This window comes from Chryseobacterium sp. SN22, assembly GCF_008329705.1.
Taxonomy (GTDB): domain Bacteria; phylum Bacteroidota; class Bacteroidia; order Flavobacteriales; family Weeksellaceae; genus Chryseobacterium.
In genome coordinates, this window is record NZ_VTSX01000006.1 from 57,672 (window position 1) to 115,342 (window position 57,671).

The following is a 57,671-nucleotide window of genomic DNA, read 5'->3' on the forward strand; positions in this document are numbered from 1 at the left end:
GAAGCGGCGGTACAGGCGTTCCGGAAATCGGTACTGGCGGCAGTAGAGGAAGTAAGTACCGCCATGAGCAATATCGTCCAGGTAAAAGAACAGCTGAATGAAGTGAACAACCGTAAAAAAGCAATGGATAAAGCCATTACCGATGCACAGCTGCTGTATAAATACGGCGAAGCGAATTACCTGGAAGTATTAACGGTACAGCAAAGTGCCTTCCAGGCGGAACTGGCCGATGCAGCGGCCCGCCAGAAAGAAATAAATACTTATCTTGCTTTATATAAATCGTTAGGCGGAAATTAAATGGACGGAAATTTGAAAAACCGGTCAGGATCGATGTGGAAAACCATTTTTCAGTGGAGCGGTGTACCGGTTTCACTGGCACTGGCCCATGTCATCCAGTACCTGCTGAACCCGCAAAGCAGATGGTGGGATTTTTATACCCAGGCACGCTGGACGGAAATCTGGATTACCATCGCCGGAGGCATTGCGATGTATGCCGCTATTTTCGGAATCATCCGGGTGCTGTCCGGATGGGTCAACAGGAAAAACAGGCTGAGAAACAATATTCTGGCCCATTTTGTCCTGACTACCGGTGTGGTTGTTGCCTGCATGTTTCTGCTGCTGTACCTGGAAAACGTTTTTTATGAGCAGCTGTGGCCGGAATCTGCCGACGGAAACGGAGAATTGGAAACAGACGTGCGGAATTATCTGGTGGTGAACCTGGTGGTCGCCGCATTTGTCAACAGTTTCTACAATTCCTTTTTCTTTTTCGAAAAATGGAAATCGGAGGTTACCGAAACCAATAAGCTGGAAATCCTGTCGCATCAGCTCAGGGAAAATGCCCTGCAGGCTGAGCTGGAAGTGCTGAAGCTGCAGCTGGATCCTCATTTCCTGTTCAATAATTTCAGTATCCTGACCCAGCTCATCGAGATCAATAAAGGCGCGGCGCAGGAATTTTTGTCCAGCCTTTCCAAAGTGTACCGGTACATCCTCACCACCGGTAAAAAAGACATCGTCTCCCTGGATGCGGAACTGAAGTTTGTGGAAACCTATTTCCATCTCATTAAAATCCGGCATGGGGAAACCATCCATCTGACCGTTGACGTGCCGGATAGCGACAGAAGGAAAGGCATTCCGCCCGTTACTTTGCAGCTGCTGCTGGAAAATGCCATCAAACATAATATGTCTACCCTGAAAAATCCGCTGTTTTTGTCGATTATGAGTGATAACAACGGTAAAATTATCGTGAAAAATAATCTTCAGCGCATCAATATCGATTATAAAGGTACCGGTATGGGACTGAAGAATATCAAAGAACGGTACCAGCTGCTGGAAGGCAGAATGCCGGAAATCACGGAAACCCGTGCTTCTTTTGAAGTGGTGCTGCCGCTGCTGAACATTTAAAATAAAACAATGAATTACCTGATTATCGAAGACGAAGCCCATAACGCGGGGCTGCTGAAAAGCCTGGTGGAGAAAACAGATCCTGCAGCCCGCTTGCTGGGCATACTGCCCACCGTGCAGGAAAGCACGGAATGGCTGGAAGCAAACCCTGCACCCGATGTCATTTTTATGGATATCCGGCTGGCAGATGGGCTGTCATTTGAAATTTTTAACCGGGTAAAGATTGTTTCGCCCGTTATTTTCACCACCGCTTATGATGAGTATGCTTTACAGGCATTTAAGGTCTATGGTGCTGCTTACTTGCTCAAGCCTGTTGAAAAGGATGAGTTGCAGGAGGCGCTGGAAAAGGTGAAGCGCCTTCAGCCGAAAATTTCCGGGGATGAGATCGGTGCCATCATGGAGATGTTCCGTACCCGCGAGAAAACGTACAGAAGCCGCTTCCTCCTGCATTACCGGGAAACCTACAAAGTGATCCCGGTAGAAGAAATCGATTACATCTGCCTGGAACACAAAAACGTTTATTTCCACCTGCTGGACGGGACTTCCATTGCCGTTCCGTATACACTGGAGGAGCTGGAGGAGCAGCTGGACCCGCAGTTTTTCTTCCGGGTGAACCGGCAGTACATCCTGAATATCAACAGCATCGACAGCATCCACAAATATTTCAATGATAAGTTGAAAATCGTTCTGAAAAGGAATCGCCAGGCAGAAGTTATGGTAAGCCGGATCAGGATCCCTCAGTTTAAATTGTGGCTGGACCGATAACCGGCCTGTTCCAAACCGTAAATTTTATGAAATCAAAACCTGATAAGCTGCCTGAAAAAAGACAGATTAATGAAACGATATTGCCCGGAGCCAACTGGCAGAAACGCTACTGGTTTATTTTCTCAGGGCAGGCCTTTTCCATTATTGGTTCTGCGCTCACTCAATTCGTTCTCATATGGTGGATTGCGGATACCACCGGGAGCGTCAGTAAACTCGCGCTGGCCGGGACGGCTGCCCTTCTGCCGCAGGCATTGCTGAGCCCGGTAGCAGGCGTCATAGCAGACCGTTACAGCCGGAAAACGATCATGATCCTTGCTGATGTCACCAGCGCGGCCTGTGTGGCCGTTCTGGTCATACTTTTCCTGACGGATGATGTTGAGCTTTGGCATATTTACCTGATGATGGGCATCCGCGGTGCCATGCAGGCTTTCCAGTCTCCGGCCGTTGAGGCCAGTACCGCCATGCTGGTTCCGGAATCTTTTCTTCCGAGAGCCGCAGGCCTGAACCAGATCCTGATGGGAGGGACGCTGGTCGCCGGCGCCCCGCTTGGAGCCCTGGCTGTAACTGCCATGCCTTTGGGGTGGGCTTTGAGCATTGATGTTTTTACGGCCCTGCTGGGTATTGCACCGCTGTTCTTTTTTACAGTTCCGCAGTTCAGGAAAGAGAAAGGCAATGCCCCGTTTTTCAGGGAAATCATCTCGGAACTTGGCGAAGGGATTGCCCTGGTCTGGAAAGACCACGGACTGAAAAGGCTGTTCCTGATGCTGGGCGGCATTGTGCTGATTATTATGCCGACTTTTACCTTTGTGCCGCTTCTCGTAAAAGATCATTTTAAAGGCGGCGTGGAAGAGGTAGGCATCATGGAAGGGCTTGCCGGTGCGGGGATGGTAGCCGGAGGTATTTTAGTGACAATCATCGCGCCCAAACGCAAAATGACCTGGATTCTTGCCGGTCTGGGACTGTCCTGTATTGCCATCAGCCTTACTGCCCTGATGCCTGCCCACCTGTTCTGGGCTGCTGCCTTCTGGTGGATGATCAGCTCTTTCACTTTTATTTTCGCCAACGCTCCTTTAACAGCGTTGTTGCAGACCATTATTCCCAACCAGATCCAGGGAAGGGTATTGTCACTTCTAAACATGATTATGGCATTGGCAGCACCGGTCGGGCTGATGGTGGCCAACCCTCTGGGAGAATGGCTGGGGTTACGCGGACTGTTCATAGGCGTTGGGGTTCTCAGCGGTATAGCTGCATTTGCAGGATTTGCTTCACCTTACCTGAGGAACCTTGAAGACCGAAAAGTAAAATAAATTCGGTGCATGGCATTCCCTATTTCAGCAATCCATCAGCTTTTCTGCTTTTTACCCGAAAGACGGCCATCCGGCTGCTGAACAGAGCTATTTTAATTCAAACTAAACTGTATATGCGCACTGTCATGCTTAGGCTCTTGAAGCCCCGCACCATCTGTGCAAATCCGTACAATCCGTGGGGGATGTGCTTTGTCGGTTCAGCAGCAATCCAAACCCAAACTTTCCTGCTATTCTCTGATCCTGCGTCGGGATCCCTTACAGGGATGACAGACCAGGATGCTGAGCTTATGATTAATAAAACCAACATTGATCCGGAGCTGAATGGTGTCAAAGCCAGCCTCCGCGATCTTTTATAAGTGGAGCGGCTCGGTGAACCGTTCGGCAGCATACAGATTATTTTCTTCGTGAGCTTTGTGCTCCCGGTAACCATTGAAGTGAACAGTCATCCGTATCGACACGTGCAGTGCATGGCAGCGTCCTTTCATAAAATTCAATTCTCAATCAGTCCTTTGCTTCTTTAATACGATGTTAAAATCCTCGCGAGGATAGAATTGGCATACTCTCTGTTATATCAGGCGATATGATCCAAAGCATAAAACTTTATTAATGACTGATCTTTATATTTTATACCTTTGCCCATACCACAAAAGTGCAAATTATTATTCAATACCCGTATTATGTCTGATATAAATCCTTCGGAAGAACAGAAAAGACTGGCTGCTCTTCGTTCCTATCATATTCTGGATACTGCAGCAGAGAAGGATTTTGATGAACTTACTGAATTGGCAGCAGCCATCTGCAATACGCCGATTGCACTGATCAGCCTGGTAGACGAGGACCGGCAGTGGTTTAAATCGCACCATGGGATGGAAGCCCGGCAGACCGACCGGTGCCATTCCTTCTGTTCCCATGCTATTGAGCATCCTGAAACTTTAATGCAGGTAGAAGATGCCATGCAGGACCCGCGGTTTTCGGATAACCCCCTGGTTACAGGAAATCCGGATATCCGGTTTTATGCCGGGATGCCGCTGGTAGATGAAAAAGGCTATGCCCTGGGTTCGCTGTGTGTAATTGACCAGAAGCCCGGCTATCTGAATGAAGCCCAGCAGAAAGCACTCCGTACGCTGGCACGGCAGGTTATCGACAAACTGTCGCTCCGGAAACGCAACATCGAATTGCTCACTGCCAATGAAAAGCTTGAGCAGGCAAACCGATACCTTACGGAAACGGAAGAAAAATTGAAAACAACCAATACCGAACTGGCGGACAGTAAAGAATGGCTGCAGACGATACTGGATATTGTAGGCGAGGGTATCGGCATTACCGATGAAAAAGGAAATACCATCTACACCAATAAGCGCAGTACTGAAATCTTCAATGTTGAGGGAGAAACCTTGTTTTCCTTCACCGGATCCACAGCGTGGGAAAACCGCCGGCCTGACGGTTCCCCGCTTCCTGCTGAAGAGCACCCGGTGACCATTGCGCTTCGTACCGGATCACCTATAACAAATTTTGTATTTATGGTAAGCGACCGACAGGGCAGTTCGGTGTACCTGTGTATGAACGCCACACCGATTAAAGACAAGGAGGGAAAAATTACCGGTGCGGTCGTCAGCTTTTCCGATATTACGGAAAGCTATCTTTTGCAGGAGCAACTGAAAGACCGGGAAGAAAGACTGCAGATGGCCATTTCTTCCGCTAATCTGGGAACCTGGCATATGGATGCAGAGACCCGGAAATTTTTCCCTTCTCCCAGGCTGAAAGAGCTGTTCGGCTATTACCCTGATGAAGAAATGCCGTATGATGCTGCTTTTGCCCAGATTGCCGATTCCCATCGGCAGCAGATTATTGATGCTGTTGAAACATCCGTTATCAAAGGGGAACCGTATGAGCTGGAATATCCGATCATCGGTTATCACGATAAGAAACTCCGCTGGGTATGCGCTACCGGCCATCTTTATACAAGAGCCGAAAATCCTCTGGTTTCTCATTTTTCCGGAACGATGGCTGATATTACCGAACGCAAGCTCGATGAACAGCGGCGCAGCGATTTTATCGGTATGGTAAGCCATGAATTGAAAAACCCGCTTACAGCCATCGGGGGATATACATATCTTCTTCTGAAAAGAGCGCAGAAAAACAATGATGAAATGGTATCTGAGGCCGCGGTTAAATTAAACCGGCAGATCAAACGGATGGAAGCACTGATCAATGGCTTCCTGGATGTAGCCCGGCTCGGCGAAGGAAAAATACAGCTCAACCGGTCTGCTTTCGATATGGCAGGCCTCGTGCGTATTGCTGAAGAAGAATCCCTGGCGACCATTACTTCCCATAAGGTTGTTTTTGCGCCGGTAGACTTTACCCCGGTAGAGGCCGATAAAGATAAGATCGAACAGGTACTGGTGAACTTTATCAACAACGCCGTTAAATATTCACCTGAAGGCAGTACAATAAATGTAAGTTGTGTAACTAAGGAAGGGAGAGCACGGGTATGCGTAACCGATGAGGGAATGGGAATCCCGGTAAAAGACCAGCCGTTTGTGTTCGACCGCTTCTACAGGGTGGAAAGTGAAGGCATGAAAAATAAAAAAGGTTTTGGCATCGGTCTTTATATCTGTAAGGAAATCGTTGCGCGGCATCATGGAGAAATCGGCGTAGAGAGCACAGAGGGCAAGGGAAGTACATTCTGGTTTACATTGCCGGTGGCTAACCCTTAATTTATGCCTATACAGGCAATGGAACTGATAATCCGAATAAAAACATATAAAAAGGAGTTGATATGACTTTATGATAATATTTTTTCTGGTTTATATAATTTATTTATAAGCAGACGGTATTAATACCTTATTCTTGCTTCAGATATGCCTAAATAATACTGTTGAAAATTTTCAATATTGATACAAATAATGACGGAGAAATCCAGGTTTCCGAAGCCCGGGCAGTAGCAGGAATTAAAAATTACGCTGGATGCAAACTGTTTTTGAAGGTTTTTATCATTTTAAATCAAATGACAAATAAGCTGCTGCACATTACAGAAGCTTATTTCGTTTTAAGCCGAAGGGTGGGATGAATATTTCTCCGCTGTGAAAATCAAAAATAATTTCGGGCTCCGGCGGCATGATTCTATGCTGCAAATATGTTTTGGTTTATAAATGCAGTTTTATGGTATGCTTTTTAGCAGGGCAGGGGCTTGAACGTATTTCTATTTTTGTATTTTCGTGAACTGAAATTTTGAGCGACAATGAAGGATCCGGTACCACCCTTGAATTTTGAACAGTTAATCGATGTATTTTCTTTTATCAGCACGGCCACTGCCGTGCATGTTGGGGAAGATGCCCGGATAGAATTTGCCAACCAGGCGATGCTGACCATCTGGGGCCGCGGACCGGAAGTCATCGGAAAAGGCTTGGAAGAGGCGATGCCGGAACTGTCCGGTCAGCCTTTCGGTGAATTGTTTGCAAAAGTATGGCGGGAAGGCATTACCGTTTCGGGAAAAGATACCCCCGCAAAAATCTTAGTAGACGGAGTACTGGATACCTATTACTTTGATTTTGAATACCGTGCCGTAAAAGATGGAAGCGGTTGTGTCATCGCCATACTGCATACCGCTACCGATGTAACAGAGCGTTACCTGAACAGACGCGAGCTGGAGGAGGCCGGCCGGAACAAACAGATGCTTATCCGCGAGCAATCCCTGAACGAGCAGCTTGCCGTGATGAATGAAGAATTAAGTGCAACCAATGAGGAGCTCCATGCAAGCCGGGAAGAGCTTTCCCGGATGAATGTAGAGCTGGAATATATGGTGGAAGACCGGGTAAAGGCATTGATTGAAAGCGAAGAGCGTTTCAGGTCTATGGCAGATAACACCGATGTACAGATCGCCGTACGCGATGAAACCGGACAGCTGATTTATTTTAACAAAGCCTGGTCGCAGCTCAGCGGACGGACGGCAGCTCAGCTGATCAGTACAGGATGGTATGATCTGATTCATCCCGACGACCGGCAGCAATTTATCGAAATTCATCAGCAGGCATTCGCCGAAAGAGTTTCCTACAGTGCCGAGATGCGGCTGCTTGGATCTGACGGCTCCTACCACTGGCTGCTGAAGAAAGGAACTCCGAGATTTTTTGCCGACGGAAGCTTTGCCGGATATATCAGCTCGTGCGTAGACATTACGCAGCAAAAACTTATTGAACAGCAGCTGAAAAAAATGAATGAAGAATTAGCTGCCTCCAATGAAGAATTGGCTGCTCTCAATGAGGAACTGGCAACAATCAATGAAGAGCTTGCGGAATCCAATGATGAATTGCTGCTCAGTGAAGCGCGTTTCCGAAACCTTATCAGACAGGCACCGGTAGCCATTTGCGTAATCCGGGCTGAAGATCTGATTGTTACCGACGTTAATGACGGCTATCTGGAACTGGTAGGAAAATCCCGGGAACAGCTGGAAAAACGTCTGATCTGGGACGGTGTGGCTGAAGCCGCTGCAGTATATGCGCCGGTGATGCAGCAGGTTATCACTACCGGAACGGCCTTTCACGGAAGGGAGCACGAACTTATCTTAAACCGCAACGGTGTAGATGAAACCATGTTTATCGATTTTGTTTACGAGCCGGTTACCGATCTGAAAGGTAAAGTAACATCCATCATGGTTGTTGGAAATGATGTGACTGATAAAGTGACATCGAGAAAGCAGATTGAAGATATAGAGGAAAGGAACCGCCTGGCGATTGAGGCGGCAGAGATCGGGACCTATGAACTGAGCTACGAAAGCCAGTTTGTGATAGGCTCAAAACGGTTTAATGAAATTTTCGGGGTTACCAGCCCCGTTTCTAGAGCACAGGTGCTTGCCACCTTTCATCCTTTGGATACTCATCTCAGCGAACAGGCCCATGCCATTGCCCGAAAAACCGGAAAGCTTTTTTATGAAGCCCGTGTTCTGACCGCGGACGACGCTGTGAAATGGATCCGTCTGCAGGGAAATGTACATTACGATAGCGAAGGAAAAGTAAAGAAACTGTTGGGTACCGTGATGGATATTACCGCTTTAAAACAGATCCAGCAGCAGAAGGACGACTTTATTTCAATTGCGAGTCATGAGCTGAAAACACCGCTTACCGGCCTGAAGGCCTCCCTGCAGCTTCTAGACCGGATGAAGGCAAACCCTACTGCTTTAATGCCCCGGTTGATTGAACAGTCCAACAAAAGTATGGATAAGATTTCCGAACTCGTGGAAGAGCTGCTGAACGTGACCCGTATCAACGAAGGCAAAGTGATTTTAAATAAAAAGAAGTTCAGCCTGGCAGATATGGTAGACGAATGCTGCTCCCATGTCCTGCAGCTTGGAACCCATGAACTGGTGGTGGAAGGGGAAACGAATCTGCACATCACAGCAGATGAAAACCGGATCCAGCAGGTGGTTACGAATTTCATTAACAATGCTATTAAATATGCACCCCAGAGCAGACAGATATTCCTGAAGATCGAACGTACCGGTGATGCAGTAAGGGTTTCGATCAGGGATACCGGCCCGGGCATTCCGGCAGATAAATTACCGCACCTGTTTGAACGTTATTACAGAGTAGACCCGCGGGGGATACAGGTTTCCGGACTCGGATTAGGCTTGTATATCAGTGCGGATATTATCGAACGCCACGGCGGAAAAATCGGTGCTGAAAGCGTGGAAGGAGCAGGGAGTACATTCTGGTTTACGCTGCCTGATCAGGAGGAAGCAGCATTAAATTAATTCGGAGCATACATCGGATTAAGGGAAAAGGAGTTATTAGGCTAATAAGTGATACAGCGCATGGTCCAGGTAAAAAATGTAAGGAAAATTTGAGATTGGTCCACGAAGGTTCCTTTACAGGTTCCCGATACATTTCTCCCGCTGCGCTGCAAAAAACTCTTGAACGGACGCAGGACTGAACCGAGGTGAATCAAAAAAAACTCTTCATGTATTCCTGGCTCCTATTAAACCGCTTCGTCACTTCGGATAGATATGAAAAAACCATATCGGGAAGCTGCTGATTGAAGACTAAGGTTGATCTTTCATAAATTAGTTGTAATCAGTGACCGTTGATGTCCAAACCTTTGTAGTACTGTTAACCGGAAAAACTTCCGGCCTCCAGCGTGCTTCTTCCAGACTATTAACCTAACTTCTACTTCGGCAGCTGCAGGAAAAAGGTGCTTCCCTTTCCCCGGCCTTCACTTTCAGCCCAGACCCTGCCGCTGTGCATCTCTGCCAGGATTTTTACCGAATACAGTCCGAATCCGTGCGAGCGTTCATTGGCCGTAGGAACAGATGAAAGATTTGAAAATTTCGTAAACAGGAAATCGATCTCGGAACGGAGAATTCCCTGTCCTGTATCACTCACACTGAAAATCATCGAATCTTCATGTTCCCTGCATTCAACACAGATCTCCGATTCAGCAGGGGAGTATTTCGATGCATTGCTCAGATAATTGGTCAGGATATCAATAAGGCGGTGCCGGTCAGCTTTGATGCTCTTATCTGTTGAAATGTTGACGGTGATGCGTTGTTGCTTATTGTTAAGGATCTGTCCGAGATTCATGCATACTTCTTCTATAATCTCTTTTGGGTTGATGGAAGTAATTTCCAGCTCAATATATTTTTCTTCCGCGGCCGCTTTATGCAGCATTTTGCTCAGGTGCTGTTCCGTGGATCTTGTATTCTCCACAATGGTATGGGCCAGCCGGTAGACAAGGTCGCCTTCCGTAGCTTTTCTCTGGAGATGCTGGGCGGAAATCAGGATGGAAGTAAGGGGATTTAGAATATTATGGACCATGTGGTGCAGGCGGTCGTCTGCTATTTTTGCAATCCTGCGTTTGGCTTTTATGGATTCCAGCTTATCCAGCACCACTTCCGCAAGTTTTTTAAGAATGGAAACCTGCAGTTCTGAAATGCTTTCCCTTGGCTTGCTGTCGATAACGCATACCGTTCCGATAATATAGCCGTCTTCGGTTTTTATCGGGGCTCCTGCATAGAATCGTATGCCTCCTTCACAGGCAATGTAGGGATTTTGTCTGAGATCATCATACAGGTGGGTATCATTGATGACGGATAATTTATCCTCATGGATAGCCAGGGAGCAGAGGCTATCTTCACGCAGTACATGGTTGGTAGGAAAGTTGCTAAGATTGGATTTGAAGAAAACTTTATCGGAATCCACAAAATTCACAAAAGCCCCCGGTGCATCAAAAAGTTCTGCAGCAATGGAAGCAATATTGTCAAACGTCCGGTCCGTAGACGTATCGACGATGCAGTACTGATTCAGTTTTTCGATCCTTTCCTGCTCATTTTCAGGGATCAGGGAGGGCTTGGAAAAGTAATTTTTCATATTTATGGATTTCTGTTCAAAAGTATTAAATTTCAAACACTTTACAGCGGTAAAATGAAATTAATTTAGACCGGTAAGGGATTGTTCCACTCTTGTTATAACCCTAATGATGAATTGCTTTTGTCTGATGAAATAGGATCCGGGAATTTTAAGGGCCAGAACAGTTGTTTCAGGCTGCCAAAAAATAATTTATAGAATCATATACTGAATCCGTGTTCATATATGTACGGATTCCACTTATTCTGTTAGCTTCAGCTTCTTGAATTAACTCCAGACAGCCTGCTAAAAAAGCGCATTCAGCACCTTTCGGCTCTGTTCCATTCCTACCCCGAAAACAACATGTGAACCGAATTCCCAGACCCACCATGAGGCCGGCATTTCATTTACTTTTGCCTGTAAGCCCAGCATCGGAACGGTGGAACCGTGGGTAAATGCCCAGACTGCAGCTCCTGCTGCAAGGCCTTCGCCCATTCTGAAGCGCCTGTTTCTGCTGACAAGCAGTACATAACTGACACCAATGACCGTACCCAATGCATAGTGGATGACTTTCATAGCCGTTAAGGTATCCTCTTCAGAAAGTACCCTATGGGTGGTATTGTGATATACTTCTTTCGCCAGAACCGCCGGAGGCATGTTCTGTGGATGACCGGTAACGTCGGCACCGCGAAGTTTCAGTTCATAAGGTTCCGGCGGGAACATCTTTTCACCCAGCTTCTGCAGCGGCGGTTCCGCAAGCGATTTGATGAATGAAGCAACGAGGCCTACGGCAATTCCTTTTAAAATATTCTGGGTCAGGGTATTCATAAATGTTTGATGAGGGATTACTATTCGGATCTGTTTAATAAAAGTTTCCTTCAGATGATACAGCAGTTTTAGATCTGTTCTTCGCGATGCAGGATCATATATTCCCACGGTTCCATCGTCATAATTACTGTATCCGGAACTTTCTGCTCCTTTTTAGTAAAAAGGTTGGTATACATTCCCGTATCGAAAGAAGTATCGAATTGTACGGTTACAGGCTTATTGCTGAGATTTATAAAAGTAAGCACCTTATCGCCTTCTTTTTCGCGGACAAAAGAGATTACCGCATCCATTTTATCATTAACGATCCTTACCATTTCGCCGCCGTATTTACCATTCCACAACGCTTTATTTTTATGCTTTAAATTAAAAAGGGTGGTATAAAGCGGCTGATTCTGATAAGATTTCCAGTCGATAGGATCTTTTTCAAAAAATTCCAGCGAACGGTCCAGTCCTGATTCCTGGCCGCTGTAGACCAAAGGCATTCCATCCATCATCACCGTGAAAACGGTTGCTGTATTTAAAGCTTTACCGAAATTGCTGTACTGGTCGCCTTCCCATGAATTTTTATCATGGTTGTCGATAAAGTTCAACCGGATCCCTGCTTTCGGGAAAATGGAAACATGCTCTGCAATATAAGCTTCGGTAAGGATTTTTACACTCCTTTCATTCAGGGCCAGCTGGTGAAGGATATTCCATAAAGTCCAGTTATAGGTGGCATCGAAGGCTTTACGGTGGAGTTCACGGTCCTCTGCTTCAGCCAGCATAAAAACAGGCTTGATGGCTTCAAGCTCCTCCCTTGCATTTTCCCAGAAATCGATCGGGACAAAACTTGCAATATCACACCGGTATCCGTCAAGGTCATATTCCTTAATCCAGAATTTCAGGGCTTCCGTCATGTACTGGCGCAGTCCGGGATGGCTGTAATCCAGTTCGATAATATCATCATAATCCCTCCATCGGGTAGACTGGAAGGTATCTTTCCGTGATTTACGGTACCATTCGGGATGATCGGAAACCATAGCATTGTCCCAGCTGGTGTGGTTGGCAACCCAGTCGATAATCACATACATTCCTGCTTCATGGATGGCTTTTACCAGGCACCGGAAATCTTCTTCCGTCCCAAATTCCGGATTGATCCCGAAATAATCCTTTACGGAATAATAACTTCCCAAGGTTCCTTTCCGGTGAAGCTTCCCTATGGGATGCACCGGCATCAGCCAGATGATATCGATTCCCATTTCTTTAAGTCTCGGAAGCTGTCTTTCAACGGCCCTGAAGGTACCTTCCTCTGAGAACTGGCGGATATTAAGTTCATAGACGGTTGCATTTTTCGCCCATTCCGGAAGGGTAATTTCTACATATTGTTCCGGCTGGTACCGGGAATCGGTGTGCTGTTCCATAGTTGTATTTTGATGATAAAAGAAGCTTGTATACTATCAGACGTGAAAGAAATAAACGTACCATAATGGGAAAATCGGTTTTATTTAATATAAATCAGATACGTAGGGATGCGGGGCCTTGAGGACCTCAACCACCGGGATGAGCATAAGTTCAGCACTTCGTTTTGTCATCCCTGCAGTGGATCTCAACATAGTATTAGAGAAAAGATTCAGTTTTAGATTTCTAATAAATGACGAAGAAATCACCTGCGGACTGCACGGATTTACACGGATGATTCGTTTACGGTAAATTTTCCTGTAAAGCTATAGGTAAAGTCTTTTTTACCTTTAGGTTTATTGAAAAGTTTGACAGAGTTCTCTAAAAATACTAACCGCAAAATTGGTTTCAGCGAATTTTTTAAAGCAAATTTTGTAAGCAAAAAGAAAGATATGGTATCTAAATATTCTTCCTTTATACACTAAGGTTTAATTTTTGTAACCTTTAAAAAACGGCAAAAGCCGGCAATACCAAAATCACTTAAAAAAATAATATATGATTCCTAAGAAAATACATTACTGCTGGTTCGGAGGCCAGGCAAAACACGAGCTGGCCGAACACTGCATCGCATCCTGGAAAAAAATCCATCCCGATTACGAACTGGTAGAATGGAACGAAAGCAACGCGCCTCTTGAAGACAACAATTATGTAAAAGAAGCATTTGCCCAGAAAAAATGGGCTTTTGTATCTGATTATGTACGATCCAAAGTGATGTACGAACACGGAGGTATCTATATGGATACCGATATGGAGCTGAAGATGCCACTGGATGAATTCTTAAATGAAAAAGCTGTCTGTGGTTTTGAAGTAAAAGGCGTTCCGTATTCTGCATTCTGGATGGCTGAACCAGAGCATAAACTTGCAGCGGATTTTGTAGCATATTATGACGCCCAGGACGGTTTCGAAGAACGGATCAATACCGATATCTTTTCGGAAATGCTGGAAAAAGAGTACGGGGCAGACCGTTACAGCGATACGATCCAGAAGCTTAAACATGACGTCACGCTGTATCCATCGGTTTATTTCTCGCAGGATCTGCCGAAAAACTATGTAAGCCATCATTTCAACGGTTCCTGGTTTGGGGGTGATGAGGAGAACACGCATAAGAAAATGGTAAATACCTACGGACTTCTGGAGCGGCTGATCAGTCAGCCCGACGCGGCAAAATCCATAGAAAGCATCATCAATAAACATAAAATTATCGACATAAATAAAGTACTGGAACTTTTTCCTGAAGAAAGCATCCGTACCTATCTTGAAACTGCGGAAGCAAGCCATGTGGGTGAATAGCTGTATTGCGTTTGAAGCAACAATAAATACTTCATTTGAAGTTATGATAAAGGTAAACTCCGGAGCAGAAGCTCCGGAGTTTTGTATTAAAGATGAGTCCGGTGAAAACCGGAGTGGTTTATATCAGGATGTCGGTAACTACAGGAATTTTATCAGGCGATAATACATCCGAAAGTTCCTCCTGAAATTCGTTCAGTGCCATCATGCTTTCATAATGAATTTTCCGCTGAAGGTTTTCCGGATCCGATATATCCCATAACCCGCTGTGATGCCAGTGATCGGGAAAATCCCAATCGGGGCGGTCGAGAATCGGGTAGATGCAGCATCCGTATAATGGGATTCCATTTCTGATCATAGAAACACATTCCTGGCCAATCATTTTCAGCCAGGCATACCGATGGTCCCCGTGAATACTGGTTTCGGAAATCACAAGGGGCCTTCCGTATCGGAGGTAGACCTCGCTGACCAACGTGCTGAGGCTTTTCCACAGGGCATTCGGCGGATCCGCATCCCATGGAATAAACTGGTGATCATGGACCGTCCATTGGTTGTTGAAATAAAAATTCAGGCCGATGATATCCAGGTATTCGGGTTTTCCCCTCAGCTCAGGACATATTTTTCCGGTCAGCATATCGAGTACCTGAAACTGTTCCTGATGTTTTTCATGGGCCTCCAGCACCAATACCGGATCGGAGAGGTCTGCTGCCGAAATATGGATCAATGGTTCGGTAGGCATAATCTGTACCGACGGATCTGCTTCTTTCATCATTTCAATGCCTTCAATATAGGCTTTCATCAGCATATATTTTACTTCCCAGCCCTGCCTTTGGGTATACGGACTGGTTCCTTTCACCTCGCCGCCCAGCCAGGACAGGAAGCTCACTTCATTAATCGGGGTAACGATAAGTTCCCCGTCCGGAACCATGCTTCGGTATTTATTTACAAAAGCACGGCACAGATGGGCAAAACGCCGGGCAAACATAGGGTGCAGCGGAGTTAGGTCATCCGGAAACCCGAAATGGCAGATGTCCCAGACTACCTGGATCCCGTGTGCCTGTGCATGGGAAATAATTTCCTCCACCTGGCTCCAGTCGTATTCGAAAGGCTTTTTTTCCACAAAGCTCCAGCGGATGCCTTCCCTTACGGTAGCAATGTCTATCTCGCGGAGGTTCTGATAATCCTCGTTGATCAGACGATCATGTCCTGTCAGTTCAATAAGGTCAACTCTTTCCCCGAAGGCATTCTGGTGGTCTGCACATTCAAAACCCGCCATCAGGAAACTGCGGAACGGGTTTTCGGGATCAAACGGACTGGACCTGTACTTCATGCTCAGTTTCTTTTACAATTTTACGGAATAACGCCAACGACTGGGCTACCACCTGGTCCATATTGTAATACTTGTAAGTTCCCAGGCGTCCGGTGAAATAAACATCCGGCGTCTCTTCCGCCAGTTTTTTGTACCGGTTGTAGATTTCCTGGTTTTCTTTTCTCGGGATCGGGTAGTAAGGATCACCCTCACCGGTAGGGTATTCGTAGACAATGGTGGTTTTACGGTGAACCTGTCCCGTTAGGTGTTTAAATTCAGTAATTCTTGTATACAGGTTGGAGGTCGGATAATTTACCGTGCCGGTATCCTGATATTGATCCTGATCCAATGTTTCAAACCGGAAATCGATGGATCGGTAAGGCAGTTTCCCGAACCGGAAATCGAAATACCCGTCGATCGGTCCGGTATAGATCAGCTTTCTATGCGGAATCAGGTCCACTATATCCCTGAAATTGGTATTCAGCATAATATGGATGTTCGGATGGGAAAGCATTTTTTTAAACATTTCGGTATATCCGTTTTTAGGCATAGCCTGGAATGTATCGGTAAAATACCGGTCGTCGCTGTTGGTACGCGTCGGTACCCTTGCTGTTACCGAGGCATCGAGTTCCGAAGGATCCAGGTCCCACTGTTTCCGGGTGTAGCCCCGGAAAAATTTTTCATACAGTTCTTTTCCGACGGCATTGATGACTACATCTTCAGAAGTAAGAACCGGTTTCCGGGATTCCGCTTTTGACGCGAGGAAATCTACGACTTCATCAGAAGTAAGGTTCTTCCCGTACAGTTTATTGATGGTTGTCAGGTTAATGGGAATCGGTACCAGCTGTCCGTCCACACTTCCCAACACGCGGTGTTCATACGGTCTCCAGTCGGTAAATTTTGAGAGGTACCGGAAGACTTCGTCGGAATTGGTATGGAAAATATGCGGGCCGTACTGATGGATCAATATTCCGTCTTCATTATAATAATCATAAGCATTGCCGCCGATATGATCGCGTTTGTCAACGATCAGTACTTTTTTCCCCTGGCTGGCCAGTCGTTCGGCAAGTACGGATCCTGCAAATCCGCAGCCGGTAATCAGATAATCATACATAAATTCCATTGGTTGTTTTAACGGTTTCTATAAGAAGGCTCATTTTTGTAAAAGTGTTGTCCCAGGAATCGTCTGCCAGGAATTCATCCACCTTCATCAGCCATTCTTTACGTGAATCTTTCTGAAGCTCTTCTTCTCCGAAAGCAATAAAGGTATCAGCATTGTCTGCAATGTATACCAGATTTTCTTCACCGTAAGGCCTTACTACATCTTTAATCGGAGTTGAAATGACCGGAAGCCCTGCCGAAAGATATTCCGGTGTTTTGGTAGGGCTGATGAATTCCGTAGATTCGTTGATGGCAAATAAAACCAGGGCAATATCCCAATGGCTGATGTATTGAGGAAGCTCGTCATATTTTTTAGGACCCAAATAATGGATATTACCGGCTTTGGGGAGGTCTGCAGGATCTATTTTTACCACCGGCCCGATGATGACGAAATGCCATTCGGGTTTTCGCGCGGAAACTTCTCTCAGCAGTTCAATATCAAACCTCTCATCAATTACCCCGAAGAAACCGAATCTCGGATGGGGAATATGACTTTGGTCCTCACTGTCGGCCGTCTTTCTGCGTGCTTTGTGGAAGTGATCTTTATCGATGCTGCTCGGAAAAGGATGGATGTTGTGGTGCCGCTCTTTTTTAGCCTGATAAAGCGTATGGCCACCCGTAAAGACTACATCGGCTTTTTTGAAAAGCGCTTCTTCCAGTGCAAGCAGCTGCGGAGGCGCAAAACGGAACGCCGACAGCTCATCCATGGAATCATAAATGGTTACTTTAGGCTTAAGGTGCGCAGTATATTCCAAAGCCATTGGGGTATAGTACCAACACAGGTAATCCTGGATCTGCTGCTCTTTAAGAAACCGGTCGATGATCCGTGTCATTCGCCCTTTATAATCATCATGGTGGTTTTCGATGTGGATTACCACAATGGAAATGCCGTCCTGACGGATGATCTCATAGGAATCGGGTCCGGTATGGGGTTCTTCAAAGTAAAAGACGTTGTAGTTTTTGGCAAACCGGGTCAGCAGATGCTGAGGGCGCTGAAATACAAAATTCCAACGTAAATGGCTGAAACATAAAATATTTTGCATAAGGTATTTAGATTAACACTTATAAAGCTAGTACTAAAAAAAACAGGGGGATCATGACTGCCGTCATAAGCCATAAGGTATAATTAGGTTATTATAACCTGTATTTGTGGTATCTGTTTAAGAACAACTGCTCATGATTTCGGATGAAAGAAATACTCACGCAGATTTTCTTTAATGTACAGTTTTTATTTTCCTGGCAGACATCGTAGGGAAGCAGAGGCAATACATTTTCTTCGCTAAACCTGAACATACGCTTAATCAGAAATCAGCTTGCTGGTTTTATTTTTTCAGATGATACAGATTGATTTTTCAGAAGTTTTTTAATGCGAAAAATAAATTTCATCCGGCTGATCAGACGTAACACATTATAAAAAATAAGCATAAAAAATTTTCCGGACATTGACCGGTGTCATAAGATCTTTCCCGGTTAATTTTTAAGTTTGATCAGACACGGATTCCGGAGCTGTGTGAACAGATCAGCAATCGCTTAAAGTAACTGATAATATGAATAAATATTATACTTGCTATCGCCTCTGAGTACACAAGTCTGGATCCAAAAATAATCACAAGTAAAACATATATGAAACCATTAATCGGATATCACTGTTCTCTGGAAAGATTTACAGCGCAGGAACACCTCAGCAATGCAAAAACGGCTCTGGCCCATGGATTTAAAGGAATTACCTGTTCGGACCATTTTTATCCCTGGAGCGAAAGGCAGGGTGCCTCTATCGCTTCCTGGCCCTGGCTCGGAAGCGCAATGAATGCCGTTGAGCTGCCGTTCGGGGTGGTAACCTCACCCACAGACCGCTGTAATCCTGTTATAATCGCCCAATATATTGCCACTTTGGCTTCCATGTACTCCGGCCGGTTCTGGGCAGCTTTTGGAAGCGGGCAGTTGCTGAACGAGCACATCAGCAATCATCACTGGCCGGTAAAAAGCGAAAGGAACAAAAGGCTGAAAGAAGCCATTACCATCATCAGAAAGCTTCTGAAAGGAGAAACCGTAACGTTTGAAGGTAAATACTTCCAGGTGTACAATACCAAATTGTATACGCTGCCTTCCGTTCAGCCTAAAATTCTGGTAGCGGCATTGTCCAGTGAGTCGGCACACGAGCTGGCCGGATGTGCCGACGGGATTATTACCGTAATCAAACCGGTGGAAGACCAGAAAGAATTTATTTATGCTTACGAGCAGGGCGGGGGAGACCGGAACGAACTGCATCTGCAGGCCATTATGTCGTATCATCCGGATCAGGAGCAGGCAGAGCATGAAGCCTGGTACAACTGGCGGCATGCCGTTCTCGGCGGAAATCTCCAGGCTGAAGTAAGAACGCCTGAAGATTTCGACAGTGCTGTAGAAAATATTACGGTAGCACAGACCAATAAAATCATCCGTGCTTCTTCCGATCCGAAAGCACATCTGGAATGGCTGAAAGAAGACATCAGCTGCGGCTTTTCGCAGATCTATATCCAGGATGTATCGAATGATCAGGCGCAGACCATTGAAATGTACGGGAAATTACTGACTCAAATCTGAAATAAGAAATAATAGGAGGGGAGCGGGGAACTGGAGGCTGCAAGTTTTTATCCATAAAGCCAAGGCTCTTTATGTGCTTTCTCACCTAGGTAATTTTCAAGCTAAATTTAACCGGGCTTCTAAAATGAGGAAATAATCAGTTATTATCCCGGTTGTTTCTCTTCAGTTCCCTTTCCACCTCATCAATTTCCGGCAGAGGCAGGTCATAATGTTCGGTAATGTACTGCAGGATGCTTTCATCGGTCTTACCGTTTACTTTTCTGATGAAGAGGTAATTGCCGTCATTAAGGGATTGAATAAAATCGCCGGTGTGCCTGCTGTTCCTGAAACAGGTTTTTTCAATGTTTGCTCTTTTATCGTCATTCACAATAATATCCCTGAATTCCGTATTCATCAGCACGGTCTGGAAAAAGGATTCTGCAGGCAGAAGGGTATGAAGGTAATAATCCTCGAAATCCATTACCCTCTTATTATTTGTCAGGAAAACACAGGTATCTTTAGTCAGCATAAACCATTTCTCTCCGATGTACGGGGTAACGCCTTCCATAAAGTCCCTTTTGTAAACCATGGATGAAATTTTATGGGTAAGTTCGGTAAAATGGTTCTGGATCCGCTGCATGGTATCGGGCCTGTAAAATTTCTGGTCGTAATAAAAAAGATAGTTTCTTCCTTTATTGACCTTCAGAAACTGCCGGATGATGCTCTGCGACCGTAGCGGGTAATCTTCACCGCTCAGATTAATGAAATAATCCCAATCCTGGCTTACGTTCAACAGGTATTCCATGGCATTCAGTTCAGCCTGGATCACGCTGAATCCCCCGGAGACGATGTTCATGCTCTCCAGGAGATAGGCATTAGGAAACTGCAGAAGATACAGCTGGATTTCTTCTGTAAATTCTGCCCTGGCTTTCCGGTCGATGTGGATCAGGTAAAACTGGTCACGGGTATAGATCTTTTCAAACATGGCTTTAAAAACATTGGGTTTATGATGGACCATGATGAAATAAGCAATCCGTATCTGCTGAGAAGAAGGGATTTCTGCCGGTTGAAGCCGGGTGCGCGGAGCGGTAGCATACGTAGGCATAAGACTGGAATTTAGAATCATCCACGGTTGCGGATGATTGGTTTGTGTGCGTAAGCTACGAATAAAATTTTGAAAATCAGTAAATTAAAGGTGTTTCTTTACATGTTTTTTCGTGTACCTTTGTACGGTATTCATAAAACAGGTTCCTGCCTTCGCTGTACTGATTTAATTTAAATTACATTTCGATCATTCAGTTTTGCTTTTTCAGCTGCCCGATTATTAATCTGACCTCAATGATGAAGGCGTTTTAAAATTCCCCCTTTGTTTGAGAGATGCTACTTCATTGCAGGCAATTCAGGAGTTTTTATTGTTAACCAAAACAGACTGTTGAAAAAGTTAAGCAAAGCAAAAAGGTGACGGATAAAGTATCCGGGTTATCACCATACCATTCAGATTCCCCAAAGGATCTGTTTACCAAATGCCGGGCAACCGGACGATCATGATCAGTTTTAAAAACTTACATTTAATCAATCCCATTATCCGTGCCGTTACGGAAGCAGGCTATTCGAGACCTAACGGATTACAGTGCTTTACGGTACCGCATATCCTTGGAGGCCGTGATGTGATGGCCTGTTCTGAGGCGGGATCGGGTAAAACAGCGGCTTTTGTGATGCCGATTCTTCAGCTGCTGCAGAAAAATACCCGGGAACATTCGAAAATAAGGGTTTTAATCCTTTGTCCGGATAAGAAAGCAGTCATGCAGGTAGAAGACAAACTGAAGATCTACAGCAAATACCTTCCGCTCTCACAACTCTCCATTTTCGACGGCTTTTCAGCCGGCGGACAGCTGTCTGCATTAAGGAAAAGGGTAGACCTCCTCGTGGCCACCCCGGAAAGGCTGCTGGAACTGGCTTTACAGCAATCCGTTGATCTTTCTAAAATCGAGATCCTGGTGCTGGACAAAGCCGACCGGATGCTGGAAACAGGAAGTGCAGATGAAGTGAAAAACATCCTGAAACTGGTTCCTAATAAAAGACAGACGCTGTTTTTTTCAACAATGATGACTGATAAGACCGGGAAATTTGCAGAAGCTGTTCTCAGAAAACCGCTGGAGGACGCGGCAGTTTATGATCATCATGAAGAAGAAGACCGGCGGTACGTTTCCTGAAGACCATACACCAATCAAAATAATATAAGTGATCTCTAAAGTGTAGAGATGACCATCATACTTAATTTTTTAATAATCATTACCATGCAACAAGGCACCGTAAAATTTTTTAACGAAGCAAAAGGCTTCGGATTTATTGCTCCGGCAGACGGAAGCAAAGACATCTTTGTACATTCTTCAGGACTGAATACCCAATCGATCAGGGAAAACGATCAGGTGGTGTTTGATATACAAAAAGGCGAAAGAGGCTTAAATGCCGTTAATGTAAAACTGGCATAGCCTGTTTTTATTGTAAAAATACGTAACGTTCCTTTCAATTCAGACTAAATTCATATAATTTCAGTTGACCAACTGTATTGTCAGGAAGAATGAAAAGTAAGTGATTGCTTATTATTTTGTTATGTTCACCGGCCTCCCGCTTTATGCAGGAGGTTTTTTTATGATCCCGGCAATAAAATGATGGTCATGTTTAATAATAATGATAAATTCGTTAAAAAATAAAATGGTAATTATCAATAATTTCGAAGATTACAAACGGCTGGAGGGGACGGTGGCCGGAACTTCTTCATGGCATACTATTGACCAGGTGCAGATCAACCGTTTTGCAGATGCTACCCTTGACCATCAGTGGATTCATGTGGATGAGAAAAGGGCAGAAGAGCAAGGACCCTATCGGTCGACGATAGCACACGGTTATCTGACGCTGTCTCTAATCCCTTATCTCTGGAAACAGATTGCCGAGGTACGGAATGTAAAAATGGAAATCAATTACGGGATCGAAAACTTCAGGTTCGGGGTTCCGGTGAAGGTAAATAATCAGGTCTGCCTGCAGGCCAAAATAAAATGTGTGAATAACCTGAAAGGCACGGTGAAAGTCACCGTGGAAGCCAAGCTTTTGATCCGGGACCAACTAAAACCGGCTTACACAGGCGATGTGATTTTTCTTTATCACTTTTAGCAGACCGCAAATACTTAAAACTTTCCAGAAAGGGAAGAAACAGGTGCTGTTTGTCGGAAAATTGTATTGATGATCAATTGCTGATCTTTAAGTATAAAATCGAATCCATCATTTCATTACATTAAAAACAGGATGACTATGAATATCTCAAGCGACAGACTTGAATTAAGCCCATTAACCGGCAACGATTATTCCTTTATTTTTGAATTGGTGAATGCACCCGGCTGGCTGCAGTTTATCGGGGACCGGAACATCCGGACCGAAGACGATGCAAAGGCCTATATTCTGAAAATTAATGAAAATCCTCAGATCAAATATCGGAAAGTTACCCTCAGAAGCGGGAAGAAGCCCATGGGTATTATCACCTGGGTAAAAAGGGATTACCTGGAATATCCGGATGTCGGTTTTGCTTTTCTTCCTGATGGTGCGGGTCAGGGCTATGCTTTTGAAGCGACCCGGGCGGTGCTGTATTCCGCACCGGAAGTTCTGCGGCAGGATAGGATCCTGGCCATTACCACCCGGGAGAATGTACGTTCCGTGAAGCTTTTGGAAAAGCTGAAATTCAGCTGCGACGGTGAAACCGAAGCGGACGGTAAAATGCTCCTGCAGTATTCGCTGGATCAGGATCATCTTCTGATCGGAAAGTGCATTCATGATTTCTACAGTATCTTCTCAAATGTTTTTCGTGAACCGGAATTTGAAGTAATCAATGAAATCTGTTCACCCTCGTCAAATATCATTAAAAAATCAGCGGACGGTGCAGAGGTTTATGATCTGGAATCGTTTATCAATCCCTGGAAAAGAATCCTGACTGACGGGACACTCACGGAATTCAGCGAATGGGAAACCGGAGAAGAAACCAGAATCGTGGGAACTATTGCCCAGCGCTATTCGAAATACTGCAAAAAAGGCCTGTTGAATGGAAAATACTTTGAGGCGTCCGGCCATAAAATGTTTCAGCTGATGAAAGATCACGGCGTCTGGAAAATCGTGCATATGGCCTGGGAAGATGAGGTATGATTGGTAATTTTAAACTTGTTTTCTGCGTTACAATCAGCCGTTTAACTGATCCTATAATGATTAAAATTATACAGCAATAAAACTGGTACGGTAAAATTTTTCTGGCTTGGTTCTTGAAAGCGTAAAGTAAACTTACCCATTATGAGCAACCGAATCGGAATTATTGCCGGAAGCCTGCGTAAGGCTTCACTCTCGAAAAAACTGGCCCGGGCCGTCGTTGATTTACAACCGGAAGGATTCGAATTTGAAATCCTCTCCATCGACAACCTCCCCATTTACAACCAGGATTTCGACGATTTCAACGAAGTTCCTGAGTCGTACACGGAATTCAGAACAAAGCTGAAAGATATTGAAGGCTTCATTTTCATCACCCCGGAATACAACCGTTCCATCCCGGGTGTCTTAAAAAATGCCATAGATGTCGGATCCAGACCTGCAGGAGCAAGCGTCTGGGATAGCAAACCGGCAGCCGTTTTCAGCAGTTCGCCGGGAAACCTTTCCGCTTTCGGGGCCAACCATCACCTGAGACAGTGTTTCGTATACCTGAATCTCCCGACCATGCAGCAGCCGGAAGTCTACATCGCCAACGTGACCGAATGGTTTGACGATAACGGAAACATCAAAAGCGAAGACAACAGGAAGTTCCTGAAATCGGCCATTGATGCGTATGCGGAGTGGTTTAAAAAAACCAAAGGAAACCAATAATTGATTTTCATTTTTGCTGATCTGTAAATTCGCAGAGAATACAAGGCTGCCCGGTTTTAGGTGGCCTTTTTACGATTATTAGGATTGATTAAGTCTGGTAATCCCATGTGAAAATTCAGATGACTGTTATTCTTCGTTTAATGAATCCTTTATTAAAAATTTTCTAAAATGCCATAAATCAACTATTCTTATTTTTCTGTTATTTTAAATATTTTTTATTCTTGCTAATAGATTGGGCTGCCATATCCCTGACATTTCTGTTTCCGGTAAATCCTGAACCTGCTATACCTTTTCCTAATGGTGATACAATTTCAATTCTTCTTTACCAATAAGCCTTGCTTGCATTTCATCTGCTTCAAGTTTCTCTCCTATCTTTTTGCCCTGTGCTAATTCGTCATTTATATGTCTCACTTCACCTGTAGCCAGTAAAACCCAAAGGTTAACGTTTCCGTATAAAATTTAAATCCTTTGACAATAATTTTTTAAGCTTTTGAATAAAGCTAATACATTAAAAATTTGTTTTTCCTAAAATAAAAGAGGCTGCCAAAATCTTTGCACAGCCTCTTTTAGATTATCAAGTTAGGATTTAATTATTCGATAATATTTTTGTTTTCATCAATCCAATTAACATGACGAAACCAAACACCATCTTTTTCATTGAGTTTTATATATAATCCTGAAAGACAATCAATAAAATTCTGTGTTACAATTGGTTGATTTAACCCATCTTGAAGTAAAAAAACATCATCATCGTGCCAGCTGTCTTTATAGACATTTCTTGTAAGTGGATCTTCAGTATCTTGTCCTCCTGTTAATTCAGGATTCACCATAGATCTTATTCCATCTCGTGATAACATTTTTTTATTGGCTTTACACACTTCACATTCAGTAGGATCAATAATTTTGAACCATTCATCAATATCTCCTTTAGCTTTTCCAAGAACTTCTAAATAATAAAAATTAGGTAATTCTTTTTGGTATGCTCCTTTTCCAAACTTACGGATACCTCCTCTTTGTTCAGAAAAGGCAGTTTTTATTGGAGTCAATTTATATCCCGAAATATTTTTCTCATCTAACTTTTCTTTTAAACGTTGGGAAATGAAAAACAGTGCAGATCCACTAATAATATCTTCCCCTCTCCATCTGTCAAAAACATAAGTAATATCGGTGTACTGTGTTTTTCTTCTCTTGCAAGATTCACATATAATAACTTCTGTTTTAACTGTATTTGGGCTTAATTCTCCCATTACAGGTACTGCTAATAAAAAATTTATTTTCATATATTAAATTTCGTTATTTACTTGATGGCATTTTCTACAGCTGATTCTGCAGCTAAATCCATCGGGTTATTATGTAACCACTGATCTGTAAACTCTTGCAACCCTTCTTTGGTTAATCCTTCTCCCATCTCATCAGTATATCTAAAAGAAGCTTCAAAAAATTCATCGGTGTAACTGGCAAAATTAATAAATGAATTGACAATTTGTTTATCTGTCATTTGTAAGATGTCTTTATTTAAATCTAATAATCTATACATTGTATCCCACATATTTCTTATTTTCGACAAATGGACAACATCATTAATAATTCCTTGCGGCACACCTTTTAATCTTCTTGCATTATTGATAAATGTTTCTGTCATAGAACTCACAAATCCGGTTTTTTGTTGTTCAATCATGTGATGAATTACCTTACCTTTCGAAGTTTCTCCTGTAAACATCTCAAAAATCCTTTTATAATTAATATTATCACTTCTTGAGATTAATCTCCAGTCACCTCCTGTCCACTTTTAAGATACTTTATTTCTTTACGGACTTGAACTTTTGAAATAATATCAGATGTTTCTATTTTTTCAATGTCACCACTCGCCAGTAAAACCCAAGGGTTAATACTTCCGTAAAGATAAAATTTAAATCCTTTGACAACATTTATTTGAGCTTAGTCAAAGCTTAAATAAAAAACCGAAACTCTAAAAAGTTTCGGTTTTTATTTTTATTTTCATTTTTAATTTTATGCTTCGATATAAAATTCATTATTTTTATATTCTTTAAATAATATACCGGAAATATTAGCTTCTTCAAGAGCTTTTTTAAGTGATTCTGAAACTAAAAGAGCTATATTAAAAGGAGAACGAAATAAATCAGGAGTCTCTTTTAAAAATAATTTTACTGGGCGTAAAAAAGGAGCTCTTTGTTCTTCATTATCTATCTTAACTATTTCATCGGTTTTTAAATCTTCAAATACAGACTGACTAAAATCAAGAATTTCATTTGCATATATCAGATGAAGAAAAAAATAATGATTTTTAACCAATTGCTGTGCCAAATTTTTGTCGGCTGCAATCAATGAACAATTATAAAACTGAAAGTTCTTAACATAAAAATCTTCAATTAAATCCTTAAATTTTTTATCTACAAAAACTCCTATGGAAGAATGTAACATATGTGAACTTAATACTTCTGTAAGCTTTGCTGCTCTTTTAAAAACAAAATTTTCTAAATTGGGATTTGTTTCTGGAAAAGATCTCACAGATAGTGTCTCAAAATTGTTAGGAACTTTAAAGTATTTTTGTGGTACATCTACTTGTGGATATGTTCCAACAATTTCACTTTCCGTAGACAAGTCCATTTCATAATAAATGACTTTTTTCATATCTAATATTTTTTATAAAAACTTTTTAGTATTTCATTATATACTGTATCTGGCACTAAATTACCCATTCCTTCGCCTTGTCTAAATAAATCATCTACTTTTATTCCTTTTTGTTTAGATAATACATCTAATTCTTTTAGCATCCTAGCAGATAATTCTTCCGTAAAATTTTTTGCCATGGATTTATTGTAATTTGGTAAATGTATAAATTCAACTCGAAATCTTTCTAGCATTTTATCAACTACACGATTATAAAAAGGGTGACTTGCATGCACGCCATCAATTAATCCTAATGATTTACTGAATTTTTTAAGATTGATACCATTTACTTTAGTATTCACTTCAAATCCTGCATCTATGGCATCTTGATAAATTTTACTTTCACCAATTGCTGAAATTGGAAGTGCATGGTGAGCTTCATCGCCAGCAGCTGTCTTAAGGTTTTTTCTAAGCTGTGCTCTGTTCTTTGCTGCATCTTTTGCTGCCTGAGAAATGTTAGGATCACCAAACCAAGCAGGATCTTTACTACCTTGATAAATCTCATTCTTTGCATTGGAAGTTGTATCTAATTCCTTAAATTTCGTTTTTAATGCATCAACATCATCAGAAATTTCAACCAGCTCATCAACAAACTTACTAACACCTCCTTTTTCTAAAGCTTCCTTAGCACTTTTAGCTCTTTTGGAACTATGACTTCCAACAATGAACGCTTCCTCAGTACCAACTTTTACTTTATCACCAACTTTTCCTAATTTTGGATCATCTACAAATTCTAATTTTCCACTTGCCAGTAAAACCCAAGGATTAACACTTCCGTAAAGATAAAATTTAAATCCTTTGACAACAATTTTAGAACGTAACATAAAAAACTCCGCAAAAGCTGCCAACTTTTGCGGAGTTTTATAAGAATGTGAGATTAAGTTTTATTTGATTTCAGTAAATTTTATTCCATGGAAATTTTTACCTTCTATTATCTGCTTCATTTTTTCATTTACTGCAATTCTTAAAGTTGGAATACGGTTCATTAGCTCATTTAGGTATTTTTTCAGCTTTCGCTATTCCCATTTTTAAAACTTAAATAATTAAATGTAAATTTAAAAAGTAAATTTTTCGATAGGGACAAACCTAAATCCCTTTAGGTTATATGAAATTATTTTATCTTTAAGTTCTTCATCTATAAATACTCTTGAAAGATTTTTAACAGTAAAGATATCTTCATTAATATCAGTGTTAAATACCATTTTGTCTACACCTCTTATTTTCTTATCACTTAAAACAAAAAGTTCAGATTTTTCATAATCTATACAATCAAGTTCAACATTTACTTTCATTAAATATATATTTAATGGTTCATCTGTATCTATATGGTAAACCGTTGTAGGAGTAAATACTATATCAGGATTATTCAAGGATTTAAAGAAGTTTTTTGCTTTTTCTGACACTCCAAAACATCCTGAAATATAATCAGTGTCATTTGTGCCTTGATAATACGTTTTGGGAGATTGCTTTTTTTGTAAAACCAATTCCAAATTCATGTCGAATTCCGAGCTAACATATTTATCTCCATTTTCAATTTCATGCTGAATTAAAAAGTATTTCATAACAATGTATTTAATATTATTAATAACTATCCTAGTACTTTTAAAGTATTTTTATCCGTTAAGGTTTGTAACCATTTCTTTCTTTCTTTTATCATTTTATAGAATCTTCCTTTTACTAATTCTTTGTCACTTTTGGATAAATTTTCAAATCCTTTAAAGAGGTCATTTAAATCTTCTTTTATCATGTTGTTGTAATCAGGATGTGTCTGGTGTTTTGCTCTATTCCAGAAATTAGCAGGAATTTCAGAATCTTTTAAAGTGTTTTTCGCATTTTCTACTACCTCATCAAACTCTTTTATAGGCGGAAGCATTGTTCCATTAAATGCTTTATCTAAGTTAATTCCTAATTCGTCAAACACTTTACCAAATTGTATTTCCATTTCTTTAGGTATAATATGATGAGCCTCATATCCTTTAGACACTGCTTCCTCTGGTAACAATCCTTTTTTATTTCTGCTTTTTATTTCCTTATTAATAGCTGATTTCAATTTGGCTAACGCACTTGTTGAAGGAGATTTTAATTGATTTTTTATTTTTTCACTTTTTTCAGCAGCTGATAACATATCGTCAGCTTCTATCTTATCTATTTTTTTAAATATTTTTTTATTTTTATCGAGAGATTGAGCTGCCATATCTCTAACTTTTCGACCTCCACTAAATCCAGAACCTCCTATGTCTTTTCCTAAAGGTGATACAATTTCAATATCTTCTTTACCAATAAGCCTTGCTTGCATTCCATCTACTTCAAGTTTCTCTCCTATCTTTTTACCCTGTGCTAATTCGTCATCTATATGTCTTACTTCACCACTCGCTAGTAAAACCCAAGGATTAACACTTCCGTAAAGATAAAATTTAAATCCTTTGACAATAATTTTAAATCCTTTAAATTTAAATCGTTTCGCTAAGTTTTCACCTAATTCATCTAAATTTTTAGCACCTTTAGAGATTCGTTTACCTAAGCCTTGAGTAAAAAACTCCGCAAAAGTTTTAAGCTCTGCGGAGTTTTGTTGATAATCCTTTTATTAAAGGAGATTAATTTCAATAAGCATTAATTTTTTTACAATCGTTTGTATAAAATTTTGCTCATTCTATTTTCAAAATTTCTAATGCTTCATCTAAGCTAAAAAACAGTTTAGAATTTTTTATAAAACCATAGGTAGTATCTGTATCCTCATTGATTATATAGCTTAATTTAGCTGGATTACTATCAAAGTCTTGATAACTAGGTATAAAATCCTGTAAGTATTTATCTAAATATTGATATTTAAAATCTGTAATATCAATGATAACATGTCTCACCTGTGAAAATTTTAAAAATTTATTTAGAGTGGAATAAAACCTTTTTGTTTCCAATATATCGTCATCAATATCATTAGTAAATCCAGGATATTCTCCTGTTATTTTAAAGTAGCCCAACTTATTTGTTTTGTCGTGCTTCATTTCAAAGGAAAAAAAATGAATATGATTTAGTGCTTCAATAAATTTAGGTTTATTATACTTATCATCATATATTCTTATTTTTCCATCAAAATATTTTTTTCTCATTAAAGAAGAGCAATAATTTATAGCATCTAATTCTGTATCAAAAACATTTTTTTCTTCAATTACAAAATTTCCTTTTATAAAAATAAATGTATCTTCATAGATATAATTTAGCTTAAAAGGATGACTTGTATTATTTTGTAAGTTAGAAAAGTCTACGATTCTATAGTAAGAATCATCATGAAATTCATCGTTAAAATAAAATTTAAGTAGTTCTAATTCTTTGTCTAAATCTATTTTTCCTACAACTGTAATTATAGGGACGAAACTATCACTTTTAGTGAGTTTCCAATAAACTGTATTAATTGTAAAGTTTACTTTCGGTGTTGTATATGTTTCTAATTTCATATTAAAATATTATTTCTTTACCTGTCAATGCATTTTCTGACAAAATTCGTACGGTACTTTTCCTACCGAGTTGATTTTTGGTTTCTTTTGCAAATACTTCTTCTAAAATTTTTAAATAATCTGAATCAATCTTCATTAAATCTTCTTCTTTTAAAGATTTTGTAACATTATTCATCTTTTCAAATAAATTATTTTTTGTAATAAATTTACTATCTATAATAAAAAAGTCTAAATCAGCTTTTGGGTTAGAGAAAAATTCTAGTCCGTTTTTTGAAGATGTTCCGGATAAAGAACTACCTCTTAAACCAACTTGGATATCTATCCTACCATGATTTTTTAATAAATTTTTTAATCTACCTAATCTTTCTGCTAGTTCTCCCGCAGATGTAAATCCACGTATTATCTTTCCTTTCCCAAAGTCTATTTCTTTTGATCTTTTATTTGTTTTTTTGAAAGAATCTTTTATTTGTTTTTCAACCGCATCATCATCAATTTTACCCTTTGCTAAAGGAACTTTAGGATTAATTATACCATACAAAGTAAACCATCTTCCTTTTAATTCTAAAGAAAATCCTTTAAATTTAAACCTTTTCGCTAAGTTTTCACCTAATTCGTCTAAGTTTTTAGCACCTTTAGCAATTCCTTTGCCGATACCCTGAACAAAGAACTTCGCTTTACCGGCCTGCTTTACAAATCCTTTACCTGTTGCGACCAATGCATTTTTACCTGCTTTCAGGGTACTCCTGGCACCTGCTTTGGCTAAATTGAATACTCCCTTCACACCGCCTTTCGCTGCTGTCTTTAAAACTTTAAACAATGCGGCGGAATCGAATAAAAGTATGAAAAGTAATTCAACTAAAATAATTCCGATCGCCCGGGCCAGTGCTTTTCCTGCCGAAGCAATATTTCCTGCCCATCCGTCCGTCATAAAGGTCTTGAAGAAACCACTGGCTTTTGCAACAGCCTGTGCCATCATGATAGCCGCGAAAATCTCAAGCGCAGGCGGGATCAGCGCAAAAATGGCTCCTGCGGTAAGGATTGCCAAGGCAGTTATACCTAGAACAATTGCAGCTCCAATACCGATATATTTCCATTTATTTTCTGCCCAGTTTTTCTTTATTCCCGACCACATCTGTTCCTTCAGATAGTACAAACGAACGCCCGGAGTCCATGGTCCGACCAGTTTCATATCTTCAGGCATTGAGCCTGCAGTAGCTGGCTGCTTACCGGAAGCATTTGAGGTATCCGTACTTGGTGGTGACTGGCTGTTTTGGTATTTGATAAACCAATCAGCCTGCTCATACGGATCGGCAGGAATGTTTTGGTTTTCTGCCACATCGCCTCTGCTTTCTGGTTCTCCCGATCCCACAGCAGATTGCTTAAAGCTATGGATGGTATTCTCATTGGCTCCGAAATTAATTTCACCGTTGCTGTCCTGTAATTGGGCCAGAAGTTCCGGACTCAGTTCCATATCATCGGTCACTGGGTCTACATGGAAATCACTTTCCTCGTAAGAGTTTTTTCCCAATAGATCAGAATATGCCAGGTCAGGATCCGTTCCTGTCGTTTCAGCCATTGCTGTTTTCTCAAAAGGCAACGGCTGTGTGATGTCCATGCCTAGAAACTCTTCGGAGATTTGTCCCATAAAGTTGTCCGGCATTAGCATCGCGGAAGCAGTTAAGTTTGCTAAGCCCTTCATAATCTTTATCATCCCCGCCACAATAAAATTAACCGCATCGAGGATCAGATTATACACCGCCTGTAATGAGGCTAATAAATTATCTACAACATCAGCTAGGAAATCAATCACAGCCACCACCGCTTTTTTAAAGACCTCAAAGGCCTGATTCACCAGCTTTTCGGCAACGGCTACGTATTTGTCTATCCGGGCTTTCAGGCGGTCCCTGATACCGGGGAATGCGGCCAGGGCAATGTCCAGAAAGCCTTTGATGACGGAAGCAAATGCTTTGATCAGGCTGACAATGGCTTTCCGCGCCAGTTCCAGGGCTGCCAGCACCAGTGTTTTGGCCGCTTCGAAAATAGCTTTAACGGCATCCCTGAGCTTGGTGAAAATATAGTTCAGCGCATCTTTCAGGGCGTTGATGAAGGCCGAAGCCTTATCAGCCACCCAGCCAAAGAACCCACCGCTGGCTTTCTGCTGTTCCGCTTTTTTCTGCCGGGCTTCGGCCTGGGCGGCTTCTTTCTTCTTGCGCGCCTCCGCATTGGCTTTATCGACATGTCCCTGGGCAGTGGTTTCGCCTCTGCTTTTTTCCGTTTTGATATGTCCCAGCGTGGCTTTGGCGTGGTCACCGGACTTTCTGGCAAAATCGGCTTCTGTTTTATCCAGTGCCTGCTGCCACTCAACCCTGGAGCCGTGGACGTCCGACCGGGCATCTTTTACGGTTTTCAGCTGCTTTTCATGCGACCGGTCCTTTTCGGTTCCGATCTGCGTTTCCGCTGTTTTTTCCTGTTCCAGCACCTTTTGGTCATGCTCCAGTTCGGCAGCCTTGTATTTTTCATTTTCTGCGCCGATTTTTGTCCGGATGACCGGGGCAAACTGGGCGTTAATACCGGCTTCGTCAATACCTTCCAGCTTGAGTGTTTCAAGAGGCTGCTTTTTCACCGCTTTGGCGCTTATTTTCCGCGAAGGCTTAAGGATCTGGTCCTTTGGTTTTTTAATGATGTCGTTTTCGCCGTAGTCTTTATGAATATCACTTTCCGCATAATCCTTGTGGATGCCCATGTCATGAGCCGCTTCCTGCTGTTCGATAGCGAGATGCTGCGTATCGGCTTCTCCCGTCAGGTGTACCCAGGTATCCTGCTGCATGGCCGCCGGAATGGCTGAGGTATTCAGTTGGAGATTGCCCAATACATGCTGAGCCTGCTTTTCCAGGCCTCCGGTTTTGCCTGCTGCATTAAAAGCGTAGCTGGTCTTTTTCAGAGGCTCGCTTTGGGTAAAAGAAATTTCCTTCGGTTTAGGTTTTTGGGCAACCGGCTGAATGGTTTTTTTACCGGGCTTCGCTGTTTTCTTTGCCGGACCCGCTTTACGTTTCGGTTTGGAGTCGGTAAAGGCACTGCCGGATTTTGCATTCACTTTAGGAAGCCCGTGCGCTGCTTTTTCAGCTTTGGTATTGAAAAGCCCGGCGCTGCTGTCCTGGACGGCATTGAAATGAGCCGCCAGCTCCGTAGCAGGAGCATGTGACAGCTCGGCCAGAGCGTCGTCCGCATTGCCGGAACCTGCCGGTATCGCTTTCTGCTGAGCTTCATTCTGTATTTTGTTTTCCTGGTAAGCCGCCGCCTGCTCCTCCAAAGTCTTTGGCAGGTAGGTGCCGTTTTTCAGGTTGTGGTAATCCCGGATCTGATCGATGCTTAAGGTGGAAATATAGCTTTTCTCCAGCTTTTTGGTCTCGGGGTGGTTGATATCTCCGGTTTCCGCCAGGCTTTCCTGAAACTTACCGTACCGGATTTCGGCGCCTTTGTCGTAAATGGTTTTTGAACCGTGGACCGGAGCGATGGTTCCGTTCAGGCTCATCCTGTTGGAATAAGGGTTGGCCGATCCGGCTGTTACGGCGGTACTTTCCGGTTTCTGAGATTGTAAATTGGCAACTTCGGTTACCGGCAGGGGGACCACCACCGGCTTTTCGGGCTTCTGTTTTTTGCCCGGGCCGTGAGGATTGCTACTGCCTTTATGTAAAGGTTGTGCTGCTTCCATGGATAGATTTTTTTAATTGAAATTTGTTTTAAAGTAATATAAAGCACTGCCGATATTGCCGCGCTTTATATACTACCGGATGATCGGGAAGAACCGGACCGGTTAAATTGTTTTTAGATTAAATCACCTGAAGCAACGCCCGGCCGATAGTTAATCGGTAATGCCGGGCCGCTTCCGGCTTTGTTCTCGTGTTTGGGTTTTCAGGTTTAATTTTTCGGAAAAATGACTGTTTTTATATTCAGTTTGTTAAATCAGCTTGCTTTATTTTAAAGACCAGAGCGATTGGGAGTTTTAATTAAATTTTTATTGGACCTGATAAAAAAACATTTTGATATCCATAAATCCTGTAAGTATCTTAACTGAAAGTACTTCCGGCACCCGGCTTCCCTCTTCCAGTCTTTCATTACCAGTTCACATACATAAACTTTTCCTTCCACGGCAGTTTCACCAGGCCGATGCCCCAGGCCAGCTTGTCCAGCAGGATGTCCTGGGTTTTCCGCTCTACGGTGAGCGTATAATCGTAATCAGTGACCACCAGTTTGCCGGGACGCCGGAAAAACTCATTCTGCAACAGGGCGGCGGATGAATTTTTCATCGGGCTCCAGTTGTGCAGGACACTTTCAATGACGTTTTTAGCCTCGGTTTTATGTTTGCGTGACAACTTAATATGCCGGCTGATGGGCCGATGCGCCGGGATATTGCACAGGAATTTCTCAAAAACCATGTCATATTCGGGGGCATTTGTCTTTCCGGTAGCGATGTAATGTAGCAAATGGGCACCTAATTCCGGATCTAGAAGCTGCCGCGTTTCCGGATCCAGAAGTCCGCAATGCTCAAAAAGGGTTTTGATGAATGGATGGATCAGGATAAGTCCGGCATTTTGTACGTACTGGCCGTCATCGGGTATGGCTTCTTCAGGAATTCTTTCCTCCGATACTGCTTTTTCAAATAGGGACTGCTCTTTCTGAAGAATGGTTTCTAAAGAAGGTTCTGTATGCTCCTTAAGATCCGGCTGACTGGTTTTCAGAACTTCCGTAATCTCTTTCTCAATCTCCTGTCCTTTAATGAAAGGAAACACCCTGACAATCATTTTCAGATTCTTCTGTATGGCTTCTGCCTGTGATGTTCCTGCCGTTATTGCTTTTACAATCTGTTGCACCAGATATTCCCGAAACTGATCGCTTGACGAGGCCGTATATTCTGATACCACATGCAGTATCAGTTGCCAGACCATTAACCGGTCGGGCGGGGCGAGTGCCGAGACAGAACGGATCACTTCCGGCTCCGGGATAATTTCCGTTTTCTGATCTTTCAAAAGCACCCGGCACAATTGGGCAAGCTGAACATCCGGCAGCTGATGAATGAGCCGGTTCCGTACTTTTTGTTTGGATAAAACAGGCTTTATTGCTTGCGGGAAACCGTCAGATGAAATCATGGCTTCAAATGTTTTGGTTTCCAGGAAATTAATCCCTTTTTTACCGGGATTCCACCAGGGCATGGTTCCATGTTCCAGAAAGTAGACAAAGGTCCGGACCATTTTTTCCAGGTTCCCGACCAGATGGGCTGCGGTGCTGTTTTGCGGTTCCTGCTCCGCACTGAAAACGGGTTCGGCAATTGCCGACAATTCTTCCTTGAAATGCTGAATGATCGTATTTTTCAGCTCTGCATTCAATGCGCTGTTTTTTACCTCCAGATCCAGCTCCAGTTTGGGGATCTGCAAGGTTTGGCCCGGGAATCTGCGTTCTATGGCATTAATGTACTTTTCGATTTCCGGAAAAACGTCAATCGATAAAAAATTGCTGATGTCGTCTTTGATGCCGTAGGCCTTTTCTCTATTGCCGACGGTAATTTCAACAAAAACTTTCTGAATGATAGGGTCCTGGTTCACGTAAAGGAGGTTTGATTAAACATGGTGACTGCTGCCGTATGGTTTATTTCAGTTGAATTCCCCGCCCCAGAATCCGGCAGGGCAGAGGCTGGCTTTCGACTTCTGTTTTGCACTCAGCCTGCATCCGCAGCCTCTGATGAAGCCTTCTTTCGGAGCATTCAGCACTTCCATGGTCTGCGGGTTGATCCATTTCTGGGTATCGCAGTTATTGCCGTTTTTCAGCGGGCAGGCATTGCAGATTTCTTCCCTTACGGCAAAGACGTATTCCTCATTTTGATCCGCCAGTCCCAGTTTTGAGCGGAGTTCGTTAAAATGGCCGCCGATGATCTCATTGCGCTGGCCGAAAATTTTCTTAATATTCATTGGATTAGGTTTTAAATTGTGGGGTCAAAATTAAAAGAAGAAAATCCGTTAAACGAACGATACGGCCCCTCCGTTCAGTCTTTGCAGTAAAGAGAAACATCGGGTCTGTCTGAACCGGCTGGTATCAATCTACCGTGGGGATGCCGGAAGTTCCTTTTGTCGAAAAGATGAAGGTTTAATGATCAAACAAAATCTTTTGTCACTGATTAAAGGGGAACTTTATTTTTGATCCTTATCCAGTAACCTTTATTTTTTATCTTCTGAGATGAGCAGGACATCATGGAATCCCGCAGGCTTAGCTGAACGAATTTTAAACAGATTTTTAGTTTTATTAAAAAGTAAAAACAGTCCGACAGGTGAATTACGTTTTAAATACCCGGGAGCTCCGGCTGTAGCTGAACCTATAAAACTTCCGGCCGTCGGCTTCTCTTTTCTAACTTATAAATCACCTTTTAACTCCGGTTCAGATTAACGGTAAAATTAAAATAATCACTCTGTCTGGATTTACTACTTCGCCCCAGCGGCAGGATATTCTTTTATTCTAAATATTTCTGTCGGTAAAATAAGATATTGATTATTAAATATTTAAATCATTATTTTTATTCTTTTTTAGTTGGAAATAAAAATTCCATTTACTGCAAAGACAGGTTTGGGACCCTGAAATATTTGTCTTTTGACGAACCGGAATTGTATGTTTGCACCATAATACGAAAGAACAAAATTATGATAAGCAAAGTATTGAAAGTTTTAAAAGATCAGCTGAATACGGCAGACATTATTAAAGATAATGTGGTTGTAGCAGACGTTGCCAAACATGATGACGGTACTTCGGGCCTGAGCGATAAGGTAATCATTACATTGTTGAACGTTCAGGAAGAACCTGCATTGAAAAATGCCCCGAGATACAATAAAATTATGGCCGGTGAAGCGGCACTTAAGTATGAAATGAGAGATCCTGCCTACATCAACCTGTATGTGATGATCTCGGCCAACAGATCGTCTTATGATATTTCACTGGCAAGTATTTCGAAAGTTATTGAAGTGATCCAGGCCAATAATGTATTAAAGTACGTCGATATAAGTGCTGACCGTACTAAAGATTTCAGTTTCAGGGCCGAAATGCATTCGGTTCCGTTTGAGCAGCTGAGTTATGTCTGGGGACTGTTGGGCGGAAAAGTAATGCCGTCGGTTCTGTATAAAGTAAGTGTCATCAAAATTGAGGCTGCAGGTCCTGTAGATGTTGCATTGATCGATCAGGTGGACATTAGAAGCATTACGGTAGATCAGCCGTAAAGATAAAAACGAATAACCCTTTAATTTAAACTTAAAACATGCCAAATCCAACAACTCCGGGCGTTTCCATTCGCGAAAACGCAAGGCTCCCATATTCGGTTTCGTTATCAGAATCAGCAGTACCGGCATTTATCGGGTACACTGAGCTGCAGCCTGCCGGTTATACGAAGCCATTGAAAATCAGCTCCCTTTTAGAGTACGAACAATACTTCGGAAAAGCAAAAAAAGAAAACATCCGCCTTAAGGATACAAAAGAAGGGGTTACCCTTGTTGCACCGCAGACAAAATTTCTGATGTATTATTCGCTGCAGCTATATTTTGCCAACGGCGGCGGCCCGTGCTATATTGTTTCAGCAGGAACCTATAGTTCTGCTTCTTCAGGCGTACAGAGATCTGCTCTGGAAACAGGGCTGGAGATGACCGATACTATAAAGCAACCGGTTCTGCTGGTTTTCCCGGATGCGGTTTCGCTGGAAGTACAGGACGATTTTTATGGTCTTTACAATCAGGCAATCGCTAAAGCAGACGTTGAAACCAAAAACAGATTTGCCCTGCTGGATACCTATTACGGAAATTTGGTCATACAATCAGATAACAAGAATACGGTTGAGCAGTTCAGGGACAAAATAAATACAACCAGCCACGCAGCGGCTTATTTTCCTCATCTGGAAACCATGCTGAACTATACTTTTGATGAAACCGGGACGCCGGTAACCCATACCGGTTTACAGGCAACCGGACAGAGCAGTGCCGCTTTTTATGCAGAAGAGATTGCCGCTATCGACCGGCTGAAAATTCTGGCAGCTGATGAAATCTCAAGCGGATCGGAGAATGCTTTTGTCCTTGCCGGCTTAATGGATCAGGCGATTGCCATTGCAGAAAAAGTGAAAGAAACAGCAGATGTAAAAGTTGATTTAACAACTACAATTAATAATGCTAAAGGTCTTTCAGGCGCTCTGTATGATGGCGTTATTTATGATTTTGATGAAAATGCACCCCTTTTTGACGGAGAATTCGAGGCGCTGAAAACTGCCGTTCTCAATGCAAAAGACGAGAAAGGAGATGCAGACGGAATCCTCCTCAAAGACTTGGAGTCTTCCCATTCAGCATTGTACAATCAGGTGAAAGAAGCCATGGGTTCTTTAAAAGTGATCCTGCCGCCGTCTTCAGCCATGGCCGGAGTATATGCAAGAACAGACCGGATGAAGGGACCGTGGAAAGCACCGGCCAATGTAAGCCTTAATTATGTAGTCGCTCCGGCGGAAAAAATTTCGGATCAGGACCAGTCGGACCTTAACATCCATTCTACCGGGAAATCCATCAACGCAATCCGTGCTTTCAGCGGAAAAGGCAACCTGGTCTGGGGTGCGAGAACGCTCTCAGGAAAAGATAAAAAAGACGACGGAAAAGATAATGAGTGGAAATACATCCAGGTACGCCGTTATTATGACATGATCCGGTATGTGTTAAATGAAGTATTTGTAAAAAGCTTTATCGACGAACCCAACATTTCCTTTACCTGGCTGCATGCCAGAACAACGGTGGAGAATTTCCTGAACCAGCAGTGGAAAGACGGTGCCCTGGCCGGCAGCACGCCGCAGGAAGCTTACCATGTAGAGGCAGCAGGCGATAAAACCAAGCCGAAAACCATGAATGTAATCGTAAAGATCGCTTTGGTACGTCCGGCAGAATTCATCGTCCTGAATTTCTCCCATCAATTATAACAATCTTAAAAAAAAACAAGGATCCGTTCAGGATAACCATTCGGAGTCCGCTCCGAGGAATAATTAATATTAACTTTAAATTTTAACAAATGAATTACAGAACCCCTGGAGTCTATGTGGAGGAGCAAGCCAAATTCCCGCCTTCCGTAGCACAAGTTGAAACGGCAATTCCTGCTTTTGTCGGATATACGGCAAAAGGGCCTCGGAAACCGACGAGGATTTCTTCGATGCTGGAATATGAAAATCTTTTCGGAAAAGCGAATCCGGAAAACTTTGCGGTCGATTTTAAAGACGGCGTTGCTACCGTAACCCAAACCAATGTCGGTGATTATAAAATGTACTACGCCATGCAGATGTATTTTGCCAACGGCGGCGGACCCTGCTATATTGTTTCGGTAGGTACTTATGCCGATGCAGTAGCTGTAGGAACTTCTACAACAGAAAAAACTTTATCATACGGCCTTGAGCTTCTTAAAAAGGAAGATGAACCTACGCTGATCGTTTTTCCTGATCTTCAGAGTCTGGTTACTGACGCTGACGATGTTGCGGCTGCCACGGCTTTAGAAACGACAACGGTAAACAATAAAACGGTAGCCGACGACGCTCAGGCTGCTGCTCAGCAGGTAGTTGCTGCTGTTGCAGGTGCCGATGCCGCCGCTGCCGGTAACGCAGCTCTTGCAAAGGCTAATACCTATACAGTTAACGGGACCAGCACTTCTTCGCAGATTGCGGCCTATAATGCGGCCCAGACTGTAGCTGCAGCCGCTAAAACAGCCGCACTTGCTGCGAATGCTACGGCGGCCACGGTAAAAACGGCTGCTCAGACGGCGGCGGCTGTTTTTGATAAATATGTAACTACGGCGGCAAAAAAAGCTACTGCTGCTACTGCTGCTAAAGCTGCAGCTTCTTCCAGAGTTAACGACACTTCTGTCAGTGAGGTTTATTCCCTGTATAACAGTGCTTTAATGCAGGCGGAATCTATGAAAGACCGTTTCGTTATCATGGACGTTTTAGGAGACGAGGGTGTCTTCAGGAATAAAGTAAACGCCCCGGGCCTGAAGTACGGTGCCGCTTACTATCCGAAATTAAAAACCGTCTTAAGCTTTGAATTCGATGAAGCTGAAGTCCTGGTTACCGGAACCTTCGGGATATCGAGCTTAAGCGCATTGAAATCCACCAGTTCGGATTTGTACAATCAGGCTAAAAATGCGATCGCTGCAAAGCAGGTGATCATGGCGCCGTCGTCAGCAATGGCCGGTGTTTATGCCAAAGTAGACAGTACTTCCGGCGTATTCAAGGCACCGGCAAACGTAGGGCTTAACTATGTGGTGGCCCCGACGGAAAAGATTTCCCAGGATAAGCAGGACGGTCTCAATGTAGATGCCACCGCCGGAAAATCCATCAATGCGATCAGGACTTTCACCGGAAAAGGAACCCTGGTCTGGGGCGCAAGAACCCTGGACGGCAACAGCAACGAGTGGAGGTATGTGTCGGTAAGGCGTTTCTTCAACATGGTGGAGGAATCCGTAAAGAAAGCTACCGAACGTTTCGTTTTCGAGCCCAACACGGCCAATACCTGGGTTCGCGTACAGACTATGATCGAGAATTTCCTGAACCAGCAATGGAGAGACGGTGCCCTGGCAGGAAGCAAGCCTGAGGAAGCGTACTATGTAAGCGTAGGCCTTAACAAAACCATGTCTGCCCAGGATATCCTGGAAGGAAGAATGATCATCGAAGTCGGGATGGCTGCGGTTCGTCCGGCAGAATTCATTGTGCTTCGTTTCTCTCACAAGCTGCAGGAAGCTTAAACTTAAATTAAATCAACCCAAATTAAATAAAAAATATGAGTACATATCCATTAGTAAAGTTTGCCTTTGAAGTAGACTGGGGCGGAACGAAAGTAGGATTCCAGGAAGTATCGGGCCTTAACATCGAAACCGATGTCATCGAATACCGGCACGGAGCCAGCCCGGATTTCAGTAAAATGAAAATGCCTTCCATGAGAAAATATAACAATATTACGCTCAAGAGAGGAACCTTTAAGGCGGATAACGAATTTTATGCCTGGTTTCAGACCATGCAGGCAAACACGGTAGAGCGCAGATCCATCACAATTTCCCTCCTGGATGAAAACGGGGAACCTGCCGTAACCTGGAAAGTAAAGAATGCATTCCCGGTGAAACTGCAGTCGACGGATCTTAAAGCCGAAGGCAACGAGGTCGCCATTGAAACACTGGAACTGGCCCATGAAGGCTTAACCATTGAACATAATGCCAATTAATTTTAAAAACTTTTAACAAATGAATTACAAAACACCGGGAGTTTATGTGGAAGAAATCACAAAATTACCACCATCCGTAGCGCAGGTAGAAACGGCTATTCCTGCTTTTATCGGATACACGGAAAAAGGACCGAAAAACGAGCCGACCAGAATTACTTCATTGCTCGAGTACGAAGCGCTTTTCGGGAAAGCAAAGAATGAAGTATTTTCTGTTTCAATTGATGATACGGTGGTTACCGTTAACAGTACCATCAGCCCTTTCAAAATGTACTATGCCATGCAGATGTATTTTGCGAATGGCGGCGGACCTTGTTATATCGTATCGGCAAATACTTTTACAAGTGCAGGTGCAAATAACAGTGTCGTAAACAATACCGTAAAAATTGAAGAACTGAATGACGGTCTTGCTACTTTGGAAAAAGAAGATGAACCTACGCTGATTATTTTTCCGGATGCTGAAACATTAAGTACGGCTGATGCCTGTGCAGTTTACGGAAATGCTTTGGATCAGGCAGAAATGATGAAGGATCGGTTTGTCATTATGGATGTTTCAGGAAATTCTTCTACTCCGGTAACGGATTTCAGAAGTAAATTAGGAGCCGGAACAAGCGGTAAACGTTTAAAATACGGCGCAGCCTATTACCCGAAACTGGAAACGGTTTTAAGTTACAGCTTTAAAGATAAAGACGTTAAGGTTAATCTTCTAAAAGAGAAAGATGCATCCGGAGCAGTTGTCACGGTACCCTTGAATCAGGGAGAGGATGATTTGGAATGGCTGAAATCTAAAAAATCGGGAGCATATAATTTGGCCAGAAAAGCCATTGAGTCTAAAGCGGTAGTGCTGGCACCATCGTCGTCAATTGCAGGGGTTTATGCCAAAGTGGACAGTACTTCCGGAGTGTTTAAGGCACCGGCAAACGTAGGACTGAACTATGTGGTAGAGCCGGTTGAAAAACTTTCTCCTGATGACCTGGATAACCTGAACGTAGATGCAGCCTCCGGAAAATCCATCAACGCGATCAGAACGTTTGCCGGAAAAGGCACGATGGTCTGGGGCGCAAGAACCCTGGACGGAAACAGCAACGAATGGAGATATGTGTCGGTAAGACGTTTCTTTAACATGGTGGAAGAATCCGTGAAAAAAGCCACCGAACGTTTCGTTTTTGAAGCCAATACCGCCAATACCTGGGTAAAGGTACAGGCAATGATCGAGAATTTCCTCAACGAACAGTGGAAAGACGGAGCGTTGGCGGGAAGCAAGCCGGAAGAAGCGTATTATGTAAGCGTAGGCTTAAACAAAACCATGTCTGCCCAGGATATCCTGGAAGGAAGAATGATCATCGAAGTCGGGATGGCTGCGGTCCGTCCGGCAGAATTCATCGTGATCCGTTTCTCTCACAAGCTGCAGGAAGCCTAAGCTTTAAACCAAAATTAAATCAACCAAATTAAATTAAAAAAAATGAGTACATATCCATTAGTAAAGTTTGCCTTTGAAGTAGACTGGGGCGGAACCAAAGTAGGATTCCAGGAAGTATCGGGCCTTAACATCGAAACCGATGTGATCGAATACCGACACGGAGCCAGCCCGGATTTCAGTAAGATCAAAATGACCGGTCTTCAGAAGTTCAGCAACATTACCTTTAAAAGAGGAACGTTCAAATCAGACAACGAATTTTATGCCTGGTTCAAGACCATGCAGGCAAATACGGTAGAGCGCAGATCGATTACGATCTCTCTTCTTGATGAAAACGGGGAACCTGCTGTAACCTGGAAAGTAAAGAATGCGTTCCCTGTGAAATTGCAGTCGACAGATCTTAAAGCGGAAGGAAATGAAGTAGCGGTGGAGACGCTGGAAATTGCCCACGAAGGTTTAACTATTGAAAATAACTAATCATGGCAGTTTTATATCCTCCCACCAGTTTCTCCTTTATCGTTAACGGGATCTCGACCACAGAGGGTATTGACTCCAGATTTCAATCCATATCCGGATTATCGACCGATATTGTTACTGAAGAATATGCCGAAGGAGGCGAAAACAGGTTCCTCCATCAGCTGCCTCTGCGTCCCAAATACCCTAATTTGGTTCTTAAACGCGGATTGCTTGTAAGCTCAGGATTGATAAGCTGGTGCAGAAATGCAATGGAAAACTTCGAGTTTGAACCCAGGGACCTGATCGTTTCCCTTTCCGGGGGCCTGCAGTCTACAGCCCCGTTAATGGTCTGGAATGTAGTAGGAGCCTATCCCGTACGATGGGAAGTATCGGAATTCAATGCAGAGGAAAGCAAACTAGCCGTTGAAACCATAGAGCTGAAATACAGATATTTCACAATCCCTTCATCGCTGGCAAGCCTGGGCTTGTAATTTCTACATCAGATCCGGGCGCATAAAAGCGTATTCTGAAAACAAAATTTTACCAAAATCATTTTTGATAAAAATAAAAGACTGGTCTTACGGCCGGGTCTCAGCAACCTTCATGTGCCCGGATTTTTTTAAAGAAGATATGTTAAATCATTGGTTGTTAATAATTTATTTATTAAAAATCAATTAAAAACTAAACGAAATGCCAATAGAAATAAAAGAGCTTCACATTAAAATAAATGTGGACGAAAAAGCCGCCGCAACCTCAACTGCCGCCTCGATAGACGAAAAGCAGATGATGCGGGCGGTCAGCGAAAGTGTAGAGCAGGCCGTCAATATAGAACACCGTAAAAAAGAAAGATAATGGCAGGAGCAATTACAAAATTAAACATAGTCAGTTATACGGACTCAAGCTACAAGACCAAAATAGGTAGTCCTTTTTCAATTTTAATTAATCCGACAGGATATTCTTTCACCCGTAAAAATGAATTGAACCCGGATTCTGCCATAGGATCAAGTGACAGCAATTTAAACTACATTAAAACACTTCCTTCAGAACTTAAACTGGAATTTTTATTTGACGGAACCGGCGTTACTCAGGCAAATTCCGGAAACAAGTTAGTAAATAAGATTGCCGAGAAAGTAGGAATTAAAAAAGACGTTTTCAGAAAAAATGCCGTATCAACACAGTTAAAGGATTTTTATTCAGCTACCGGTAACTATGACGGATCCATTCACAAACCTTATAATGTAGAGCTTACCTGGGGAGAATTTCAGTACAAAGGAATGCTTTCCGAATTTACAATAGATTATAAATTATTTGATAATGAAGGTAAACCGTTAAGAGCCATAGGAAAAGCGACGTTTCATGGTTCTGTTTCCAATGAGCTGGGGGCCCTGATGGCAAATAAAAGATCTCCCGATCTTACCCACAAAAGAACAATACAGGACGGCGATACTTTACCCCTGATGACCGAAAGAATTTACGGAGACTTCAAATACTACCTGGAAGTAGCCAAAGCAAACAACCTGATCAATTTCAGGCAACTGGTGCCGGGCGATGAGCTCTACTTCCCACCCATAGAAAAAATTTCATAACATGAACAACAGCGGATACATACAGACAGCAAAAAACCCGGACCTGATCACCTTCAAGGTAATGTCCGGAGGTACGGAACTGCCGGGCAGGTATGGCATAACCCATATGGTCGTGGAAAAAGAAATCAACAGGATTCCCTATGCCCGTATTACCATCTTGGACGGCAGCGCACCGGAACAGGATTTCAAGCTGAGCAATGAAGACCTGCTGATTCCCGGGAAAGAAATCGAGATCACTGCCGGATACCATTCCGAGGAAGAAACGATTTTTAAAGGGGTTGTTGTAAAGCACAACATCAAAGTAAGAAGCGGTTCTTCTTACCTGATCGTAGAATGCAGGGATCAAGCCGTAAAAATGACGCTGGGAAGAAAAAGCAAATATTTCTACGACAGCAAAGACAGCGAGGTTATGGAAGAGCTTGTCGGCAACAGCGGGTTGAAAGCCGAAGTTGAAGCGACTTCAAATTCACATAAGGAACTGGTGCAGTACCGGGCTTCCGACTGGGATTTTATGCTGACCCGCGCCCAGGCCAACGGAAAACTATGCTTTGTTGAAAACGGAACGGTTAAAATTGCCAAACCTGATTTCAGTAAAAAAGAAGTGGAAACGGTGGTTTACGGATCTTCCGTCCATGAATTCGACGGCGAGATCGACGCCAGGGACCAGTTCAGTAAAATTACCGCCAAAACCTGGAGCTATACCGATCAGGAACTGACGGAAGCGGAAGCTCAGGATCCGGCCATCAGTCTCAACGGAAACCTTTCTGCGGGCGATCTGGCCAAAGTTTTCGGAATCGAGGACCTGCAGCTGAAGCACGGCGGCAACCTTACCCAGGGCGAACTTCAGGAATGGGGCGATGCCAAAGCTACCTTCCAGCAGCTGGCCAAAACCCGGGGACGGGTAAAGTTCCAGGGAATCCCGTCCGTACTGCCCGGTGTTACCTTAACGCTTCAGGGTGTAGGAAACCGGTTCAACGGAAAAATATACGTCACCGGCGTGCGTCATGAAATTGCCGACGGAAACTGGCTGACCGATGCGCAGTTCGGGCTTTCGCCGACGTGGTTTTCGGAAACCTATGATGTAAGTGAAATGCCGGGCTCCGGAATTATCCCTTCCGTCAGCGGACTGCAGATCGGTGTCGTCTCCCAATTGGAGTCGGATCCTGATGGTGAAGACCGGATTCTGGTACAGATCCCGATCATCAACAACGAAGAAGAGGGAATCTGGGCGAGAGTCGCTACCCTGGACGCGGGAGAAAACAGAGGGTCGTTTTTCAGGCCGGAAATCGGCGATGAGGTAATCATCGGATTCATCAATGACGATCCCAACGATGCTGTAATACTGGGAATGCTGAACAGCAGTGCCAAGCCGGCCCCGATCACAGCCTCCGACGACAACCACGAAAAAGGATTTGTCACCCGAAGCGAAATGAAGATGATCTTCAATGACGATAAAATCTCTTACACTCTTGAAACTCCGAAAGGCAAAAAGCTGATTTTAAATGAAGATGAAGATGCCATTACAATTGAAGATGAGCATGCCAACAAACTGACGCTGAATAAAGACGGCATCAGTATGGAAAGCGGTAAAGACATTAAGATCAAAGCCAAGGGCGATATTAAGATTGAAGGAGTGAACGTCAGTGTAAAAGCTTCTGCACAGTTTAAAGCAGAAGGAAGCTCGGGCTCGGAGCTTAAATCCGGAGCCGTAACCGTAGTCAAAGGATCGCAAGTAAAAATTAATTAAAATGAAACCGGCAGCAAGAATTACAGATATACATACCTGCCCGATGGTCACGGGAAATGTTCCGCATGTGGGCGGGCCTATCATCCCGGCAGGGGAACCGACGGTACTCATCGGCGGAAAACCTGCCGCGAGAGTAGGGGATAAGGCCGTATGCACCGGCCCGCCGGATACCATCGCCTCAGGATCTTCAAGCGTCCTGATCGGCGGAAAACCAGCCGCACGGATGGGGGATTCCACCGCTCACGGGGGCGTTATCACCGCAGGCGAAGCGACGGTTCTGATAGGCGGATAAAAAATCTCCCTGAATAGAAAACCGCTGTTTACCGACCCTCTGAAACCACTATAAAAACATCCGCAAAGAACGGAGGGACGGCTGAAGTTCCGGGTTTCGGAAGGATGTTAACCCAATAAAAACAAATAACGTATGAATATTAATACAGATTTTTTAGGAACAGGCTGGAGCTTTCCCCCCGAATTCAATGAGACGGAAGGAATCCTGAAAATGACCACCGATGTGGAAGACATCAACAACAGCCTTATTATTTTACTGTCCACACGTCCTGGTGAGCGGGTGATGTTCCCGGATTACGGATGCGACCTGCAGGAGATGCTTTTTAAGCCCCTGGACCTTACCCTGATCACCCAGATGAAAGGGATCGTTGAGCGCGCCATTTTATATCATGAACCCAGGATCAATATTCTGAATATCGACATTGATTCGCAGGAGGAACTTCACGGGGAAATACTGATAAAAATTGACTATGAAGTGAGAAACACCAATACCAGAAGCAATATGGTTTTCCCTTTCTACAAAGGAGAAGCTACCGAAATATAAATGAAGCCGGGAGGTCTGTAGCCATGTTGTATACCATCAGACATGACATGAAGTATTGCATCTGACCATCGAAATATAACTATAAACTAATGAAAAAAACAGATACATTTTCGCATTACCGCGAAGGAAAATCACAAATGCAGCGCTTTTTAGCAGAATTGGATCCCGGCAATCTAGAATTGCACGATTTCGATCTGTTCGACTGGCTGTTGTTTGCCAATAATTTTGCCAGGCATGTCAATTATTTTCATAAAGATAATCCTGATACGCCGAAAGGAAACTGGGGGAACTTCTTCCTGGGTGATGATGGCCGAACCGTTCCGCGCAGGGAAAGCGTGGAATACAAACAGATGAAGATGCAGGTTACCGATCTTATTTCCCGGTTTGAGCAGGACAGCAACCTGACGCCTCACCTGACGCTCTTCGTTTGCTTTTTAAAACTGCTGGATTTCTCCAAGAAAGCATTCAATGACCTGACCAAGAGGCACCTGGATTTTTATTACAACGAAATCCTGCAGATTGATAAACACGATGCTAAAGCAGACCAGGTCTACGTCATCTTTGAGCTGGCCAAAAAAGCCCTTCAGGAAAGAATTCCGGACGGAACTTTGCTGGATGGCGATAAAGATGCCGACGGGAAAAAACGGATCTATAAAACCGGAGAGGAACTTATGGCCAATCAGGCCAAAGTAGCGGAAATCAAAAGTTTCCTGAATGATGATAAAAAGCGGGAGCTGAAAATGGCTCCGGCAGCAGATACGGCGGACGGCCTTGGCGAAAAACTGCCTGAAGACAGCAGCTATTGGTGGCCGTTCGGCTACAACTCGGACGAAACCGTTTCCGGCAAATCCATTTACAAAGAACTTCGGGAAGCGAAGCTGGGCTTTTCCATAGCATCTTCCTTATTCGACCTTAAAGAAGGTGAAAGAACGGTTACGGTGGCCATCACATTCAATAAAAATTCGGCGAAGAAACTTCAGAACTTTTCAAATGAGGACATCGAAAGCAACATCAAAGTGCTTTGCAGCGGTGAAAAAGAATGGATGTCAGGCTTTGTTTTGAAGTGTCTGAAAAATGATGGTGCACGTCTGGAGCTGTCTTTCACCTTATTAAAAGATGATCCTGCCGTAGTACCTTATAATAAAAAGGTGCTTGCCGAAAATTTCCGGACCGGCTTTCCGGTGGTAAGGTTTATGATCGAAGGACAGAGATACTACGACGTTTACGAAGCCCTTTCGGAAAAGCCGGTAAAGAACATCGAAGTATCGGTGCACGTCAAAGGGATAAAATCCGTACAGATCGAAAATGACAACGGGGCTTTGAATTCGGAGAAACCTTATTACCCGTTCACGGCACAACCCGTTAAAGGATCTAATTTTTACATCAAATATCCTGAAATGTTTTCCAAAAAATGGCAGAAGGCAGACATCTCCATCAACTGGAAGAATGCACCGGCTTCCCTTCAGGACCTGTACAGCGGATACGTTATCCAGCCGAACCAGAACATCAGTGTAAAAGATTTTGAGGTCCTGAAAAGTTCTTCGATCGTAGATTCCGATGCTTATTTTAAAGCAGATATTGACTTGCTGGACAAAGAAGACTGGCATAAGGCTTCCCATGATATCGTGCTGTTTGATAAAGCGGAGGAGGGTCTTTACAGAACCCGTTTTTCCGTCAGCAGCATCAGCGGCGAACCGGGTACTTCCGAGGCTTTGCGTGTGACGCTGAAACAATCGTTCTTACAGGATATTTATCCTAAACTGTATACCCTGGCGTTATCAAGCAATCCGAAAGAAAACAAACTGATCCCCAACGAACCGTACATTCCATTTGCAGAAGACATCGAGCTGAGTTACAGCGCCTATGAAACCGCCTATTCTTACCTGAGCAGGGATAAAGAGGGACTGGCTTCGAAAAATGCAGGAATGCAGGTGTACCATGAAGACGTTTTCGGGCAGTATGAAAAAGAAGTGGAGACCACGGGCCTGGTTTCGGACCATGAAAGCGGAGGCGAATTATACATCGGTCTGGAAGCCGTGCCGCAGACGACGGTTTCCCTGCTGATCCAGATGCTGGAAGGAAGCGAAAACCCCCTGGTGGATACTTTTGAAGAAAAGGAATACATCCGCTGGCATATTCTTTCAGGAAACACCTGGATGGATCTGTCGGACTATATGCTGAAAAATGAAACCCGAAAATTTCTGGAATCGGGTATTGTAAAGTTTAAAATCCCGAAAGACCTCAACACCAGCCATACGAGATTTACCGACGGGCTGGTCTGGATCAGGGCCAAATCGGACAGGAGCTATGATGCGGTATGCAAGATCCAGGGAATCTATACCCAGGCGGTTTCGGCAAAATTTGAAAACCATGAGAATGAACTTTCCCATCTGAATACCGGTCTTCCAGCCAATACCATTACGAAACTGATCACGCGTGTTCCTCAGGTAAAATCGGTGAGCCAGCCGTACAATTCCTTCGATGGTAAATACAAAGAAACCGATCCGGAATATTACAGAAGGGTCAGCGAACGGCTGAGGCATAAGAACCGGGCCGTTACGCAGTGGGATTACGAACATCTCGTATTGCAGGAATTCCCGGAAGTATTCAAGGTGAAATGCCTGAACCATACCTCTGAAAACTCATACATGGCTCCGGGACACGTTACCCTGATGGTGGTACCGGATATCAAAAACAAAAATGCTTTTGATGTCTATCAGCCCAGGGTGAGCAGGGCCAGCCTGAGCAGGATTCAGACTTACGTCAATGACTTGAATGCAATGCAGGTTCAGGTCCGGGTCGTCAATCCCAACTATAAGGAAGCAAGAGTGGAAGCCGGTGTAAGGTTCTTCGAGCAGTATGACGAATCGTTTTATACCAGGCAGCTGGATGAGGATATCAAAAAATACATTTCGCCATGGGCCTTTACGGAATCCAAAGACATTGATTTTAACATAAAACTGAATGTCAATCAGCTTATTGCCTACCTGGAACAACTGTATTATGTAGATTATATCGGTGAAATAAAAATATTTGTGAATAACGCTTTACAGAAACAGTCTTTAATTGAAGTGGATCCCAAATCGATCCTGGTCTCGGCCAAGCAGCATATAGTAGTAATGGCAGATGAGGGATGCAGGCAAAACAAATAAGAAGAAATATAATTATGTCAGAAAATAAGCACATCAGCATACCCAAAAATGTAGAAACCGGAGATCAGACCGATTTTCATTTTCTGCGCAGGACCGGTATCGAATATATAGAAAAACTGGGTGGAAAGCTCTGGACAGACTACAACTCCCATGATCCAGGGATTACCACGCTGGAGGTTTTAAGCTACGCCATTACGGATCTCGGGATGAGGATGAACCTGAATACCGAAGATCTCCTGGCTTCAAAGGATGCCGGTAAAGACATCCATTCCCAGTTCCTGAAGGCTAGCGAGATTTTACCTTCAAGACCCCTGAATGACCTCGACTACAGAAAGCTGTTTATCGATATCAGCCTTGAGCCGGATTTTAAAAGGCCCATCCTGAACTGCTGGCTGGTTCCCAGAAGTGAAAAAATCTATGTGGACTGTAAAACCGGAACCATGGATTTCAATCCGATCGGGGAGAAGCCGCAGGACTTTACTGTAAAAGGACTTTATGACCTCTATGTAGACTATTCCGATGATCTCGACAATGAAGACAGCCGCTGCAAAAGGGCTAACGTGAATTATGAGATATTGGAACGCTACCATGCCAACAGGGGGCTTTGCGAGGATCTCGTGGAAATCAGGGAAGTCCAGACCCAGAAAGTGGCCGTATGTGCACGGATCGGGCTGGTAAACAAGGCTGACGAAGAGCTGGTACACGCCAGGGTACTCAGAACCATCAACAATTACCTGGCACCGGAAGTCCCGTTTTATTCATTGAAACAGATGCTTGATAAAGAGCTGACGACGGATGAAATTTTTGACGGCCCGCTTCTTGAAAACGGGTTTATCGATACGGAGGAACTCAGAAAAAGCCAGCTGAGAAAAGAAGTCCGCCTCTCGGATATTGTCAGCGAAATTATGAAAGTTGATGGCGTAAAAGAAATCCATGAGATCTCCATTGCCGGCTGTGACAACACTATGAGCCAGACCAACGACTGGCTGATCTGCATCGAAGACGGCAAAAAGCCGGAACTCTGCGAATTAAGCTCATTCAGCTACACCAAGGGTTCCCTTCCGCTGAACATCAATGAAAAAAAAGTACAGGAATATTTAACAACGCTTAAAAAAGAAGAAGATGTCCTTCGTGACGATGCCAAAAAAGATAAAGAGCCGGTACTGCCGAAGGGAACTTCCCACGACATCGGAAACTATGCCACTATTCTGAATGAGTTTCCGGATACCTACGGCGTCGGAATCTCAGGAATCATCGGCGATAAAACACCGGAACGGGAAGCCCTGGCCAAACAGATGAAGGCGTACCTTTTGTTTTTTGACCAGATCCTGGCCGGCTACTTCAAGCACCTGGAAAAAGTAAAAGAAGTATTAAGCATTAACAGGGGTTTAAAAAGAACCTATTTTACCCAGGCTTTAAAAAACATTCAAGGCTTTGAGGAACTGGTTTCCGGTTATGACTCCGGTAACGAAGACAACCTTACGGATGCCCTTTATGAAGAACTGGACAACAGTGTGGAAAGGAGAAATGAAGTGCTGGATCACCTGATTGCCCGTTTTGCCGAAACCTTCAGCGATTATACGTTCGTCATGAAATCACTGTACGGAAAATCTACTGACGAGATCGTATTAAGCAACAAGGAGAATTTCCTGAAGGAATACAAATCTTTAAGCAAGGATCGTGGATTGGGTTACAATTACACCTTAAATGCGGATACCGATGTATGGAATACCACCAATATTTCCGGAGCGCAGAAGAGGATCGCCCGTCTGTTGGGAATTAAAAATTATACCCAGAGAAATTTATCCCAATCTCCGGTTCTGATTATTAAAACACCGGGAGTCAATGGTAAAGCCAATTATACATGGAAAATAAAGGATGCCGACAGTGCCATTATTCTGTCCTCCGTCAATACCTATGAAATTGAATATGCGGCTACTAAAAACCTGAATGAAGCCATCTATCAGACCATCCAGATTGATGAAGAAGATCTTGAAAATGCCTGGAAAGCTTTTAAAGCCGACCCGGACAAAAACAGCTTGATCGGAAATATACAGATCCGTCTTTCCGGTGGGGGCAATTATTACTTCGATATCTTGGATGAAGCCGGAAACGTCATGGCCAACCATAAAAAAACGAATCCTTATTCAAACCCGGAAGATCTGAAAAAAGGAATACTGGCGATCGTAAATTATTTTAAATATGATTTTACGGAAGAAGGTATTTTCCTGGTGGAGCACCTGATGCTGAAGCCTGTCCTGAAGAACTATAAACTCATGGGAGGGATCGGCTGTATGTCGGTCGGGAAGACATTTAAGGTCATGTATGATCTAAATGTTACCGGGGCGTCCTTTATGTCGTCCTGTGAGGAAGATTGCGAAACCGATGTTTTCGATCCTTATTCTTACCGTGTAAGCATCGTCCTTCCGGGATTTGCCTACCGTTTCCAGGATCCTGATTTCAGGCGTTATGCCGAAACGGTGATCCGCCAGGAAATTCCGGCCCATATTTTAGCAAAAATCTGCTGGGTCGGAGACCGGATGAGCGAAGTACAGACCGCCCAAAGCGACTTGTCCGAATTTGAGACGGCTTTCAAGGCATACCTTACCGACAAATCCAGAAACAACCTTCCGGATTTGGGAAACAGCATCAAGAATTTGCTGGCTGCTCTTGCTAAACTGAACAATATCTACAGGCCGGGAAGGCTCCTGGATTGCGCGGCAGACGATAACGACAGCCTGGACGGAAAAATAATCTTAGGACAATCAAACATATAAAAATTGATAATAATGAATGCTAAATTAAATAATATAACCACCCAATACAGAAAATTCAACGAAAACCAGGCGTTGACGGATGGGCAGCTGAATGAGTTCATCGACTATTTTGAAGACCAGGACCGGATGTCAAGAACCCGCCTGAACGGGGTAGGGGTTGCCTGCGGATTCCAGGCAACTTTCACGGAGCCGGACTTTTCTCAGGACCAAACCAAAGATAATGGTGCTGCGGGAACAATTGTGATTACCCAGGGAGCCGGGGTAACCACGGATGGCGACCTCATTACCCTGCGCCGGAAAGGAGACAGTGCTTCTGAAGTAACCATCAACTTCAGCACTGAAAATTACAAATATTACAGGGAATACAAAGATGTGGCCTATTATGATCACTTTCAGATCAATGGAAAACAGGTCCCTCTTGTAGAATTGCTCACTAAATCTGAATATGATTCGGCAAATGATAAAAGTCGTATAAAAAACGTACAGGAAATTGTCAACCTGAGAGATCAGGTGGTAATTCTCTATCTGGAAAGCTACTCCAACGAAGAAACTCCTTGTCAGGATGCCGACTGCGACAATACAGGTGCCGAGCAGGTGTCTAATCTGAAGGTCTTACTGGCAGATTCAAAAGTGCTTGCCGAGCTTCTTGCCAAAGGGGACGCGAAAGACAGCCTTTACAAACTTCACAACGGTTACCAGGATCTTTTCGATAATTTACCGGCCATCGAAGCCAGAAGAGTCATCCTGAATTCCGGTGTGGCTACGGCAGGAAACTTAAAAACCGTATTTCAGGATGCGATCGGTGAAGTAACGGCCTTCTGTAACGGCTTCAATGCCATCGCGGAAACCTTTAATGTGAGCCCGGACCTGCGGGGAGAAGAGCTGATCAAAAAAGTGAAACAGGTCTTAAAACCTACTACCTCAAGTTTAGAAGATTACCAATACCGGTATGATCTGCTGAAGGATCTTATTGATACATACAATGAAATAAAGGACCTGCTGTTGCATCTGAATGCAGAATGCTGCCCGGATATTGCTTCCTTCCCTAAGCATCTGATGCTGGGAACATTAAGTTCGTCTCAGGAGCTGGGCGCCCGTACGCCGTACCGTCATGCTTTCTACCATGCGCCGGTAACCACAAATGAGGATGAAAATTACGAAAGGGTGGTGATGCTGGCCAACCGTTTCGTACAGAAAGTAAAAGCATTCCAGTCCTACAGGGGCCCTGTAAAAATCACCCCTTCCTATCTTCTGGTGAGATTGGGTGATAAGGCAATTCCTTACTATTACAATGTGGATCAGCCGTTACTCAGTAAATGGAATTTCGAAAAAACGAAAACCGACAGGGAAACCTACAACCTGAGCTACCATACCGGTAACCTGGCGGCCGCAGACTTCATCCAGAACCCGTTGGATTACACGATTGATGATAACGATTTCTACAGGATTGAAGGCCATCTTGGATTGCCTTATAAAACGGCGCTTCAGAACATCAATGATCTGAAAACAAAATACGGCCTGGCTTTCGATGCTATTGCCTTGGTACTGACTAAAGAAACCAAAAAAGAAGAGGAGCCTCCGCGAAAGGAAGAAAGCGTATCGATTGAAGACCTCAGGAAACAGCTGTCGGCCATTTCCGGGGATATCAGCAACCGGAAAAACGATTCGGAAAGCACTTTGCTTACGATTTCCAGATTAGACGAAAAGCTGAGGTTACTGAACAAAGCTGAGTTTTCCAAAGAAGGCGAGGGGGTAACCGTGGTGAAGCAGGATCCTAAAAAAGATGATGTAGTAAGTGAACTGCTGAAAGAGTTTTTAGAAAGAAAATCAGGCCTCGAGCATATGGCCGGTGTGGAACCCGGCGGAACTTTTGTTCTGATTTATGCTTCGGAGACCGATAACCGGGTGCTTGCCGACTTCTCATTGCCATACTTGTGCTGTTCCAAGAAAGAACCGGTATCCCTGATACTGCCAGGCAGTAAGCTGTGTCAGAAAGATGCTCCGGTTGCCATGACCGTCATTCCTGCCAACGGAGAAGTAAAAGCTTTTGTAAACGGGATTCAGATCGCAGCCGTTACCCAATCGGCAGGCCAGAGTTATTTTGATCCGGGGTTGGTTCCTGCAGGCTCTCTGGAACAGGTGATCACGTTTACGGTGAACGGTGATGCGGTGGATACGCAGATGACTGTCAATAAAAATCCTGAAATAACCTCTGTAGCATCCGGTAACGTGACGTATGAAGCACCTACTACCAATCCGAATACCACCAATCCGGATGCAAAAGTTGAATTTGAGGTAATTGGAAACCTTACCGGCCTAACCTTTACATGGAATTTCGACGATGGCAGCCAGATCATTCAGAACGAAGCACCGGCCAGTAAGAAAACCCATATTTACAAGCTGATCGCCGGCCAGGAAGATACTTTCAACCCGACGCTTACCGTAACCAACGGCAACGGATGCAGCACGGTTTATAAATTAAAACCGCTGACGCTCACCGGACAGTCCACCATTGCCTGTTTAACCGGGATGAAAATCCTTATTCAGTATATCCATGCAAAAGAAAACGGAAACCATACCTGTAATTCGGCGGTCTTTAATTTAAAAGGAAACGGATTGACCATCGGGGGCGGCTCCAATGGAAATGTATCTTTAAATAATGCTGGGGGACCTGATGACCGGAAGAATTTCCCTAAAGGATATCCGTCTAATTATACTGGATACGATCGTGCAAGTGAAATTATTATCTCTCAGGATGAAGCGCAGCAGATCGCCGCCTTATCTCCGGACGGGTTTATATCCTTCTCTCTGGAATGTGCATTGCAGAGCGGGTGCCATACCGGTGTTGCCTGGACCCAGATCTTCCTTGCAGACAGCCAGGTGCCGATTTATGATGATTATCCGCAGAATAATTTCTTATCCATCAACCCTTGTACCGGTGAAACAAGAAAATAATTCCGGAAAGGAGAAATGATTTGGGAATTACTCCACCGGCCGAAGCACGGCCGGTGGAGTATATTAAACGTTAATGAATCATTAAAAAATTAAAAGTAATGAATAATCAATCAAATAATCAGTACCGGAAACTGGATGAGGTGTCTACACAATACCGTAAATTCAGTAAAGGGCAATATATAGAGCATACGCAGTTCAATGAGTTCCTGGATTTTTTTGAAGATCAGGACCGCTTATCCAGGGTCATGCTTCAGGGAGTGGGAATTGTTTGCGGCCTTAAACCCGTTCTTATCTATAAGAACAGGCTTTTAAGCAGTATGAAGCTTTCCCAGGGAGCGGCAGTTACTACCGACGGGGACCTGCTTACCCTGAATGATGCCGGCAAAGCGGGTGAAGATCCCTATGTAAGTAATCTTAAAACCATCGACCTGCAAAACAAGGATTACACCCACTTTAAAAAATATGACAATTTCAAAGCGCAATATCCTGCCTTTAAAAAAGACGACGGAAGCCAGATCGAACTCTGGGAATTAATTTCTGCGCAGGAGGCCGGTTCCGGAGATCTTCCCATCAGTGATCTTCCGGCCCTGGACGATAAATACCTGCTGCTGTACCTGGAGAGTTATGAAAAAGAAGTGAAGCCGTGCCGGGGAGTCGATTGCGACAATCACGGGGTGCAGCAGATCCGGAATCTGAAAGTCCTGGCTGCCACCAAAAGCGGGATCGATCATATTCTGAAAAAAGATAAAATCCGGCCTCACGCCTTATTTATAAAAGATATCTTGGAGGCAGAGAAACAGGAAAGGGTGATTTTAGAGAGACTTCTTCTGGAGCAGGGGGATGAAACGGAATTTTATTCATTTCATATAAAAAATCTTTATAGCAATGCACTGGAAAATAGCGGGTACGGGGCCTCTCTCTTTAAAAAAATCAATGCCATTTCTCAATTCATGGGTCTTCCTGCTGTTGATCATGAGAAGTTCACAAGTTTATTAGAACAGTTTCTCGTACAGTACACAGGCTTTCAATATGCTTATGATCTATTAAAAGACCTGACG

Annotated in this window: 47 protein-coding genes (2 of these 47 cut by a window edge); 30 read left to right on the plus strand and 17 right to left on the minus strand. The window is 43.5% G+C overall.

The window, feature by feature from the left end:
- From FY557_RS05290 to FY557_RS05320, 7 genes are all read left to right on the plus strand, one after another.
- Window positions 1-297: the 3' end of an efflux transporter outer membrane subunit gene (locus FY557_RS05290; protein WP_185151657.1), read on the plus strand. It extends 1,098 nt beyond the left edge of the window; only the last 297 of its 1,395 coding nucleotides appear in the window; its start codon lies off the left edge, out of view; the stop codon is at window positions 295-297.
- Between the two features lie 12 nt (window positions 298-309).
- Window positions 310-1,401: a sensor histidine kinase gene (locus FY557_RS05295; RefSeq protein WP_185151658.1), complete on the plus strand. Its 1,092-nt coding sequence runs from the start codon at window positions 310-312 to the stop codon at window positions 1,399-1,401.
- A gap of 9 nt (window positions 1,402-1,410) precedes the next feature.
- On the plus strand, window positions 1,411-2,166 hold the full coding sequence (locus tag FY557_RS05300; RefSeq protein ID WP_149246251.1) for a LytR/AlgR family response regulator transcription factor: 756 nt from the start codon (window positions 1,411-1,413) through the stop codon (window positions 2,164-2,166).
- Window positions 2,167-2,192: 26 nt separating this feature from the next.
- Window positions 2,193-3,473: an MFS transporter gene (locus FY557_RS05305; protein ID WP_149246252.1), complete on the plus strand. Its 1,281-nt coding sequence runs from the start codon at window positions 2,193-2,195 to the stop codon at window positions 3,471-3,473.
- Between the two features lie 5 nt (window positions 3,474-3,478).
- Complete coding sequence (locus FY557_RS05310) at window positions 3,479-3,829, plus strand: hypothetical protein (RefSeq protein WP_149246253.1); 351 nt, start codon at window positions 3,479-3,481, stop codon at window positions 3,827-3,829.
- Window positions 3,830-4,150: 321 nt separating this feature from the next.
- Window positions 4,151-6,190: an ATP-binding protein gene (locus tag FY557_RS05315; RefSeq protein ID WP_149246254.1), complete on the plus strand. Its 2,040-nt coding sequence runs from the start codon at window positions 4,151-4,153 to the stop codon at window positions 6,188-6,190.
- 524 nt (window positions 6,191-6,714) lie between these two features.
- The gene (locus FY557_RS05320; RefSeq protein WP_149246255.1) at window positions 6,715-9,219 is read left to right on the plus strand and encodes a PAS domain S-box protein; all 2,505 of its coding nucleotides are present in this window, start codon (window positions 6,715-6,717) and stop codon (window positions 9,217-9,219) included.
- Window positions 9,220-9,631: 412 nt separating this feature from the next.
- Here the strand turns inward: FY557_RS05320 and FY557_RS05325 are convergent, their stop codons facing one another.
- The 3 genes from FY557_RS05325 to FY557_RS05335 all read right to left on the minus strand — a co-directional run bounded on the left by FY557_RS05325 (window position 9,632) and on the right by FY557_RS05335 (window position 13,035).
- Window positions 9,632-10,831 (minus strand): GAF domain-containing sensor histidine kinase, encoded by a 1,200-nt coding sequence (locus FY557_RS05325; RefSeq protein WP_149246256.1) that lies wholly within the window; start codon window positions 10,829-10,831, stop codon window positions 9,632-9,634.
- A gap of 282 nt (window positions 10,832-11,113) precedes the next feature.
- Complete coding sequence (locus FY557_RS05330; RefSeq protein ID WP_149246257.1) at window positions 11,114-11,635, minus strand: DUF1440 domain-containing protein; 522 nt, start codon at window positions 11,633-11,635, stop codon at window positions 11,114-11,116.
- A 68-nt stretch (window positions 11,636-11,703) separates the two neighbouring features.
- On the minus strand, window positions 11,704-13,035 hold the full coding sequence (locus FY557_RS05335) for an alpha-amylase family glycosyl hydrolase (RefSeq protein ID WP_149246258.1): 1,332 nt from the start codon (window positions 13,033-13,035) through the stop codon (window positions 11,704-11,706).
- A gap of 532 nt (window positions 13,036-13,567) precedes the next feature.
- On the opposite strand from FY557_RS05335, the gene FY557_RS05340 reads away from it, so the two are divergent.
- On the plus strand, window positions 13,568-14,362 hold the full coding sequence (locus tag FY557_RS05340) for a glycosyltransferase family 32 protein (protein ID WP_149246259.1): 795 nt from the start codon (window positions 13,568-13,570) through the stop codon (window positions 14,360-14,362).
- Between the two features lie 118 nt (window positions 14,363-14,480).
- Here FY557_RS05340 and FY557_RS05345 read toward each other — a convergent pair whose 3' ends face one another.
- From FY557_RS05345 to FY557_RS05355, 3 genes are read right to left on the minus strand one after another with little or no spacing between them, the layout of a single operon-like run.
- Window positions 14,481-15,689: a hypothetical protein gene (locus tag FY557_RS05345; protein ID WP_228451712.1), complete on the minus strand. Its 1,209-nt coding sequence runs from the start codon at window positions 15,687-15,689 to the stop codon at window positions 14,481-14,483.
- Complete coding sequence (gene glf / locus FY557_RS05350; protein ID WP_228451713.1) at window positions 15,664-16,791, minus strand: UDP-galactopyranose mutase; 1,128 nt, start codon at window positions 16,789-16,791, stop codon at window positions 15,664-15,666. The genes FY557_RS05345 and glf overlap by 26 nt, the downstream gene beginning before the upstream one ends.
- On the minus strand, window positions 16,775-17,872 hold the full coding sequence (locus FY557_RS05355; protein WP_149246260.1) for a glycosyltransferase family 1 protein: 1,098 nt from the start codon (window positions 17,870-17,872) through the stop codon (window positions 16,775-16,777). The genes glf and FY557_RS05355 overlap by 17 nt, the downstream gene beginning before the upstream one ends.
- Window positions 17,873-18,452: 580 nt before the next feature.
- Between FY557_RS05355 and FY557_RS05360 the strand changes: the two genes are divergently transcribed.
- The gene (locus FY557_RS05360) at window positions 18,453-19,412 is read left to right on the plus strand and encodes a TIGR03557 family F420-dependent LLM class oxidoreductase (RefSeq protein ID WP_149246261.1); all 960 of its coding nucleotides are present in this window, start codon (window positions 18,453-18,455) and stop codon (window positions 19,410-19,412) included.
- Between the two features lie 136 nt (window positions 19,413-19,548).
- On the opposite strand, the gene FY557_RS05365 is transcribed toward FY557_RS05360, so the two are convergent.
- A complete protein-coding gene (locus FY557_RS05365) occupies window positions 19,549-20,496 on the minus strand; it encodes a beta-1,6-N-acetylglucosaminyltransferase (RefSeq protein ID WP_149246262.1) in 948 nt (315 codons plus the stop codon).
- A gap of 439 nt (window positions 20,497-20,935) precedes the next feature.
- Here FY557_RS05365 and FY557_RS05370 point away from each other — a divergent pair, with 439 nt between their 5' ends.
- The 5 genes from FY557_RS05370 to FY557_RS05390 all read left to right on the plus strand — a co-directional run bounded on the left by FY557_RS05370 (window position 20,936) and on the right by FY557_RS05390 (window position 24,287).
- Window positions 20,936-21,604: a DEAD/DEAH box helicase gene (locus FY557_RS05370; protein WP_149246263.1), complete on the plus strand. Its 669-nt coding sequence runs from the start codon at window positions 20,936-20,938 to the stop codon at window positions 21,602-21,604.
- An 84-nt stretch (window positions 21,605-21,688) separates the two neighbouring features.
- Window positions 21,689-21,883, plus strand: a complete 195-nt coding sequence (locus FY557_RS05375; protein ID WP_149246264.1) for a cold-shock protein — start codon at window positions 21,689-21,691, stop codon at window positions 21,881-21,883.
- A gap of 199 nt (window positions 21,884-22,082) precedes the next feature.
- Complete coding sequence (locus FY557_RS05380; RefSeq protein ID WP_228451714.1) at window positions 22,083-22,562, plus strand: MaoC family dehydratase; 480 nt, start codon at window positions 22,083-22,085, stop codon at window positions 22,560-22,562.
- Window positions 22,563-22,700: 138 nt separating this feature from the next.
- Complete coding sequence (locus FY557_RS05385) at window positions 22,701-23,582, plus strand: GNAT family N-acetyltransferase (protein ID WP_185151659.1); 882 nt, start codon at window positions 22,701-22,703, stop codon at window positions 23,580-23,582.
- A 141-nt stretch (window positions 23,583-23,723) separates the two neighbouring features.
- Window positions 23,724-24,287: an NADPH-dependent FMN reductase gene (locus FY557_RS05390; RefSeq protein ID WP_149246266.1), complete on the plus strand. Its 564-nt coding sequence runs from the start codon at window positions 23,724-23,726 to the stop codon at window positions 24,285-24,287.
- Window positions 24,288-24,877: 590 nt separating this feature from the next.
- Here FY557_RS05390 and FY557_RS05395 read toward each other — a convergent pair.
- The 10 genes from FY557_RS05395 to FY557_RS05440 form a co-directional block, all read right to left on the minus strand.
- Window positions 24,878-25,567 carry a hypothetical protein gene (locus FY557_RS05395; protein ID WP_149246267.1) on the minus strand — a complete coding sequence of 230 codons (690 nt, stop codon included), beginning with the start codon at window positions 25,565-25,567 and terminating at the stop codon, window positions 24,878-24,880.
- Window positions 25,568-25,584: 17 nt separating this feature from the next.
- Window positions 25,585-26,007 (minus strand): hypothetical protein, encoded by a 423-nt coding sequence (locus FY557_RS05400; protein WP_149246268.1) that lies wholly within the window; start codon window positions 26,005-26,007, stop codon window positions 25,585-25,587.
- Between the two features lie 290 nt (window positions 26,008-26,297).
- A complete protein-coding gene (locus FY557_RS05405; protein ID WP_149246269.1) occupies window positions 26,298-26,939 on the minus strand; it encodes an imm11 family protein in 642 nt (213 codons plus the stop codon).
- Window positions 26,940-26,941: 2 nt separating this feature from the next.
- The gene (locus FY557_RS05410; protein WP_149246270.1) at window positions 26,942-27,826 is read right to left on the minus strand and encodes a hypothetical protein; all 885 of its coding nucleotides are present in this window, start codon (window positions 27,824-27,826) and stop codon (window positions 26,942-26,944) included.
- A gap of 207 nt (window positions 27,827-28,033) precedes the next feature.
- The gene (locus tag FY557_RS05415) at window positions 28,034-28,540 is read right to left on the minus strand and encodes an imm11 family protein (protein WP_149246271.1); all 507 of its coding nucleotides are present in this window, start codon (window positions 28,538-28,540) and stop codon (window positions 28,034-28,036) included.
- 26 nt (window positions 28,541-28,566) lie between these two features.
- The gene (locus FY557_RS05420; RefSeq protein WP_149246272.1) at window positions 28,567-29,274 is read right to left on the minus strand and encodes an AHH domain-containing protein; all 708 of its coding nucleotides are present in this window, start codon (window positions 29,272-29,274) and stop codon (window positions 28,567-28,569) included.
- Between the two features lie 349 nt (window positions 29,275-29,623).
- A complete protein-coding gene (locus tag FY557_RS05425; RefSeq protein ID WP_149246273.1) occupies window positions 29,624-30,430 on the minus strand; it encodes a hypothetical protein in 807 nt (268 codons plus the stop codon).
- A 1-nt stretch (window position 30,431) separates the two neighbouring features.
- Window positions 30,432-34,142 carry a hypothetical protein gene (locus FY557_RS05430; protein ID WP_149246274.1) on the minus strand — a complete coding sequence of 1,237 codons (3,711 nt, stop codon included), beginning with the start codon at window positions 34,140-34,142 and terminating at the stop codon, window positions 30,432-30,434.
- Between the two features lie 403 nt (window positions 34,143-34,545).
- Complete coding sequence (locus FY557_RS05435; protein WP_149246275.1) at window positions 34,546-36,030, minus strand: contractile injection system tape measure protein; 1,485 nt, start codon at window positions 36,028-36,030, stop codon at window positions 34,546-34,548.
- Window positions 36,031-36,078: 48 nt separating this feature from the next.
- Window positions 36,079-36,393 carry a hypothetical protein gene (locus tag FY557_RS05440; protein WP_149246276.1) on the minus strand — a complete coding sequence of 105 codons (315 nt, stop codon included), beginning with the start codon at window positions 36,391-36,393 and terminating at the stop codon, window positions 36,079-36,081.
- Between the two features lie 723 nt (window positions 36,394-37,116).
- Here FY557_RS05440 and FY557_RS05445 point away from each other — a divergent pair.
- The 16 genes from FY557_RS05445 to FY557_RS05515 all read left to right on the plus strand — a co-directional run.
- Window positions 37,117-37,686 (plus strand): DUF4255 domain-containing protein, encoded by a 570-nt coding sequence (locus tag FY557_RS05445; protein WP_149246277.1) that lies wholly within the window; start codon window positions 37,117-37,119, stop codon window positions 37,684-37,686.
- Between the two features lie 38 nt (window positions 37,687-37,724).
- Window positions 37,725-39,410: a phage tail sheath C-terminal domain-containing protein gene (locus FY557_RS05450; protein ID WP_149246278.1), complete on the plus strand. Its 1,686-nt coding sequence runs from the start codon at window positions 37,725-37,727 to the stop codon at window positions 39,408-39,410.
- Window positions 39,411-39,499: 89 nt separating this feature from the next.
- Complete coding sequence (locus tag FY557_RS20305; RefSeq protein WP_149246279.1) at window positions 39,500-41,218, plus strand: phage tail sheath family protein; 1,719 nt, start codon at window positions 39,500-39,502, stop codon at window positions 41,216-41,218.
- A 35-nt stretch (window positions 41,219-41,253) separates the two neighbouring features.
- Window positions 41,254-41,691 carry a phage tail protein gene (locus FY557_RS05460; protein WP_149246280.1) on the plus strand — a complete coding sequence of 146 codons (438 nt, stop codon included), beginning with the start codon at window positions 41,254-41,256 and terminating at the stop codon, window positions 41,689-41,691.
- Between the two features lie 19 nt (window positions 41,692-41,710).
- Window positions 41,711-43,108 carry a phage tail sheath family protein gene (locus tag FY557_RS05465; RefSeq protein WP_149246281.1) on the plus strand — a complete coding sequence of 466 codons (1,398 nt, stop codon included), beginning with the start codon at window positions 41,711-41,713 and terminating at the stop codon, window positions 43,106-43,108.
- A gap of 42 nt (window positions 43,109-43,150) precedes the next feature.
- Window positions 43,151-43,582, plus strand: a complete 432-nt coding sequence (locus FY557_RS05470; RefSeq protein ID WP_149246282.1) for a phage tail protein — start codon at window positions 43,151-43,153, stop codon at window positions 43,580-43,582.
- A 2-nt stretch (window positions 43,583-43,584) separates the two neighbouring features.
- Window positions 43,585-44,052: a phage tail protein gene (locus FY557_RS05475; protein WP_149246283.1), complete on the plus strand. Its 468-nt coding sequence runs from the start codon at window positions 43,585-43,587 to the stop codon at window positions 44,050-44,052.
- Between the two features lie 199 nt (window positions 44,053-44,251).
- Window positions 44,252-44,413, plus strand: coding sequence for a DUF5908 family protein (locus tag FY557_RS20065; RefSeq protein WP_185151660.1), 162 nt, complete (start codon window positions 44,252-44,254; stop codon window positions 44,411-44,413).
- Entirely contained in the window at window positions 44,413-45,147 is a 735-nt protein-coding gene (locus FY557_RS05480) for a CIS tube protein (protein ID WP_149246284.1), read from the plus strand. Before FY557_RS20065 ends, FY557_RS05480 begins: the two co-directional genes overlap by 1 nt.
- A 1-nt stretch (window position 45,148) precedes the next feature.
- Window positions 45,149-46,894, plus strand: coding sequence for a type VI secretion system tip protein VgrG (vgrG, locus tag FY557_RS05485; protein WP_149246285.1), 1,746 nt, complete (start codon window positions 45,149-45,151; stop codon window positions 46,892-46,894).
- 1 nt (window position 46,895) lies between these two features.
- Window positions 46,896-47,186: a PAAR domain-containing protein gene (locus FY557_RS05490; protein ID WP_149246286.1), complete on the plus strand. Its 291-nt coding sequence runs from the start codon at window positions 46,896-46,898 to the stop codon at window positions 47,184-47,186.
- A 132-nt stretch (window positions 47,187-47,318) separates the two neighbouring features.
- On the plus strand, window positions 47,319-47,729 hold the full coding sequence (locus FY557_RS05495; RefSeq protein ID WP_146943687.1) for a GPW/gp25 family protein: 411 nt from the start codon (window positions 47,319-47,321) through the stop codon (window positions 47,727-47,729).
- Window positions 47,730-47,818: 89 nt separating this feature from the next.
- The gene (locus FY557_RS05500; RefSeq protein WP_149246287.1) at window positions 47,819-50,881 is read left to right on the plus strand and encodes a baseplate J/gp47 family protein; all 3,063 of its coding nucleotides are present in this window, start codon (window positions 47,819-47,821) and stop codon (window positions 50,879-50,881) included.
- A gap of 14 nt (window positions 50,882-50,895) precedes the next feature.
- Window positions 50,896-53,658, plus strand: a complete 2,763-nt coding sequence (locus FY557_RS05505) for a hypothetical protein (RefSeq protein ID WP_149246288.1) — start codon at window positions 50,896-50,898, stop codon at window positions 53,656-53,658.
- Between the two features lie 12 nt (window positions 53,659-53,670).
- Entirely contained in the window at window positions 53,671-56,613 is a 2,943-nt protein-coding gene (locus tag FY557_RS05510) for a PKD domain-containing protein (protein ID WP_149246289.1), read from the plus strand.
- Window positions 56,614-56,711: 98 nt separating this feature from the next.
- Window positions 56,712-57,671, plus strand: the 5' portion of a protein-coding gene (locus tag FY557_RS05515) for a hypothetical protein (RefSeq protein WP_149246290.1). The gene runs 2,166 nt beyond the window's last position; 960 of the gene's 3,126 nt are visible here — the first part of the coding sequence; it begins with the start codon at window positions 56,712-56,714; its stop codon lies beyond the right edge, outside the window.

Bases quoted from the DNA above. Each gene is read 5' to 3' on its own strand.
- FY557_RS05300 (WP_149246251.1), top strand. From the start codon at position 1,411: ATGAATTACCTGATTATCGAAGACGAAGCCCATAACGCGGGGCTGCTG.
- FY557_RS05305 (WP_149246252.1), top strand. From the start codon at position 2,193: ATGAAATCAAAACCTGATAAGCTGCCTGAAAAAAGACAGATTAATGAA.
- FY557_RS05315 (WP_149246254.1), top strand. From the start codon at position 4,151: ATGTCTGATATAAATCCTTCGGAAGAACAGAAAAGACTGGCTGCTCTT.
- FY557_RS05320 (WP_149246255.1), top strand. From the start codon at position 6,715: ATGAAGGATCCGGTACCACCCTTGAATTTTGAACAGTTAATCGATGTA.
- FY557_RS05325 (WP_149246256.1), bottom strand. From the start codon at position 10,831: ATGAAAAATTACTTTTCCAAGCCCTCCCTGATCCCTGAAAATGAGCAG.
- FY557_RS05330 (WP_149246257.1), bottom strand. From the start codon at position 11,635: ATGAATACCCTGACCCAGAATATTTTAAAAGGAATTGCCGTAGGCCTC.
- FY557_RS05335 (WP_149246258.1), bottom strand. From the start codon at position 13,035: ATGGAACAGCACACCGATTCCCGGTACCAGCCGGAACAATATGTAGAA.
- FY557_RS05340 (WP_149246259.1), top strand. From the start codon at position 13,568: ATGATTCCTAAGAAAATACATTACTGCTGGTTCGGAGGCCAGGCAAAA.
- FY557_RS05345 (WP_228451712.1), bottom strand. From the start codon at position 15,689: ATGAAGTACAGGTCCAGTCCGTTTGATCCCGAAAACCCGTTCCGCAGT.
- glf (WP_228451713.1), bottom strand. From the start codon at position 16,791: ATGGAATTTATGTATGATTATCTGATTACCGGCTGCGGATTTGCAGGA.
- FY557_RS05355 (WP_149246260.1), bottom strand. From the start codon at position 17,872: ATGCAAAATATTTTATGTTTCAGCCATTTACGTTGGAATTTTGTATTT.
- FY557_RS05360 (WP_149246261.1), top strand. From the start codon at position 18,453: ATGAAACCATTAATCGGATATCACTGTTCTCTGGAAAGATTTACAGCG.
- FY557_RS05365 (WP_149246262.1), bottom strand. From the start codon at position 20,496: ATGCCTACGTATGCTACCGCTCCGCGCACCCGGCTTCAACCGGCAGAA.
- FY557_RS05370 (WP_149246263.1), top strand. From the start codon at position 20,936: ATGATCAGTTTTAAAAACTTACATTTAATCAATCCCATTATCCGTGCC.
- FY557_RS05375 (WP_149246264.1), top strand. From the start codon at position 21,689: ATGCAACAAGGCACCGTAAAATTTTTTAACGAAGCAAAAGGCTTCGGA.
- FY557_RS05380 (WP_228451714.1), top strand. From the start codon at position 22,083: ATGATAAATTCGTTAAAAAATAAAATGGTAATTATCAATAATTTCGAA.
- FY557_RS05385 (WP_185151659.1), top strand. From the start codon at position 22,701: ATGAATATCTCAAGCGACAGACTTGAATTAAGCCCATTAACCGGCAAC.
- FY557_RS05390 (WP_149246266.1), top strand. From the start codon at position 23,724: ATGAGCAACCGAATCGGAATTATTGCCGGAAGCCTGCGTAAGGCTTCA.
- FY557_RS05395 (WP_149246267.1), bottom strand. From the start codon at position 25,567: ATGAAAATAAATTTTTTATTAGCAGTACCTGTAATGGGAGAATTAAGC.
- FY557_RS05400 (WP_149246268.1), bottom strand. From the start codon at position 26,007: ATGTTTACAGGAGAAACTTCGAAAGGTAAGGTAATTCATCACATGATT.
- FY557_RS05405 (WP_149246269.1), bottom strand. From the start codon at position 26,939: ATGAAAAAAGTCATTTATTATGAAATGGACTTGTCTACGGAAAGTGAA.
- FY557_RS05415 (WP_149246271.1), bottom strand. From the start codon at position 28,540: ATGAAATACTTTTTAATTCAGCATGAAATTGAAAATGGAGATAAATAT.
- FY557_RS05420 (WP_149246272.1), bottom strand. From the start codon at position 29,274: ATGCAAGCAAGGCTTATTGGTAAAGAAGATATTGAAATTGTATCACCT.
- FY557_RS05425 (WP_149246273.1), bottom strand. From the start codon at position 30,430: ATGAAATTAGAAACATATACAACACCGAAAGTAAACTTTACAATTAAT.
- FY557_RS05430 (WP_149246274.1), bottom strand. From the start codon at position 34,142: ATGGAAGCAGCACAACCTTTACATAAAGGCAGTAGCAATCCTCACGGC.
- FY557_RS05440 (WP_149246276.1), bottom strand. From the start codon at position 36,393: ATGAATATTAAGAAAATTTTCGGCCAGCGCAATGAGATCATCGGCGGC.
- FY557_RS05445 (WP_149246277.1), top strand. From the start codon at position 37,117: ATGATAAGCAAAGTATTGAAAGTTTTAAAAGATCAGCTGAATACGGCA.
- FY557_RS05450 (WP_149246278.1), top strand. From the start codon at position 37,725: ATGCCAAATCCAACAACTCCGGGCGTTTCCATTCGCGAAAACGCAAGG.
- FY557_RS20305 (WP_149246279.1), top strand. From the start codon at position 39,500: ATGAATTACAGAACCCCTGGAGTCTATGTGGAGGAGCAAGCCAAATTC.
- FY557_RS05460 (WP_149246280.1), top strand. From the start codon at position 41,254: ATGAGTACATATCCATTAGTAAAGTTTGCCTTTGAAGTAGACTGGGGC.
- FY557_RS05465 (WP_149246281.1), top strand. From the start codon at position 41,711: ATGAATTACAAAACACCGGGAGTTTATGTGGAAGAAATCACAAAATTA.
- FY557_RS05470 (WP_149246282.1), top strand. From the start codon at position 43,151: ATGAGTACATATCCATTAGTAAAGTTTGCCTTTGAAGTAGACTGGGGC.
- FY557_RS05475 (WP_149246283.1), top strand. From the start codon at position 43,585: ATGGCAGTTTTATATCCTCCCACCAGTTTCTCCTTTATCGTTAACGGG.
- FY557_RS20065 (WP_185151660.1), top strand. From the start codon at position 44,252: ATGCCAATAGAAATAAAAGAGCTTCACATTAAAATAAATGTGGACGAA.
- FY557_RS05480 (WP_149246284.1), top strand. From the start codon at position 44,413: ATGGCAGGAGCAATTACAAAATTAAACATAGTCAGTTATACGGACTCA.
- vgrG (WP_149246285.1), top strand. From the start codon at position 45,149: ATGAACAACAGCGGATACATACAGACAGCAAAAAACCCGGACCTGATC.
- FY557_RS05490 (WP_149246286.1), top strand. From the start codon at position 46,896: ATGAAACCGGCAGCAAGAATTACAGATATACATACCTGCCCGATGGTC.
- FY557_RS05495 (WP_146943687.1), top strand. From the start codon at position 47,319: ATGAATATTAATACAGATTTTTTAGGAACAGGCTGGAGCTTTCCCCCC.
- FY557_RS05500 (WP_149246287.1), top strand. From the start codon at position 47,819: ATGAAAAAAACAGATACATTTTCGCATTACCGCGAAGGAAAATCACAA.
- FY557_RS05505 (WP_149246288.1), top strand. From the start codon at position 50,896: ATGTCAGAAAATAAGCACATCAGCATACCCAAAAATGTAGAAACCGGA.
- FY557_RS05510 (WP_149246289.1), top strand. From the start codon at position 53,671: ATGAATGCTAAATTAAATAATATAACCACCCAATACAGAAAATTCAAC.